A 57,671-nucleotide genomic window follows, 5' to 3' on the forward strand; every position below is an offset into this window, starting at 1 on the left:
CTTGCCGAGGCCGGACTCGCCCGCGCCGTGCGCGTGCGTCGCCCTTCTGATGCCGCGTGCTGCCCCCGTGAACGGCAGATGCAGGGCACGCCCGACCGTGCGGGCGCCCCTGCTGACCGGACCTGCCTCCCTGGTCGAGGCGGACGATTTTGCGGCTGCCACTCCGTCATAGTGCCCCGTGTGCGGGGTGGGTAGTGCGGTTACCGCGCGTATGGGCGCGGTTCCGATGGGCGGCGCGGTCCGGTGACTGTTGTGGGCAATCGTTCCGCTGGGCTGGGGGAGGGTGGGCACAACCCACGACGTACAGTGCGTCGAAACCGTGGTGCAGCCCCGGGTACGGGAAAGACGGGTGGGCCCGGACGTCGGTGTGGGCCCAGGGGCCGGGAGAGGGTAGCGTGCGTAGCGCGCAATTAACGGCAGTCCGCGGCCGCGCACCCCTCCGTCATCCCGCAGAATGGGTGACGTAGGTGCGCCCGGGACGAACCGGGCGCGGACGTCGACGCGGCCCCCAGGTCCGCTCCGTCCCGCTCCCGGTGCATCCACTGCCGTACGGCGCACTCGTGAGACGGCGTAGGAGAGAAGCGATACCTGTGAGCGCAGCGACAACGCGAAGCCGTACCCCTGACCGCCTGTGCGCCGAGGCGGTCGAGCTCGCCCGTGCCGCGGCGGAGGAGACAGCCGCGCCCGGTGTCGTCGGCGAGCATGTCGGGATGGTCGTCGAGGGCGACCGGGTCGTCACGCACCTGTTCGAGTGCAAGGAGCCCGGGTACCGGGGCTGGCGCTGGGCCGTCACGGTGGCGCGGGCTTCCCGCGCCAAGCTCGTGACGCTGGACGAGACCGTGCTGCTGCCGGGTTCCGACGCGCTGCTGGCCCCGGAGTGGGTGCCGTGGAGCGAGCGGCTGAGGCCCGGGGACCTGGGTCCTGGCGATCTGCTGCCGACCGAGGCGGAGGATCTGCGGCTCGAGCCCGGTTTCAGCGGCGAGGAAGTGCCGCCGCCGAACTCCGCCGTGTCGGATGAGATGGCCGAACTCGTCGAGGCCGAGGACGCCGAGGTCGCGGGCGGGGCGCCTGCGAACCTGCCGGTCGCGCCCTCGCGCGGCTCGATCGCGGCGGTCGCCGAGGAGCTCGGCATGCGGCGGGCGCGGGTGCTCTCGCGGTACGGGCTGCACACGGCGGCCGACCGCTGGGAGGAGTCGTACGGGCCGAAGACGCAGATGGCGCAGGCCGCGCCCGCGTCCTGCCTGTCCTGTGGGTTTCTGGTGCCGCTCGCCGGGTCGCTGCGGCAGGCCTTCGGGGTGTGCTCGAACGAGTTCTCGCCGGCCGATGGCCGGGTGGTCTCCCTGGCGTACGGGTGTGGGGCGCACTCCGAGGCGGCGGTCATGCCGAAGCCGCCGCGGCCGGCTCCGCCGGTGCTTGATGAGACTCGGGTGGATGAGATGCCGTTGCGGCCTGCGGCGGACTCGGGGTCCGTCGAGACGGAGGGGCCTGCCGAGGAGTTCGGCCACTCCTAGCCTCCGGCGGCCGCGGTTTTTGGGCGCGCTCGTCTTTTCGGGTGCCCCCGTCGTGGTGGGCCGCCCCAAGCCGGGGCTGCCCCACGGTTTCACGGCACCGTACGTCGTGGGTTGTGCCCACCCTCCCCCAGCTACCGCTGGGAGGTGCCCCCAGCCCTGCGGAACGCCTGCCCACAACGGCAGGGGCCGGCCCGCGGCGCCCTCCGGACGGAGGGGACGTGGCGGGATGTGCGCCCGCAGCGGCTGGCGCGAATTCCGGGCTCGCCGGACGACGTACGGTTCGGCGCCAGACCGAGGACGTACATCCCGGCGCGGCCCCGACTCACCCACCGGCAGGTGGCGAACGGGGGCGGACCCGCGGACGCGTACGCCCCGACCCACCGCCGGGAGTCGCGCATCCGCGGGCGCGCGGTACCTTCGGGCGGCGGCGGCGCGTAACCGCGCCGGTGCCGGAAAGAGCAACCGTGCCGGAGGCAAGGAGTGACCACCGTGAGCAAGTTCGTGCGGCCGGCCCCGGAGGGGGCGGATCCGTTCGGGACGGCGCGTCTGCGGCGCGGGGTGCTCGACGCCTGGGGCGCGAGCCCGGCCCGGTTCCGCGAGGACGCCAACGCCGAGGAGGACCTGGCGCTCGGCGGCTACCGCGACCGCCTGGTCGTGGAGCTGGCGCAGAACGCCGCCGACGCGGCGGCACGCGTCGGCGTACCCGGTCGGCTCCGCCTCACCCTGCGCGACGGCGTCCTCGCCGCCGCCAACACCGGCGCCCCCCTCGACGCGACAGGCGTCGAGTCCCTGTCGACGCTGCGTGCCTCCGCGAAGCGAGAGGACCACGGCGAAGGCAAGACCGCAGCCGTCGGCCGCTTCGGCGTCGGCTTCGCCGCCGTGCTCGCCGTGACCGACGAGCCCGCGCTGGTCGGCCGCCACGGCGGCGTACGGTGGTCGCTCGCCGAGGCCCGCGCGCTGGCCGACGAGACCGCGCGCCACAGCCCGGGCCTCGGCGACGAGCTGCGCCGCCGCGAGGGCCACGTACCGCTTCTCCGCCTGCCGCTCCCCGCCGAGGGCACAGCCCCCGAGGGGTACGACACCGTGGTCATCCTGCCGCTGCGCGACGCGGCGGCAGGAGACCTGGTCGAGCGGCTGCTCGAGGGCATCGACGACGCCCTCCTGCTGAGCCTCCCGGGTCTCGAGGAGGTCGTCGTCGAGACCCAGGGGGCGGACGGCGTCCGCACGCTGCGGCGGCGCCCGCACCCCGAGGCCGCCTCCGACATCGTCATCGACGACACCCGCGACGGCACGAGCCGCTGGCGCACCGTCAGCCACCACGGGTCCCTCGACCACGAGCTGCTCGCCGACCGCCCGGTCGAGGAGCGGCTGCGCCCCTACTGGTCGGTGACCTGGGCCGTCCCGGTGGACGAGGAAGGCGCCCCGCGCCGCCCCCGTACCGCACCCGTCGTGCACGCACCGACGCCGAGCGACGAGGCCCTCGGCGTACCGGCGCTGCTCATCGCGTCCCTGCCGCTGGACACGATGCGCCGGCACGCCGCGCCGGGCCCGCTGACCGACTTCCTCGTGCAGCGGGCCGCGGACGCGTACGCCGAACTGCTGGCGGCCTGGCGCCCCTTGACCACCGGACTGATCGACCTGGTGCCGGGCCCGCTCGGCAAGGGCGTCCTGGACGGGGCGCTGCGCCAGGCCATCCTCGACCGGCTGCCGCGTACGGCGTTCCTGCCGCCCGCGGTGGAGCGCGAGGGCGCAGAGGCCGCCCCGGCCTGGCCGCTCGAGGAAGCCGAGGCCGCGCCGGCCTGGGCACCGCGCGCAGAGGCCGCGCCGGTCTGGGCCCCGGAGGGCGGGGCCCAGCTGGCGGGCACGGCGGCCGCCGGCCCCATGGCGCTGCGGCCGCGCGAGGCGGAGGTCGTCGAGGGCGCGGGCGCCGACACGGTGCGCGTCCTCGCGGAGGTGCTGCCGAGCCTGCTGCCCGCAGGACTCGAACGCCGCGTGGAGCTGCGCACGCTGGGCGTCGCCCGGGTCCCGCTGACCGAGGCGATCGACCGGCTCGCCGGTCTGGAACGGGAGCCCGCCTGGTGGCGGCGGCTGTACGACAGCCTCGTCGGCGTCGACCCGGACCGCCTCTCCGGGCTGCCGGTGCCGCTCGCCGACGGCCGTACGACGATCGGTCCCCGGCAGGTGCTGCTGCCGGTGCCGCCGTCCCGCGAGGTCGCTGAAGCGGGCGGCGAGCCCTCGGCGGAGACCGCTGCTCCGGCCGCTGCCGCCCTGGCCCGTCTCGGCCTCAAGGTCGCGCATCCCGACGGCGCGCACCCTCTCCTCGAGAAGCTCGGCGCGCTGCCCGCCACGCCCCGTGCCGTCCTGACGACGCCTCAGGTGCGGGCCGCCGTCGCGGGCTCGCTGGAGGACGACACCTGGGACGAGGACACGCTGGACGCGGAGGAGCTCGCGGAGCTCGTCCTCGCGCTCGTCCGGGATGCCGGGCTCGAGCCGGGCGACGAGCCGTGGCTCGGTGCGCTCGCGCTGCCCGACGAGGAAGGGGAACTCGCCCCGGCGGGCGAACTCGTACTGCCCGGCAGCCCCTTCGCGCAGGTCATGCGCGAGGGCGAACTGGCCGAGGTGGACGCCGAACTGGCCGGGCGCTGGGGCGAGCAGCCGCTCGCCGCCTGCGGTGTCCTCGCGAACTTTGCGCTGGTCCGCGCCACAGACGTGGTCCTCGACCCCGACGAACTGGAGCCGCGCAGCGGCGACTTCCCCGAGCCCGACGACGCGGGTCTGCTCGACGCCGTCGACGTCTGGTGCGAGGACGTCCTCGACCGGCTCCCCGACACCCCCGTACCGCCGGTCGCCACCGAGATCATCGCCGTACGCGATCTCGACCTCGTCGACGACGACCGCTGGCCGCGGGCCCTCGCCCTGCTGTCGCAGCCGCCGCTGCGGGACGCACTCACCCAGCCGGTGCGCATTCTGCTGCCGGACGGCACGACGGAGACGGTCCGCCCGTACACGGCCTGGTGGCTGCGCGGTCACCCGGTGCTCGACGGCCGCCGCCCGGCCGGTCTGCGGGCCGCGGGTGGGGACCCGCTGCTGGCCGGGCTGTACGACTCGGCGGACGCGACGGGCTTCGACGACGAGCAGGTACTGCGGGCGCTCGGCGTCCGAACCTCTGTAGACGCGCTCCTCTCCGAACCCGGCGGCGCGGCCGAGCTGCTCGACCGCCTCGCCGACCCGGAGCGCGACGTCACGTCGGCCCAACTCCAAGCGATCTACGGCCTGTTGGCGGACCTCGACCCGGAGCAGGTGACGCTCCCGGACGACCTGCGGGCCGTCGTGGACGGCCGCGTCACGGTCGTCGACGCGGCGGACGCGGTGGTCGCGGACGCCCCCGACCTGCTGCCGCTCACCGCCGGGCTGCCCCTGCTCCCCGTACGTCCGTCGCGCGCCGCTGACCTCGCCGAACTGTTCCAGGTACGGCGCCTCAGCGAGACCGTGACCGCGGAGGTGACGGGCGAGGGAGTCGTGCATCCGGTCCCCGAGTCGGTGCGGGTGCTGTTGGGGCCGGCGACCCCGGCGACGTACACCGAGTACGAGGAACTCGTCGTGGCCGGCACGGAGCTGGACTGGCGGCAGACGCCCGACGGCACGGTCCACGCGGCGACCCTGGAGGGCGTTGCGGCGGGGCTGGCCTGGGCGGCTGGCCAGTGGCCGCGCCGCTTCGAGGTCGCGGCCCTCCTGGAGGACCCGTCCCGTACGGAGGAACTGGCCCGGGACCGCTGGTTCGACTGACGCCGGGCTGGTCGATGGCCGGGCGGTCCGACGGGTGGCCGCCCGGCCATCGAACAGGCCCTACGCCCCGAACCGGCCGCCCCTACGCCGGGAACCTGCGCCCCACCCACCGCCACAGGAACTCCAGTGCAACCCCCGCCACCGCCGCGATGGCCACCGCGGCCCACGGCATCGTCGTGCCCACCAGGTTCAGCGCGAAGAAGTGCTGCAGCCAGGGCACGACGAGGACGAGCAGGAATCCGGCGCCCATCGTCGCGACGAGGCCGATGCGCCACCACGTGTAGGGGCGCGCGATGATCGCCAGGACCCACATGGCGATCAGGAAGAGCGTGAGGGTCGCCGCGCTCGTCTCGGCGTCCAGTTCGTCGGGCCCGGTGTAGTGGTGGCGCGCCAGCAGGTACGTCGCGAAGGTGGCGGTTGCGGCGAGGATCCCGCCGGGGATCGCGTACCGCATGACGCGCCGCACGAAGTGGGGCTGGGCGCGTTCCTTGTTGGGGGCGAGGGCGAGGAAGAAGGCCGGGACGCCGATGGTCAGAGTGGACAGCAGGGTCAGATGGCGCGGCAGGAACGGGTATTCGACCTGTGCGCAGACCACCAGGATGGCGAGGAGCACCGAGTAGACGGTCTTCACCAGGAAGAGCGTCGCGACGCGCGTGATGTTGCCGATGACCCGGCGGCCCTCCGCGACGACCGAGGGCAGCGTCGCGAAGCTGTTGTTCAGAAGCACGATCTGGGCGACGGCCCGGCTGGCCTCGGATCCCGAGCCCATGGAGACACCGATGTCGGCGTCCTTGAGCGCCAGGACGTCGTTGACGCCGTCGCCCGTCATCGCGACCGTGTGCCCGCGCGACTGCAGTGCGCCGACCATGTCCCGTTTCTGCTGGGGGCTGACCCGGCCGAAGACGGTGTGGTCGTCGAGGGCCTCGGCCATCTCCGGGCGCGCCTCGGGGAGCGAGCGTGCGTCGAGGGTGTTCTCGGCGCCGGGCAGGCCGAGTTTCGACGCGACCGCACCGACCGACACGGCGTTGTCACCGGAGATCACCTTGGCGCGTACGTTCTGGTCGGCGAAGTAGCGCAGGGTGTCGGCGGCGTCCGGCCGCAGCCGCTGTTCCAGTACGACGAGCGCGGTGGGGCGCGCGCCGGCCGTGACCTGCGGGTCGTCCAGTTCCCTGACCGCGCGGGTCAGGAGCAGCACCCGCAGGCCCTGTTCGTTGAGGTGCTCGGTCTCGTCCAGCGTGGGGTGTCCTGTGGGCAGCAGTACGTCGGGGGCTCCGAGGAGCCAGGAGCTGGACTCGCCGTTGCCCTCGCTGAAGCTGGCCCCGCTGTACTTGCGGGCCGAGGAGAAGGGCAGCGACTCCGTGCAGCGCCACTCGTCGCTGTCCGGATACGCGTCGATGATCGCCTGCAGGCTGGTGTTCGGCCGCGGGTCGGACTCGCCCAGGGCGCCCAGGACCTTGCGTATGTACGTCCCGTCCGCGCCGTCCAGCGTGCGTACCTCGGTGACGTCCATGCCGCCTTCGGTCAGCGTGCCCGTCTTGTCCAGGCAGACGGTGTCGACGCGGGCGAGCCCCTCGATCGCCGGAAGCTCCTGCACGAGGCACTGTTTTCGGCCAAGCCGGATGACACCGATCGCGAAGGCGACGGAGGTCAGCAGCACCAGCCCCTCGGGCACCATCGGCACGATGCCGCCGACGGTACGGGCGATGGCGTCCTTGAAGCCGGAGTCGTCGGTCTCGTCGGCGAGCTGGCTGATGATCAGGCCGAGCGCGGTGGGGATCATCATCCACGTCACGTACTTGAGGATCGTGGAGATACCGGTCCGCAGCTCGGAGTGGACGAGCGTGAAGCGGGACGCCTCCTCGGCGAGCTGCGCGGCGTACGCCTCGCGGCCCACCTTCGTCGCGGTGAACGCGCCGCCGCCCGCCACCACGAAGCTGCCGGACATCACCGGGTCGCCCGGGCTCTTGACGACGGGGTCGGCCTCGCCGGTGAGGAGCGACTCGTCGATCTCCAGGCCGTCGGCCTCCGCGACGGCACCGTCCACGACGATCTTGTCACCGGGCCCGATCTCGATTAGGTCCCCGAGGACGATCTCGGAGGTGCTGATCTCGGCGGCGACCCCGTCCCGCCGCACCGTCGGTCTCGCCTCGCCGATGAGCGCGAGGGAGTCCAGCGTCTTCTTGGCGCGCAGCTCCTGGATGATGCCGATGCCGGTGTTGGCGAGGATCACGTAGCCGAACAGGCTGTCCTGGAACGGCGCGACGCACAGCATGATCACCCACAGCACACCGATGATCGCGTTGAAGCGGGTGAAGACGTTGGCCCGGACGATGTCCGCCATCGAGCGGCTGCTGCGCACGGGCACGTCGTTGACCTCGCCGCGCGCCACCCGCCGGGCGACCTCGGCGGCGGTCAGCCCCGGCGCGGGTGCACGGCGGGGTATCGGCACGGGGTGCACCGGATCGAGCTCGGCGCCCGCATCGATAGGCGTCATGCAAACGACGGTACGGGCGGAACGACGCCTTCACCCGCCGAGCGCACTCGGCGGGCCCTGCGTCGTGGCCCTAGCCGGCGGCTTCGCCGCCGGCCTCACCCGTCGCGTCCCGCTTGATCGCCGCATCCCGCTTCCGCACGTACCAGACGCCGATCAGTCCCAGCCCCCCGCCGGCCAGGCACGTCCACAGCCACCACGTATGCCCGTGCTCGTCGAACCACCCGTAGAACGGCAGCTGCGCCAGGAAGAGGACGAACCACAGGACCGTGCCGCCGGTGATGGTGGCGACCACGGGCCCCTCAAGGGGCTCCGGGGCCTCGTGCCTGGGGGTCCATTTCGCCATGCGCACAGCTTACGAGGGCCCGAAGGGCCGGCCCGCGGCACCCGTACGGAGCACGCGCGCGACGCCGGATTCCTTGTGCCGCAAGGGGTCTACGCGCGGAGATGGCGATATGTGGCTCATATGTTCATACTGAAACGGTCCAAGTCTGGCTACTTCTGTTCGTACAAAGCTCCAACAGTGACAACTGAGCGATCGCAGAGAACGCGAAGACAAACCTGTTGTTGACCGTCGACGGCCGGACGCGAGGACGCGATCAAGTTCCGTGAATCACCCGCACCCCTGAGGTTCCCGCATGCCCACCTCGGCCACCGCCAAGGCCGCCACTCCGGAGCAGCCCCAGCAGCAGCCTCCGAGCAGTGCGCTCGACCGTTACTTCAAGATCTCCGAGCGAGGTTCGAGCATCCCGCGGGAAATCCGCGGCGGATTCGCCACCTTCTTCGCGATGGCCTACATCATCGTGCTGAACCCGATCATCCTCGGCAGCGCGAAGGACATGTACGGCCACCAGCTGGACAACGCCCAGCTGGTCACGGCGACCGCGCTGACCGCCGCGTTCACGACCCTCCTGATGGGCGTCATCGGCAACGTGCCGATCGCGCTGGCCGCCGGACTCGGCGTCAACACCGTCGTGGCCCTCCAGCTCGCCCCGCGCATGAGCTGGCCGGACGCGATGGGCATGGTGGTCCTCGCGGGCTTCGTCGTGATGCTGCTCGTGGCCACCGGCCTGCGGGAGCGCGTGATGAACGCCGTGCCGTTCGGCCTGCGCAAGGCCATCGCGATCGGTATCGGCCTGTTCATCCTGCTGATCGGCCTCGTGGACTCCGGTTTCGTCACGCGCATCCCGGACGCTGCCCACACCACCGTGCCGGTGCAACTCGGCGGCGACGGGCACCTCAACGGCTGGCCGGTTCTCATCTTCATCGTCGGCGTGCTGCTGACGTTCGCGCTGATCGTGCGCAAGGTGCCCGGTGCGATCCTGATCTCGATCGTCGTGATGACGGTCGCCGCGGTGATCATCGACGCGGTCGCCAAGGTGCCGGCCCTGTCATGGGGCCTGACCGCTCCGAAGTGGCCGGGCAACCCGGTCTCGACGCCGGACTTCGGACTCATCGGCAAGGTGAGCCTCTTCGGCGGCTTCGAGAAGGTCGGCATCCTGACGGGCCTGCTGTTCGTCTTCACCGTGCTGCTGTCGTGCTTCTTCGACGCGATGGGCACGATCATGGGCATCGGCGACGAGGCCAAGCTGACCGACGCGAACGGCAACATGCCGGGCATGAACAAGGTCCTGTTCGTGGACGGCCTCGCCGTCGCCGCGGGCGGCGCCAGCTCCTCCTCGGCCACCACCTGCTTCGTGGAGTCCACGGCGGGCGTCGGCGAGGGCGCGCGGACCGGCTTCGCGAACGTCGTCACCGGCGCGCTCTTCGCGGTCTCGCTCTTCCTGACCCCGCTCGCCACGATGGTGCCGTCCCAGGCGGCCACTCCCGCGCTGGTCGCGGTGGGCTTCATGATCCTCGCCGGCTCCATCCGGGAGATCGACTGGAGCGATCACACGATCGCGATCCCGGCCTTCCTGACGATGCTGATGATGCCGTTCACGTACTCGATCACGAACGGCATCGGCATGGGTTTCATCGCCTTCACGGTCCTCCGCGTTGCGGCAGGCCGCGGCCGCGAGGTGCCGGCCGCGATGTACGTGGTGTCGGCCGTGTTCGCCTTCTACTACCTGATGCCGGCGCTGGGCCTCACGTGACGGCGGCGTAGGCGGTCATCCAGCGGGGCTGGTCATTCGGCGGGGCTGCGGGGCCATGGCGCCCCAGCCCCGTACAGCCTCTCGGTGGCCCCGTAGAACCTCTCCGTCTCCTCGACGGCGGACTGGAACCGCTCGTCGAAGTCACTGCGAATGAGCGTCCGGACGACATAGTCCTGGACGCTCATTCCTCTTTTCGCGGCATGCCGGCGGAGCCGCTCGAGCAGCTCACGGTCCAGGCGCAGGCTGAGCACGTCGGTCCCCATGGGGACGAGGGTTGCCGGACCGGACCGGCCCATGCGTCACTTTCGGCAATTGGATCACTCATATGGGTGACATGGGGGCCCAGGGGCCCCTCGGTGCGCCGTCACGGTGAGCATGGTCACGCCTTCCCGGTGGTACTTAGCCAGAGTAATGAGTTACTCTAAAGAACATGCCGGATCTCACGCATGGCGACGACGCTGCCGCCGTGAACGCACTGCGCTCCTCCGTGATGCGGTTGTCGCGCAGAATCAAGCACCAGCGGGTCGACGAGTCGCTGAGCCCCACGGAGATGTCGGTGCTCGGCACCCTGGCCCGCTGCGGCAGCGCCACGCCGGGCGAGCTCGCCCGCAAGGAGCACGTACAGCCTCCGTCGATGACCCGCATCGTCGCCCTGCTCGAGGCCAAGGGACTGGTCCGTCTGGAGCCGCATCCGGATGACCGCCGCCAGAAGGTCGTGACGCAGACCGAGCAGGCCGAAGCCATGCTCGAGGAGAGCCGCCGCCGGCGGAACGCGTGGCTGGCGGAGCTGGTGGACGGCCTCGACGAGGACGAGTGGGCGAAGCTGCGCGCCGCCGCCCCGGTCCTGGAGAAGCTGGCCCAGCTCTGACCGGCCGCGCCGGGGGCCGGCCGGGCCGCCCCCTCGAGGGAGTCCGGTCGTCCGAGTCCGGGCAGAGCGCCGCGACGCCGCGCCGGGCACACGAGCCGCCGGGCACACGAGCCGAGCGTACGAAGTGACCGCGACCGCCAAAGGAGGCGAGAACCTTTGAGTACGGGAAACGGAGCAGATTCCGCACCCGCACCAGCCGCCCACGACTCCACATCCGCCCCCACCAAGACCAATATGTTCAGCTCGCTGAAGGTCCGGAACTACCGGCTCTTCTTCACCGGGCAGGTCATCTCCAACACCGGCACCTGGATGCAGCGCATCGCCCAGGACTGGCTGGTGCTCAGCCTCACCGGCTCATCCGCCGCGGTCGGTATCACCACGGCACTGCAGTTCCTGCCGATGCTGCTCTTCGGCCTCTACGGCGGCGTCCTCGTCGACCGCCTCCCCAAGCGCCCGGTCCTGCTGTTCACCCAGTGCGCGATGGGCCTTACGGGCCTCGCCCTCGCCGGACTCACCCTCAGCGGACACGTCCAGGTCTGGCACGTGTACCTCACGGCTTTCGCCCTCGGCCTCGTCACGGTCGTCGACAATCCGGCCCGCCAGTCGTTCGTGTCCGAGATGGTCGGGCCCGGCCAGCTGCAGAACGCCGTCAGTCTGAACTCGGCGAACTTCCAGTCCGCCCGCCTCATCGGCCCGGCGGTCGCCGGCCTCCTCATCACCGGGGTCGGCACCGGCTGGGCGTTCCTGCTCAACGGTCTGTCCTTCGCCGCCCCCATCGCCGGCCTCCTGCTGATGCGGGCCCGTGAGCTGCACCAGATCGAGCGCGCACCGCGCGGCAAGGGACAGCTGCGCGAGGGCCTGCGCTATGTCGCCGGCCGGCCGGAGCTGGTCTGGCCGATCGTCCTCATCGGGTTCATCGGCACGTTCGGCTTCAACTTCCCGGTGTGGCTGTCGGCCTTCGCCGACGACGTGTTCCAGGCCGGCGCGGGCACGTACAGCATGTTCAACACCGTGCTGGCCGTCGGTTCGCTGGCCGGCGCGCTGCTCGCCGCCCGGCGCGGTACGTCGCGGCTGCGGCTGCTGGTCATGGCCGCGCTGTCCTTCGGTGTCCTCGAGGTGGTGGCCGCCATGGCGCCGTCCCTGTGGATCTTCTCCGGGCTGCTCGTCCTCATCGGCATGGTCAGCCTGACGGTCAACGTCACGGCCAACTCGTCCGTGCAGATGGCCACCGATCCCGCTATGCGCGGGCGGGTGATGAGCCTGTTCATGATGGTCTTCACGGGTGGTACGCCGCTGGGTGCGCCGCTCGTCGGCTGGGTCACGGACACGTACGGGGCCAGGGTCGGCTTCGCCGCCGGCGGCATCGTCTCGGCCGCGGCCGCCGTCGCCGTCGGCCTGATCCTGGCGCGCCTGGGCGGCCTGCGCCTCTCGGTGGGCTGGCACCGGGGCCATCCGCATGTGCGGTTCGTACCGCGGGAGCGGGAGCAGCTGGCTGCGGCGGCGTGAGCGTGCCGGGGCCGGAGTCGTGAGTCTGCTGTGGGCGAGCGCCGAGGGTGCGGCCTCGGCGGCCCGGCCGGTGTGCCGCGCGCGAGGGGCTGGGCGCCGCGCGGGCGTGCCGCCGTCCCGGGCCGGGGCCTGCGCCCGCCGGGTGCGGGACCGGCGTGCTGTGGGCGCTCTAGCGGACGTGCGGTGGCACAGCTCTGGGCCAGACTCTGACCATGAGACTCTTCGCCGCCGTGGTGCCCCCGGACCACGCGTCCCGTGAACTCGCATCGGCTGTGGACAGGGTGAGGCACCTGCCCGGCGCCGACACTCTGCGCTGGACCCCCCACCCGGGCTGGCACTTCACGCTGGCGTTCTACGGCGAGGTGGCGGACGAGACGGTCCCTGAGCTGTCGGAGCGGCTGGCCAGGGTCGCCCGTCGCACCGACTCGTTCCCGCTGGCCCTGCACGGCGGCGGCCACTTCGGCGACCGGGCGCTGTGGGTCGGGGCCGAGGGCGACGTCGGCACCATGCGGCTGCTGGCCGAGCGGTCGGAGGCGGCCGCCCGCAAGGCCGGCATCGACACGGGCGAGCACCGCCACTACCGCCCGCACCTGTCCATCGCCCGCACCCGGCGACCGCAGGACCTTCGGCCGTACGTGGCCGAGCTGCGCCACTTCGCGGGCAGCGAGTGGACCGTGGACGAGCTGCGCCTGGTGCGCAGCCGGCTGCCCGTGTCAGGGGTGCGCGGTGAACAGCCGCGCTACGAGACGGTCGCCCGCTGGCCGCTCGGAGGGGCCGGTTAACCTCGAGTACGTGGACCCGAAGACCAGAAACCGGATCATGGCCGGTGTGCTCGTGCTGATGTTCGTTGTGGTGGCCTTGTCGGCGGCCGTGGGCAAGTAGACCCCCGCCCCCGCAAGGCGCACCGCCCCTGGCCTGCCGGCCAGGGGCGGCTATGGGTGCCGACGGGCGAAGCCCCGGGACGGCTGGGCTGCCGCTACCAGGCGAATGCCTCCGGCGACGGCTCCGGCCCCGGGCTGTCGTCCCGGGGGCGACCCCGGTCCTCCGGCCGAGTCGGCCGGTCCGGGTGCGGCAGCGTTACCAGGCGAACGCCTCCGGCGACGGCCCGGGCCCCGGGCTGTGCTGTCCCGGGGCAATCCCCCGGTCCCCCGGCCGAGCCGGTCGGTCCGGGTGCGGCACCGTTACCAGGCGAACGCCTCCGGTGACGGCCCCGGGCCCGGGAAGATCTCGTCCAGGGACGTGAGCACCTCTTCCGACAGCTCCAGTTCGACGGCGCGGAGCGCCGAGGCGAGCTGGGCCGCGGTGCGCGGGCCGACGATCGGGCCGGTCACGCCGGGCCGGGTGAGCAGCCATGCGAGCGCCGCCTCGCCCGGTTCGAGACCGTGCTTGTCGAGCAGGTCCTCGTACGCCTGGACCTTCTCGCGTACGGCGCTGTTGGCGAGGGCGTCGGCGGAGCGACCGGAGGCCCGTCGGCCGCCTTCCGTCTCCTTCTTGATCACGCCGCCGAGCAGCCCGCCGTGCAGCGGGGACCAGGGGATGACCCCGAGGCCGTAGTCCTGCGCGGCCGGGATGACCTCCATCTCGGCGCGGCGCTCGGCGAGGTTGTACAGGCACTGCTCGCTGACCAGCCCGAAGCTGCCGCGCCTGGCGGCGGTCTCGTTGGCCTGGGCGATCTTGTACCCGGGGAAGTTCGAGGACCCCGCGTAGAGGATCTTGCCCTGCTGGACCAGAACGTCGACGGCCTGCCAGATCTCCTCGAAGGGTGTCTGGCGGTCGATGTGGTGGAACTGGTAGAGGTCGATGTAGTCCGTCTGCAGCCGCTTCAGGCTGGCGTCGACGGCCCGCCGGATGTTCACGGCGGACAGCTTGTCGTGGTTGGGCCAGGCGTCGCCGTCGGGCGCCATGTTCCCGTACACCTTGGTGGCGAGCACGACCTTGTCGCGCCGCTCACCGCCCTTGGCGAACCAGTTGCCGATGATCGACTCGGTGCGGCCCTTGTTCTCGCCCCAGCCGTACACGTTGGCGGTGTCGAAGAAGTTGATTCCGGCGTCCAGCGCCGCGTCCATGATCGCGTGGCTCTCGGCCTCATCGGTCTGGGGCCCGAAATTCATCGTCCCGAGCACGATCCGGCTGACCTTGAGACCCGTACGTCCGAGCTGCGTGTACTTCATGAGGCTTTAGCCAACGCCGTGGAGTGCGCTCTAGGCAAGGGGAGTTTCTGTGGGGCGGGGCGCGGGTCAGTCGTGGGGGAACTCGTCGGTCTTGAGGGTGAGGCCGAGGGGGGTGCTGGTCATGTCGACGTCCACGCCGTAGCTGATGGACGTGTCGCTCATGTACTCGCCGTCCTTGGGCTGGGTGAACAGGCGGCATTTTCCGACGTACGGGTCGACGATCAGATAGACGGCAACCTCCGCCAGCGCGTACGCGGTCTTTTTGGGGCCGTAGTCGTTGGGAGCCGTGCCCTCGGAGATGACCTCCGCGATGAACTCGACGTCCTGGTAACGCCAGCGACCTTCGTCGTCCTTCTTTGCGGAGTCGCTGAGCTTGGCGACGTCCGGACAGAAGCCGTTCTCGTGACCCGGGAAGTCGATCCGGACGTCCGAGAACACTCTGACGTCCATCCCGAACCTGTCTTCGAGGGCCCGCACGATCCGGCGGATGATTTCCCAATGGGTGTCGCGCTGCGGCGTCATGTGGACGTTGCCCCCGACGATCTCGACCCTGAATCCTTCGGGGACGGGCATACGCTCAAGGCGCTCGAACCACTCGTCCAGACGCTTGGTGTTGGCGTCGGCCATCTCGATCCTGTCTTCCAGGACGGTCATCGTGGCGCTCCTCCCCGGCTGCCTCTCGGACAAGTGCAGCCGCGCAGTACAACGATACGCACAGTGACACAGTCACTTACCGAACGAACACAGCGCCGACTAAGCCCGAGCGTCGTACGGCGCCCCCAACCCCCACGCCTGATACATCGCATCCGCGAAAGCCCCCGCCAGCTTGTGCTCCCCGCTCGCGTTCGGGTGCGTCCCGTCGTACGTGTCGAGGTGGATGTCGTACGACTCGGGGATCGAGGCCAGGAGGAGAGGGGATGTGGGCTCGTCGAGGTCGGCGATGGCCTTGGCCAGGAGTTCGTTGAAGCGGCCGACCTCGGTCGCGAACTCCGCGTCCGCTTCTGCGCGTACGTTCGGGATGACCGGCAGGAGGACCATGCGCACCCCGGGGTCGGCCAGCCTCGCCTCGGTGACGAAGCGGCGCATGTTCTCCGCGGTCTGCTCGGCGGTCGTGTAGAAGCCGAGGTCTATCAGGCCGAGGGAGACCAGCAGCACGTCCGCCCGCTCGCGGGTCACCGTCTCGCGGATCAGCGGGGCCATGTGCAGCCAGCCCTCGCCCCAGCCTGCGAGGTGGCGGCGGGCGTGGCGCGGGAAGTCGGGGTCCCGGTACTCGTACGAGACGGGAGCGTCCGATGCCTTGTCGTACAGCGTCTCGCGCGGGCCGACGATCTTGAACGGGCCACCGTATGTCCCGCGCAGGTGCTGCCACATCCGGTAGCGCCAGGTGTGTTCGCCCGCGCTGCCGATCGTCATGGAGTCCCCGACGGGCATGAACCTGAGCATCCGCTCATCTTCCTCGATCACGCCCTTGGCCAGGGGCGGCCGGGAATGTGAGGCTGGACACTCCCGGTGAACACATGGGCGAGGTGGCACGCTTGACGGCATGCGCTCCCTGCCGCCGCTCGCCGGTGCCCTCCTCCTTGTCGCACTGTCGACGCCCGCCGCCCTCGCCGACGGCGGCACCGAGGGGTTCACGATCAAGGATCCGCGGATCACCGAGTCCAGCGGCCTCGCCGCCTCGCACCTCCACCCCGGCATCTACTGGACGCACAACGACAGCGACGACGGGGCGTATCTCTACGCGATCGACTCGAAGACCGGGCAGACGGTCGCGACCGTCACCATGACGGGCGTCGGCCGGGTGCGTGACATGGAGGCCATCTCGATCGGGCCCGACGACAACCTCTACGTCGGCGACATCGGCGACAACCTCGGCGGCAAGTGGCCGTACGTCTGGATCTACAAGCTCCCCGAGCCGAAGAAACTGCGCGACCAGACGGTCCGCGCCACGCAGTTCGTCGTGAAGTACGAGGACGGGCCGCGGGACGCCGAGGCGCTGATGGTGCATCCGAAGACGGGGCGGGTGTACATCGCCGACAAGAAGGAGGACGGCGGGTCGCTCTACGAAGGCCCGGCCCGGCTCTCCTCCTCCGGCACGAACGTCTTCAAGCGCGTGGCCGGCACGGATCTCTGGGTGACCGACGGCGCCTTCTCGCCCGACGGCAAGCACCTCGCCCTGCGCGGCTACTTCGGCGGGGCGCTTTACGCGTGGCGCGACGGGAAGCCGGAGCGGGAGGGGCGGCTGAGCGTGCCGCTGCAGAGCCAGGGCGAGTCCGTGACCTACACGGCGGACGGCTCCGCCCTGATGTACGGCAGCGAGGGGGAGCAGAGTCCGGTCGAGCCCGTCGAGGTGAAGGAGGGGGACGGTGGGGCCTCCAAGTCTCCTTCGGCGAGCGGTCATTCGCGTGACGATGCGGCCACGGGCGGCGGGCCCGCTTTTGACGCCGATTTCGGTACCGGCGCGGTCGCTCTCGCCGTCACCCTGGCCGTCGTATTCGGTCTGAAGCGGCTGCTGCGGCGCCGCTGACGGGCGGTCGGCTGCCACGCTTGAGCCACGCGCGCGTGAGCCGATCCCATGTCCGAAGTATTGACGTGCTCATGATCTATCGCTTCCATGGGGGTGCGCGGTACGTGGGAGCGCTCCCACCGGTTCCGGGGCCGCGCCTACCGAGAGGAACCAGCCACGATGTTCCGCGGCCTTCGAAGAGTGCTGTGTGTGGCCGCAGCGCTCCTTTTACCTCTGGCGGGCGCGCAGACCGCGCACGCCGAATCCGCCGCCGAGGCCCCGGGGGCCGGTTACTGGCACACCAGCGGCCGGCAGATCCTGGACACGGCGGACCAGCCCGTCCGTATCGCCGGAATCAACTGGTTCGGCTTCGAGACCGGCAACTACGTGGTCCACGGCCTCTGGTCACGCGACTACAAGAGCATGATCGACCAGATGAAGTCGCTGGGCTACAACACCATCCGGCTGCCGTACAGCGACGACGTCTTCAAGAGCGGTACGACGCCCAACAGCATCGACTTCTCCGGCGGCAAGAACGCCGACCTGCAGGGGCTCAACTCGCTGCAGATCCTGGACAAGATCGTGTCGTACGCGGGTCAGGACGGCCTGAAGGTCATCCTCGACCGGCACCGGCCGGACTCGGGCGGGCAGTCGGCGCTCTGGTACACGAGTGCGGTCCCGGAGTCGACGTGGATCGACAACCTCAAGGCGCTCGCCAACCGCTACAAGGGCGACCCCACTGTCGTGGGCATCGACCTGCACAACGAGCCGCATGATCCCGCCTGCTGGGGCTGCGGGGACCCGGCTAAGGACTGGCGGCTGGCCGCCCAGAAGGCGGGGAACGCGGTCCTGTCCGTCAACCCCGAACTGCTGATCCTCGTCGAGGGCGTGCAGACGTACGACGGCGTGTCGGGCTGGTGGGGCGGCAACTTGATGGGTGTCGCGAAGTATCCGGTCGAGCTGGACGTGGCGAACCGGGTCGTCTACTCCGCCCATGACTACGCGACCAGCGTGGCCCAGCAGAGCTGGTTCAGCGATCCGAGCTTCCCCGACAACATGCCCGGGATCTGGGACAAGTACTGGGGCTACATCTTCAAGCAGAACATCGCGCCGGTGTGGGTGGGCGAGTTCGGGACCACGCTCCAGTCCACGGTCGACCAGAAGTGGCTGGCCGCGCTGGTCGCGTATCTGCGGCCCACGGACACGTACGGTGCCGACAGCATCTCCTGGACCTTCTGGTCCTGGAACCCCAACTCCGGTGACACGGGCGGAATCCTGAAGGACGACTGGTCGACCGTGGACACCGTCAAGGACGGGTATCTGGCGAGCATCAAGGCGCCGGGATTTCCCAGTAGCGGGGACGGGGGAGGGGACGACGGCGGCGGCGACACCGCGGCGGCCTGCAGTGCGGCCTACAAGGTCAGCAGTGACTGGGGCAGTGGCTTCAACGCCGACGTGACCGTGACCAACACAGGGACGGCCGCGCTCACGTCCTGGAAGGTGACGTGGACGTGGAGCGGCTCGCAGCAGGTCACGAACATGTGGAACGCCGCATACACGCAGAGTGGGGCGACCGTCGTCGCCTCGAACACCGCTTACGGCGGGAGCGTGCCGGTGGGTGGTTCTGCGAGCTTCGGGTTCGGGGGTGCGCCCGGGGGCGGAGCCGTGCCGGAGCTGACCTGTACGGCGTCATGAGAAAGGGGCGCCCGGCGTGGGTGACACGCCGGGCGCCCCTGTCGACGTACGGAGTACGTGGGAGAAGCGGCTACAGCTTCTCGATCACGTAGTCGATGCACTTCGTCAGCGCCTCGATGTCCGACGGCTCGACCGCCGGGAACATCGCGACGCGCAGCTGGTTGCGGCCCAGCTTGCGGTACGGCTCGGTGTCCACGATGCCGTTGGCGCGCAGCACCTTGGCGACCGCGGCGGCGTCGACGTCGTCCGAGAAGTCGATCGTGCCGATGACCTGCGAGCGCTTCGCCGGGTCGGCGACGAACGGGTTGGCGTACTTGACGTCCTCGGCCCAGCCGTAGAGCGTCCGCGAGGAGGTCGCGGTGCGGCGCACCGCCCAGTCGAGGCCGCCCTGGCCGTTGATCCACTCCAGCTGCTCGTTGAGCAGGAACAGCGTGGCGAGGGCCGGGGTGTTGTACGTCTGGTTCTTGCGGGAGTTGTCGATCGCCGTGGGGAGGCTGAAGAACTCCGGGATGTGGCGGCCGGACGCGTGGATGCGCTCGGCGCGCTCGATCGCGGCCGGGGAGAAGATGCCGATCCACAGGCCGCCGTCGGAGGCGAAGGACTTCTGCGGCGCGAAGTAGTAGACGTCGGTCTCGGCGATGTCGACCGGGAGACCGCCCGCGCCGGAGGTGGCGTCCACGAGGACGAGCGAGCCCGCGTCGGCGCCCTCGACCCGCTTGAGGGGCATGGCCACACCGGTCGAGGTCTCGTTGTGCGTGAACGCGTAGACGTCGACGCCCGCCTCGGCGGCGGCCTCGGGGTGCGTACCGGGGTCGGTGGAGATGACCGTCGGCTCGGCGAGCCACGGGGCGAGCTTCGCGGCCTTGGCGAACTTCGAGGAGAATTCGCCGAAGCTGAGGTGCTGCGACTTGTTCTCGATCAGGCCGTGGGTCGCGATGTCCCAGAAGGCGGTCGAGCCGCCGTTGCCCAGGATCACCTCGTAGCCCTCGGGGAGCTGGAAGAGGTCGCGTACGCCCTCGCGGACCTTGCCGACCAGGTTCTTGACCGGGGCCTGGCGGTGGGAGGTGCCCAGGAGGGACGTGCCGGTGGCGGCCAGGGCGTCCAGCGCCTCCGTGCGCACCTTGGAGGGGCCCGCGCCGAAACGTCCGTCGGCGGGCTTGATGTCAGCGGGAATCTGGATCTCAGCCACGGTCCGGAGCCTAGTCGCTCGACGAAACCGGCCGGAAACGTGTCCGTCCGATGAGACGGGGCGGCCGGATCATGAGAAGTGGGGTGGGGGCATCCTGGGGGCATGGCTGATCTCTACGGTGTACCGGGCGGCGTGCGCGCTGATGCGGATGTTGACCCGGCCGCTGACCTGCGTGTCGAGCTTCGGAGTCGGCTGCGGGCCGCCGTCCGTGGGGACGTCGACTTCGGGGTGACCGCACGGGCGCTGAACACCATGGACGCGTCCAACTACCGGCGTGTGCCGCTCGGCGTGGTGGCCCCGCGGGATGCCGACGACGTGGCCGCGGTGCTCGCCGTCTGCCGCGAGCGCGGCGTGCCGGTCGTGGCGCGCGGCGGCGGCACGTCGATCGCCGGCCAGGCGACCGGCACCGGCGTCGTCCTGGACTTCACGCGGCACATGAACAAGATCGTTTCCCTCGACCCGGAGGAGCGCACGGCGGTGGTCCAGCCGGGCGTCGTCCTCGACCGGCTGCAGGAGGCCGCGGCCCCGCACGGCCTGCGGTTCGGGCCCGACCCGTCCACGCACGGCCGCTGCACCCTCGGCGGGATGATCGGCAACAACTCGTGCGGGTCGCACTCGGTGGCCTGGGGGACGACCGCGGACAACATCGGCGAGCTGTCGGTGGTCAGCGGCCGGGGCGAGCGGCTGCGGCTGGGCCAGGGCTGGGTCGGCGCGCCCGAGGGCCTGCGCGCGCTCGTGGAGGGCGAGTTGGCGCTGCTGCGAACCGGCTTTCCCGAGCTGCCGCGGCGTATCTCCGGCTACGCCCTGGACGCGCTGCTGCCCGAGAAGGGCGCGGACGTCGCCCGGTCCTTCTGCGGCAGCGAAGGCACCCTCGGCGTGCTCACGGAGGCCGTCGTCCGGCTCGTCGAGGCGCCACGCGCGCGTGCGCTCGCCGTTCTCGCGTACGCCGACGAGGGCGCGGCGGCGGACGCGGCCGCCGGACTGCTGCCGTTCGGGCCGCTGACCGTGGAGGGGATGGCCGCCGACCTCGTGCCGCCTGGCACCTCCGGGCTGCCCAGGGGCGGCGCGTGGCTGTTCGTCGAGACGGGCGGCGCCTCGGAGGCGGAGGCACGCGCGCGTGCCGAGGCGATCGTGCGCGCCGCCGACGTCGTGGACGCGGTGGTCGTCACCGACCCGGCCGGGCAGCGCACCCTGTGGCGGATCCGCGAGGACGCGAGCGGTACGGCGACCCGGATGCCGGACGGCACGGAGGCCTGGCCGGGCTGGGAGGACTGCGCGGTGCCGCCCGCCCGCCTCGGCGGGTACCTGCGGGATTTCCGGGCCCTGCTCACGCAGCACGGCCTGCGCGGCACGCCGTACGGGCACTTCGGCGACGGCTGCATCCATGTCCGTATCGACTTCGACCTGCTGACTCCCGAGGGCATCGGCCGCTTCCGCCGCTTCTCGGAGGAGCTCGCGGACGTGGTCGTCGCCCACGGCGGCTCGCTCTCCGGCGAGCACGGCGACGGCCAGGCACGCGCCGAGCTGCTGCCGAAGATGTACGGCACTGAGCTGGTGCGGCTCTTCGAGCGGGTGAAGGGCGCCTGGGACCCGGACGACCTGCTCAACCCGGGAATGCTGGTACGCCCGGCCCGGCTCGACGAGAACCTGCGGTTCACCGTCCTGCCGCGGAAACCGGTCGACGTGGCCTTCGGCTACCCGCACGACGGCGGGGACTTCTCGGCGGCGGTCCGCCGGTGCGTGGGCGTCGCCAAATGCCGTACGGAGACGGTCGCCGGACCGGCGGTGATGTGCCCGTCCTTCCGGGCCACCGGCGAGGAGGAGCACTCCACGCGCGGGCGCGCGCGCCTGCTGCACGAAATGCTCGCGGGCGAGGTCGTGACGGACGGATGGCGGTCCACGGAGGTCCGTGACGCGCTCGACCTGTGCCTGTCCTGCAAGGGCTGCCGGACGGACTGCCCGGTCGGCGTCGACATGGCCACGTACAAGGCGGAGTTCCTGCACCACCACTACGCGGGGCGGCGGCGCCCGGCCGCGCACTATGCGATGGGGTGGCTGCCGCGCTGGCTGCGGCTCGCCGCGCCCTTCGCGGGGGCCGTGAACCTCTCGGGCGTCGTGAACGCGGCACTGCGCGTGCGCCCGCTGGCCGCGCTCGCCAAGCGGCTCGGCGGCATCGCATCGGAGCGGGAGATTCCGCGGCTGCCGCGTGAGACGTTCCGGCGGTGGTTCGACCGCCGCGCACGGCAGCTCGGCGGGGGTCGTACGGAGATCGTCTCCTCGAGCAAGGTCGCCGTGCTCTGGCCGGACACCTTCACCGACCACCTGTCTCCCGAGGTGGGAAAGGCGGCCGTGCAGGTCCTGGAGGACGCCGGACGCCGGGTCCTCCTGCCGCCGGCGGGAGTGTGCTGCGGCCTGACGTACGTCTCGACCGGCCAGCTCGACCGCGCCCGCGCCGTCATGCGCCGCACCCTCGACCGGATGGAGCCGGTCATGGGCGGCCCCCTGGTCGTACTGGAGCCCAGCTGCGCGGCCGCGCTGAGGACCGACCTGCCGGAACTCCTCCACGACGACCCACGCGCGCGTGAACTCGCCGACTCGGTCCGCACGTTCGCCCAGTACCTGGAGGAGCAGGCCCCCGAATGGCAGCCGCCGCGCATCGACCGCCCCGTCGCCGGCCAGACGCACTGCCACCAGCACGCGGTACTCGGCGACGCGGCCGAACGCCGACTGCGCGGGAAGGCGGGCCTGACCGGCGACCTCAGCGGCGGCTGCTGCGGCCTGGCGGGCAACTTCGGCTTCGAGAAGGGTCACTACGAGGTGTCGACGGCCTGCGCCGAGGAGCAACTGCTTCCGTCGGTACGGGCGGCGTCGGACGACACGGTGCTCCTGGCCGACGGCTTCTCGTGCCGCACCCAGCTGGACCAGCTGGCGGGGCGGCGGGGGCGGCATCTGGCGGAGGTGCTGGCCGAAGCGCTGGAACGGAAGCGGCCCGAGTCCTCCTAGGTCTCTTCCTCTCCTAGGTGCCTCTCCGCGGCGAGTGACTCAGTGAGTCGCGCTCCGACGCGAGGCGCGCGTCCGCCGCGCGGCCCGCGGCCCCGTCATCCGCGGCGCGGCCCTCGGACCGTCCCGTGTCATCCGCCGCTCGCGACCTCGTGTGCCAGCGCCACCAGGTCCCGCAGCGCCGGGTGTCCGGCCGCGTCGCGCCAGGCCAGGACGACCGGGACGCGGGGTGCGTCGACGAGCGGGACGTAGGCCACGCCCGGGTGGGGGTGCATGCCGGTCGTGGCGGTGGTGGTGACGCCCACGGCCCGGCCGGCGGCGATGGCGGCCAGCCAGTCGTCCGTGTTGGCCACCGTGATCGTCGCGGTGGGGCGGCGGTCCCCGGGCCACAGGTCTAGGGTTGTGGTGCCGGACACCGTGTTGATGGCGATGGTCTGGTGGGCCAGGTCCGCGAGGGTCAGCCGCGGGCGGGCGACCAGCGGGCTGTCCGCGGGCAGGGCGGCGACCCGCCTCTCGGTGGTCAGCAGCTCCGTGACCAGGCCCGGCGCGTCGACCGTGCCGCGCAGCAGCGCGACGTCCACGGCGCCGCGCGTCAGGCCGGCACTGCGGTCGTCGATGCGGAGGAGGTCGAGCGGGACGTCGGGGTGCGTCTCGCGCCAGCGGCGCAGCAGCGGGGTGGTGTAGCGGCCGGCAGCCGCCCATGCGTGGCCGAGCCGCAGGGGCCGCCGCGTGCTGCGCCCCGCGTCGAGCGCGTCTTCGAACGCGGCGACGGCCACCGCCGCCTTGTCCCGGAACGCGCGGCCCTCGGCGGTCAGCGCGAGATGGTGCGTGGAGCGGTCGACGAGCCGGACGCCGAGCGCGTCCTCGAGAGCGGCGAGGGTGCGCGAGACGGCGGGCTGGGTGAGCCTGAGCCGGAGCGCGGCGCGCGTGACACTGCCCTCCTCGGCGATCGCGAGGAAGCAGCGCAGATGCCGGAGCTCGATGGCGCTGAGACCGCTCATGTCCGCGCAGCCTAGGCCGCTCATGCCGGAGGCGCATAACGGGAGCGCGATCGGCATTTCCCGCGCAGGGTAGGCGTCCGTAGCTTGGAACCTGGGACAGGGTCGTACAGCTGCGTATGGACTGCACAGTACTGTCTCGGTTCATTGAGTTAGACGGTAGAGTGCACCCCAATGCACATCGGTGCATTGCGTTGAATTTGGCGGGAAAGGCTTGGCCGTGTCGGAAGCGAGCGTGGCGCAGGGCGCGGGGAGTGTCCAAGGCGCGCAGGGGCAGGGCGTGCGCAGCGCGCCGGATGCGGGGACCCCGGGCAGCGCGGCAAGTACGTCTGCGCGCGGCCCCCGTCTCGGCCCCGTGGGCTCCCTCGGCCCCGTCGGCCTGGTCCTCGCCGGCGGCCTCTCCGTGCAGTTCGGCGGCGCGCTCGCGGTGAGCCTGATGCCGCGGGCGGGTGCCCTCGGTGTCGTCACGCTGCGGCTGGTCGTCGCCGCGGTCGTGCTGCTCGCCGTCTGCCGTCCGCGGCTGCGCGGCCACTCGCGCGCCGACTGGGGCACCGTCATCGCCTTCGGCATCGTCATGGGCGCCATGAACGGGCTCTTCTACCAGGCCGTCGCCCGTATCCCGCTGGGGCCGGCCGTCACCCTCGAGGTCCTGGGCCCGCTCGCGCTCTCCGTGCTCGCGTCCCGCCGGGCGGTGAACGTGATCTGGGCGGGCCTCGCCCTCGCCGGCGTCTTCCTGCTCGGCGGCGGAGGCTTCGAAAGCCTCGATCCCGTGGGCGCGGCCTTCGCGCTCGGCGCCGGCGCCATGTGGGCGGCGTACATCGTCTTCAGTGCGCGTACGGGACGCCGCTTCCCGCAGGCCGACGGCCTGGCGCTGGCCATGGCCGTGGCGGCGCTGCTCTTCCTGCCGCTGGGCATCGCGGAGTCGGGGACGAAGCTCGTCGACCCGGTCACGCTGGGCCTCGGCGCGGGCGTGGCGATGCTGTCGTCCGTCCTGCCGTACACCCTCGAACTGATCGCCCTGCGACGCCTGCCCGCGTCCACCTTCGCCGTCCTCATGAGCCTGGAACCGGCCATCGCGGCGCTCGCCGGCTTCCTTGTCCTGCACCAGGCCCTGTCCGCCACCCAGGCGCTGGCGATCGCGCTGGTCATCGGGGCGAGCATGGGGGCGGTGCGGACGCAGGTGGGGCGGGGGAATGCGAAGGGGCTGGACGACGCGGCCCAGGGCACCGCCCTCTGACGCGACGCGTTTCCTTACGTCCGGCCGTCCTCGTCGGACTCCTCCGACTGGTCCGCCCCGGGCGGGCGCTCGACGACGAACGAGCCCTTACCGCGCACGGTGATGACGAGCCCGCGTTCCCGGAGCTCCTGTGCGGCGCGCCGTGCGGTGAGGCGCGCTACACCGTACTCGTCGGCGAGGTGGTGCTCCGAGGGGATCGGCCTGCGGGCTCCCCGGTACCGACCCGACGGCCGCACCGGGCGGCCCGTCCGCGGAATCAACGGCCGGAAATCAATGCAAGCGCGCTTGCTTGTTTTTCGGGCGGCTGCCATGCTCCGGGGGCACACCGCCGTGCCGGTCCCGAGGGGAGCGCACCGTGTCCGAACCCGCTGTCGTACTGGACGACTTGCGTGCCGAAGGCGATGAACTCGACGAGATCGTCGGTGGACTGAGCCGTCAGAAGTGGGCCTGGATGACCTCCGCGCCCCGCTGGACCATCGCCCACCAGATCGCTCATCTCGAGTGGACCGACCGCATGGCGTTGCTGGCCGTCACCGACCCGGACGGCTTCGCCGCCGAGGCCACAAAGGCCCTGGCCGCGCCGGACGCCTTCGTCGACCAGGCGGCCGAGGCGGGCGCCGCGCTGCCGCACACCGAGTTGCTCGCCCGCTGGCGCACCGGGCGCGAGCTGCTGCAGAAGGCGCTGCGGGCGGCTCCGACCGGGACCCGGTTTCCCTGGTACGGGCCGCCGATGAGCACGGCCTCCATGGCGACCGGCCGCCTGATGGAGACCTGGGCGCATGGCCAGGACATCGTGGACGCCTTCGGCAAGACCCGTCGGCCCACCGCGCGGCTGCGTCACGTGGCGCGTATCGGCGTACGCGCGCGTGACTTCGCCTTCGCGGTGCGGGGACTGGCCGCCCCGGGCGAGGAGTTCCGCGTCGAGCTCACCGCGCCCGACGGGTCCGGGGACGTGTGGGCGTACGGGCCTGAAGAAGCCGCCCAGCGGGTCACCGGGCCCGCGCTCGACTTCTGCCTCCTGGTCACCCAGCGCGCCCACCGCGCCGACCTCGCTGTACGGGCCGAGGGGCCCGACGCCGACCGGTGGCTGGACATCGCGCAGGCCTTCGCGGGCCCGCCGGGGGCCGGGCGTGCGCCGAAGGGGGCCAGCCGATGACGTGCCCGCTGCGGATCGGGAACGCCTCCGGCTTCTACGGCGACCGGTTCGACGCGATGCGCGAGATGCTGACAGGCGGCCCGCTCGACGTCCTGACCGGCGACTATCTCGCCGAGCTGACCATGCTCATCCTGGGGCGGGACCGCCTCAAGAACCCAGACGGCGGCTACGCGCGCACCTTTCTGCGGCAGTTGGAGGAGTGCCTCGGGCTCGCGTATGAGCGAAGTGTGCGGATTGTGGCCAACGCGGGCGGGCTGAACCCGGCCGGACTCGCCGACGCCGTACGCGCGTTGGCCGACCGGCTCGGCATCCCCGTCCGCGTCGCCCACGTCGAGGGTGACGACCTCACCGGCCGCTTCCCGGGGACGCTCGCCGCGCACGCCTACCTCGGCGGCGCCGGTATCGCGGCGTGCCTGCGCGAGGGCGCGGACATCGTCGTCACCGGTCGGGTTACGGACGCGGCACTCGTCAGTGGGCCCGCCGCGGCCCACTACGGCTGGGGGCCGGACGCCTACGACCGGCTCGCGGGCGCAGGCGTCGCGGGCCACGTCCTGGAGTGCGGCACCCAGGCCACCGGCGGCAACTACTCCTTCTTCGCCGAGCACGACATTCGCCGCCTTCGCCACCCCGGATTCCCGGTCGCCGAGATCCACGAGGACGGCTCGTCCGTCATCACCAAGCACGACGGCACCGGCGGCATCGTGGACACCGGCACGGTCACGGCCCAGCTGCTGTACGAGACGTCCGGCGCCCGGTACGCGGGGCCGGACGTCACCGCCCGCCTCGACTCCGTACGCCTCACGCAGGACGGCCCCGACCGGGTGCGCATCGACGGGGTCCGCGGCGAGGCCCCGCCCCCGGCCCTCAAAGTCGGCCTGAACCGGCTCGGCGGATACCGGAACGAGGTCGTCTTCGTCCTCACCGGTCTCGACATCGAGGCCAAGGCCGCGCTCGTACGCGACCAGATGGAGGCCGCGTTCGACGCGGCCAAGTCCCGGCCGGCGCAGGTGCGATGGGAGCTGGCCCGCACCGACCGGCCGGACGCGGACACCGAGGAGACCACGAGTGCGCTGCTCCGGCTCGTGGTGCGGGACACCGACGCGGAGACGGTGGGGCGTGCCGTCAGCGGCGCCGCCGTCGAGCTGGGGCTCGGCAGCTACCCGGGGTTCCATCTGACGGCACCGCCGGGCAAGGGCGCGCCGTACGGGGTGTTCGAGGCGGCCTACGTCGAGCAGGGAGCCGTGGAGCATGTGGCGGTTCTCCACGACGGACGGCGGCTTCCGGTGTCTCCGCCCGCCGCCACCCGCGTACTCGAAGCCGCCGAGATGCCTCCGCTGCCCGAGCCGCTGCCATCCGGGCCCACGCGCCGCGCGCCGCTCGGCCTGGTCGCCGGGGCCCGCAGCGGCGACAAGGGCGGCGACGCGAACATCGGTGTGTGGGCGCGCACCGACGACGCCTGGCGGTGGCTCGCCCACACCCTGACCGCCGACCGCCTGCGGGCTCTTCTGCCGGAGTGCGCCGGCCTGCCCGTCACGCGCCATGTGCTGCCGAACCTGCGGGCACTGAACTTCGTCGTCGAGGGCCTGCTGGGCGAGGGCGTGGCCGCGCAGGCGCGCTTCGATCCGCAGGCCAAGGCGCTCGGGGAGTGGCTGCGGTCGCGGCACCTGGAGATACCGGAGGCCCTGCTGTGACGGAGCCCCGCTGTACGTCCTTTCCCCACTGGAGGTGGTCCTGTGACGGTCCTCGCGTCGTCGCTTGACACGCGGAGCCCCGAGTACGCCGCCAACCGCGAAGCCATGCTCGGAAAGCTCGCCGAACTCGATGGCGAGCACGCCAAGGCGCTCGCGGGCGGCGGTGAGAAGTACGTCGCCCGGCACCGTGCGCGCGGCAAGCTGCTCGCGCGCGAGCGCATCGAGCTGCTGCTCGACCCGGACACCCCGTTCCTGGAGCTGTCGCCGCTGGCGGCCTGGGGCAGCGAGTACGCGGTGGGGGCCTCGCTCGTCACCGGGATCGGCGTCGTAGAGGGCGTCGAGTGCCTGATCACGGCCAATGACCCGACCGTACGGGGTGGCGCAAGCAATCCCTGGTCCCTGAAGAAGGCCCTGCGGGCCAACGAGATCGCCTACGCCAACCGGCTGCCCTGCATCAGCCTCGTCGAGTCCGGTGGAGCCGATCTGCCGTCGCAGAAGGAGATCTTCATCCCCGGCGGGGCGATCTTCCGCGACCTGACCCGGCTGTCGGCGGCCGGCATCCCCACCGTCGCCGTCGTCTTCGGGAACTCCACGGCCGGAGGCGCGTACATCCCCGGCATGTCCGACCACGTGATCATGGTCAAGGAGCGCGCCAAGGTGTTCCTCGGCGGGCCGCCGCTGGTGAAGATGGCCACCGGGGAGGAGAGCGACGACGAGTCGCTCGGCGGCGCCGAGATGCACGCGCGCGTGTCGGGTCTCGCCGACTACTACGCGCTCGACGAGCAGGACGCCCTGCGCCAGGCCCGCCGCGTGGTCGCCCGCCTCAACCACCGCAAGGCGCAACCCGATCCGGGCCCGGCCGCCCCGCCCAAGTACGACGAGGACGAACTCCTGGGCATCGTGCCCGGCGATCTGAAGATCCCCTTCGATCCACGCGAGGTCATCGCCCGGATCGTCGACGCCTCCGACTTCGACGAGTTCAAGCCGCTGTACGGGGCGAGCCTGTGCACGGGATGGGCGACCCTGCACGGCTATCCGGTCGGCATCCTCGCCAACGCCCAGGGCGTGCTGTTCAGCGAGGAGTCGCAGAAGGCCGCCCAGTTCATCCAGCTCGCCAACCAGCGCGACATCCCCCTCCTCTTCCTGCACAACACCACCGGCTACATGGTCGGCAAGGAGTACGAACAGGGCGGCATCATCAAGCACGGCGCGATGATGATCAACGCCGTGTCGAACTCGCGCGTGCCGCATCTCAGCGTGCTGATGGGCGCCTCGTACGGCGCCGGGCACTACGGCATGTGCGGGCGGGCCTACGACCCGCGGTTCCTCTTCGCCTGGCCCAGCGCCAAGTCCGCCGTCATGGGCCCGCAGCAGCTCGCGGGCGTGCTCTCCATCGTCGCTCGCCAGTCGGCCGCCGCGAAGGGACAGCCCTACGACGAGGACGCGGACGCCGCCCTGCGCGCCATGGTGGAGCAGCAGATCGAGTCCGAGTCCCTGCCGATGTTCCTGTCCGGGCGGCTCTACGACGACGGGGTCATCGACCCGCGCGATACCCGCACGGTGCTCGGCCTGTGCCTGTCCGCGATCCACACCGCGCCCGTCGAAGGAGCGCGCGGCGGCTTCGGCGTCTTCCGGATGTGACGGATATGAGGTCCTCTCAAGTGATCACTTCTGTGCTCGTGGCCAACCGCGGCGAGATCGCCTGCCGCGTCTTCCGTACGTGCCGTGAGCTGGGAATCCGCACGGTCGCCGTGCACTCGGACGCCGACGGGAACGCTCTCCACGCGCGCGTGGCCGACACGGCAGTCCGGCTGCCTGGAGCGGCGCCCGCCGAGACGTATCTGCGCGGCGACCTGATCGTGAAGGCGGCGCTGACCGCGGGCGCCGACGCCGTGCACCCCGGCTACGGCTTCCTCTCCGAGAACGCCGGCTTCGCGCGTGCCGTGCTCGACGCGGGCCTCGTCTGGATCGGACCGCCGCCCGAGGCGATCGAGGCGATGGCGTCGAAGACGCGCGCCAAGAAGCTCATCGGTATCGCGCCTCTGGAGGAGGTGACGGAGGACGACCTGCCGGTGCTGGTCAAGGCGGCTGCGGGCGGTGGCGGGCGCGGCATGCGGGTCGTACGGGAACTCGCCGAGCTGGACGCGGCCCTGGAGGCGGCGCGGGCCGAGGCACTGAGCGCGTTCGGGGACGGCGAGGTGTTCGTCGAGCCGTACATCGAGGGCGGGCGGCACGTGGAGGTCCAGATCATGGCCGACGCACACGGCACGGTGTGGGCGCTCGGCACCCGGGACTGCTCCCTCCAGCGCCGCCACCAGAAGGTGATCGAGGAGGCGCCCGCCCCGGGGCTTTCGCAGGAACTCACCGACACCCTGCACCGGTTGGCAGTCCGTGCCGCTCACGCGACCGGCTACCGCGGCGCCGGCACCGTCGAGTTCCTGGTCGCGGACGGCCGCGCCCACTTCCTGGAGATGAACACCCGCCTCCAGGTCGAACACCCCGTGACGGAAGCCGTGTTCGGGCTCGACCTCGTCGCGCTGCAGATCCGGATCGCCGAGGGCGGGGCACTGGACGACGAACCGCCACGCGCGCGTGGGCACGCGATCGAGGCCCGCCTGTACGCCGAGGACCCGGCCCGCGACTGGGCCCCGCAGACCGGCACACTGCTCCGTCTGACCGTGCCCGGCGTCCGCCTGGACAAGGGCTACGACGACGGCGACCCGATCGGCGTCCACTACGACCCGATGCTCGCCAAGGCCGTCGCCCACGCCCCCACGCGCGCGGAGGCGATCCGCAAGCTCGCGGGCGCCCTGCAACGGGCGGACGTGCACGGCCCGGTCACCAACCGGGACCTGCTCGTCCGCTCCCTGCGGCACGAGGAGTTCACCACCGGCCGCATGGACACCGGGTTCTACGACCGCCACCTGCCGGAGCTGACCGCCCCGGACCCCGAGCCGTACGCCCCGCTGGCCGCCGCCCTCGCCGATGCCCATGGCCGCTCCCGCTCCCGGTTCGGCGGCTGGCGCAACCTGCCGTCGCAGCCGCAGGTCAAGCGGTACGCCATGGCGGGCGAGGAGCACGAGGCCCGCTACCGGCACACCCGCGCGGGCCTGACCGCCGACGGGGTGCGGGTCGTGCACGCCGACGCCCGGCTCGTCGTCCTCGAAGTGGACGGCGTACGGCGGAAGTTCGAGGTGGCACGGTACGGCGACCAGGTGTACGTGAACGCCACCGCGCTCACCGTCCTGCCCCGCTTTCCCGACCCGGCCGCGCAGCACGCCCCCGGGTCCCTGCTCGCGCCCATGCCCGGCACCGTCGTCCGCGTCGCCGACGGGCTGGCCGTCGGAGCCGCCGTACGGGCGGGAGAGCCCCTGCTGTGGCTGGAGGCGATGAAGATGGAGCACAAGATCGCTGCTCCCGCCTCCGGGACGCTCACCGCTCTGCACGCCGCCCCCGGCCGCCAGGTCGAGGTCGGCGCCCTGCTCGCCGTCGTCGAGACCGTCGCAGAAGCCGTCGCAGAAGCCGTCGCCGAGACGGTCGCCGAAGCCGTCGCCGAATCCGCCGTACAGGAGGACCAGGACCAGTGAGCGCCACCTTGGAAACCGACGAACACAAAGCCCTGCGCGCCGCCGTCGCCCAGCTCGGCAGGCGCTACGGGCGCGAGTACCTCACCAAGGCCGTCGCCGACGGCCGCCACCCCGATGAGCTGTGGGCCGAGGCCGCCAAATTCGGCTACCTCGGCGTGAACCTCCCCGAGGAGTACGGCGGCGGGGGCGGCGGCATCGCGGAACTCTCCATCGTCCTCGAGGAGCTGGGCGCCGCCGGATGCCCGCTGCTGATGATGATCGTCTCGCCCGCGATCTGTGGCACCGTCATCGCCCGCTTCGGCACCGACGAGCAGAAGCGCACCTGGCTGCCGGGGATCGCCGACGGCAGCCGCACCATGGCCTTCGGCATCACCGAACCGGACGCGGGCTCCAACTCGCACCGCATCACCACCACGGCCCGCAGGGACGGCGCGGACTGGGTGCTCACCGGCCGCAAGGTGTTCATCTCCGGCGTCGACGCCGCCGAGGCCACGCTCATAGTCGGCCGCACCGAGGACGCGCGCACCGGCCGCCTCAAGCCCTGCCTGTTCGTCGTACCCCGGGACGCCGAGGGCTTCCAGCGGCACCGTATCGACATGGAACTCCAGGCCCCGGAGAAGCAGTTCGAGCTCGTCCTCGACGACGTCCGGCTGCCCGCGGACGCGCTCGTGGGCGACGAGGACGCGGGCCTGCTGCAACTGTTCGCGGGCCTCAACCCCGAGCGCATCATGACCGCCGCCTTCGCCATCGGCATGGGCCGTTACGCGCTCGCCCGCGCCGTCGGATACGCCAAGGAGCGCACGGTCTGGCAGGCCCCGATCGGCGCCCACCAGGCCATCGCCCATCCCCTTGCGCAGTCCCACATCGAGCTCGAACTCGCCCGCCTGATGATGCAGAAGGCCGCCCACCTCTACGATACCGGCGACGACATCGGGGCCGGTGAGGCCGCCAACATGGCCAAGTACGCGGCCGCCGAGGCCTGTGTGAAGGCCGTCGACCAGGCCGTGCACACCCTGGGCGGCAACGGCCTCACCCGCGAGTACGGCCTCGCCTCGCTCATCACCGCATCGCGCGTGGCCCGGATCGCCCCCGTCAGCCGCGAGATGATCCTCAACTACGTGTCCCACCAGACCCTCGGGCTGCCCAAGTCGTACTAGACGCGCCCGCCCCGGCACGACGCGGGCCCTCACGTTCAAGGAGCCGACATGGTGTCCCAAGGATCCGACACGGTGTCCCAAGGAGCCGGTCCGGTCAGCCGGCACCACGACCGCGGCATCACCACACTCACGCTGGACGCACCCGCGCGCCGCAACGCGCTCTCGGCCGGGCTCGTCGCCGCCCTCGCCGCCGCGCTGGGGGAGTGCGGCAAGGACGACGACGTACGCGCGGTCGTCCTCACCCACACCGGGAACACCTTCAGCGCCGGCGCCGATCTGCGCGAACCGCCCGATCCCGGCGCCCTGGTGGCGCTGCTCAGGCAGATCGTCGACCTGCCCAAGCCCGTGGTGGCACGGGTGACCGGGCACGCGCGCGCGGGCGGACTCGGCCTCATCGGGGCGTGCGACATCGCGGCCGGGGGCCCCGAAGCCACGTTCGCCTTCACGGAGGTACGCATCGGGGTCGCGCCCGCCGTCATCTCACTTCCGCTGCTGCCGCGCCTCGACCCGCGCGCCGCCGCCCGCTACTACCTCACCGGTGAGCGCTTCGACGCGACCGAGGCGGCCCGCATCGGGCTGCTGACCATGGCGGCCCGGCACGAAGTCGACGCGGCGCTCGCGCCCGTACTCGACGGGCTGCGGGGGGCTGCCCCGGGGGCCCTGGCGGAGACAAAACGGCTGGTCACGGCTAAGGTGCTGGAAACCTTCGACCGGGAGGCGGCGGCCCTGACCGCCCTCTCCGCGCGGCTCTTCGCCTCCGCGGATGCCCGCGAGGGGATGACGGCCTTCCTCGAACGACGGGATCCCGTATGGGTGTTGTGACTCCGCCCGGACGCGCGGTACCGGCCGACCGTACGGCCCCCGCGGAAGACGCGGCGAGTGCCCAACGCGTCCCCAAACAGGACCGGTTTCCTAAGCAGGACCGCAGCCGTGCCACCCGGCGGCGCCTCCTGGAAGCCGCCGTCGCCTGCCTCGCCGAGCACGGCTGGACGGGCTCCACGGTGTCGGTCGTCGCCGAGCGCGCAGGTGTCTCGCGGGGCGCGGCCCAGCACCACTTCCCGACCCGCGAGGACCTCTTCACCGCGGCCGTCGCCTACGTCGCCGAGGAGCGCTCGACCGCGCTGCGGGCGCTGTTCCCGCAGGGCCCGGCGGAAGGCCCGGCGGACCGCCGCGCCGTGGTGGCTGCCCTGGTCGACCTCTACACCGGACCGCTGTTCCGCGCGGCCCTCCACCTGTGGGTCGCAGCCTCGAATGAGGAGCAACTGCGAGCCCAGGTGACGGAGTTGGAGGCCCGGGTCGGCCGCGAGACCCACCGCATCGCGGTCGAACTCCTGGCCGCGGACGAGTCCCGCCCCGGCGTCCGCGAAACAGTCCAGGGCCTCTTGGACATGGCCCGCGGCCTGGGCCTCGCCAACCTCCTTACGGACGACGCGACACGGCGGGAGCGGGTGGTGGCCCAGTGGGCGGCGCTGCTAGAGGCAGCTCTGGACTGAGAGGGTGCGCACGCACGTTCCGCGCCGTGGACGCCGATCAGCGCGAGATGCCCTCGTACCCCCCGATCTCCTGCAGTCCCCGCGGCCCCGGCCCCACATACCGGGCCGACGGCCGCACCAGGCGCCCCGTCCGCTTCTGCTCCAGGATGTGCGCCGACCAGCCGGCGGTGCGGGCGCAGCTGAACATCGACGTGAACATGTGCGCCGGGACCTCCGCGAAGTCCAGGACGATGGCCGCCCAGAACTCCACGTTCGTGGCGAGCACCCGGTCGGGGCGGCGGGCGTGCAGCTCCTCCAGGGCCGCCTTCTCCAGGGCCTCGGCGACCTCGAAGCGCGGGGCGCCCAGCTCACGCGCCGTGCGCCGCAGCACCCGCGCGCGCGGGTCCTCGGCCCGGTAGACGCGGTGCCCGAAGCCCATCAGCCGTTCGCCCCTGTCGAGGGCGTTCTTCACGTACGCCTCCGCGTCGCCCGTGCGCTCGATCTCCTCGATCATGTGGAGCACGCGGGAGGGTGCGCCGCCGTGCAGCGGCCCGGACATGGCGCCCACGGCGCCGGACAGCGCGGCCGCGACGTCGGCGCCGGTCGAGGCGATGACGCGGGCGGTGAACGTGGAGGCGTTCATGCCGTGCTCGGCGGCGGACGTCCAGTACGCGTCCACGGCCGCCACGTGCTTGGGGTCCGGCTCGCCCCGCCAGCGGATCATGAACCGCTCGACGACGGAGTGCGCCTTGTCGATCTCGCGCTGGGGCACCATCGCCAGCCCCTGCCCGCGCGCCGACTGCGCGACGTAGGACAGGGCCATGACCGCGGCGCGCGCGAGGTCCTCGCGGGCCTGCTCCGCGTCGATGTCGAGCAGCGGTTTCAGGCCCCAGACGGGGGCGAGCATCGCGAGCGCGGACTGGACGTCCACGCGGATGTCGCCGGAGTGCACGGGGATGGGGAACGGTTCGGCGGGCGGCAGACCGGGGTCGAACGCTCCGTCGACGAGCAGACCCCAGACGTTCCCGAACGAGACGTGGCCGACCAGATCCTCGATGTCGACGCCCCGGTAGCGAAGGGCGCCGCCCTCCTTATCCGGTTCGGCGATCTCCGTCTCGAACGCGATGACTCCCTCGAGTCCGGGTACGAAGTCGGACATCAGGCGGCTCCTCACGATGTGTGCGACTGACGGTAGGGACAGACCGGAGTCGTTCAGAAGCGGGCTTCAGTGGGCTTTGGCGGGCTTCGTGTCCCGTTCCAAACGGTCGGTTCCGAAAATTCGCGGTCCGGATCGGTCACACCGGTGATGCCCCGTGTGGCTGGCGGTCACCCAACCGATTCGGCAGCAGGACCCTATCCCTTAGTGCCACCTTTGGGGAGTCCTCGCGGCACTCAGTGCCACATAACTCACAGTGCCACTTCGCGCGGTCCGCCGCCTGTTCGGCGGATGAAGGCCCGGGTTTCAGGGGGATGCAGCGGAATTTCAGTGGCCGCGGGGCCCGGGCTCGGGCCCACGGTGGTGCGTCCGGGTCTTGATCCACGGACTCCCGGCCGGACACGTCCCTTCGTACGGCAAGATGACCGCGTGAACGACCGTGCCCCTGCCGACCGCACCGCCCACGACGCCGACGCCTTCGAGGCCCCCGACCCCGCCGCGATGCGCGCGCACTACCGCGCCCAGGGGTTCGACGAGGCCGACCTTGCCGCGCACCCCATGGAACAGTTCGGGCGCTGGTTCAAGGAGGCCGTGCACGCCGCCGAGCTCGGGGGCATCTACGAACCCAACGCCATGGTCGTCTCCACGGCCGACGCCGAAGGCCGGCCGAGCTCCCGAACGGTGCTCCTCAAGCAGTACGACGAGCGCGGCTTCGTCTTCTACACCAACTACGAGTCGCGCAAGGGCCACGACCTGGCGGCCAATCCGCACATCGCGCTGCTCTTCCCCTGGCACCCCATGGCCCGCCAGGTCTCGGTCACCGGAACGGTCACCCGTACCGGCCGCGGCGAGACCGCCGCGTACTTCCGCACCCGGCCGCACGGCTCCCAGCTCGGCGCCTGGGCCAGCGCCCAGTCCTCGGTGATCGCGTCCCGCGCGGAGCTCGACAACGCGTACGAGGAGCTCTACACCCGCTACCCGGAGGGCGAGCGGGTCCCGGTCCCGCCGCACTGGGGCGGCTTCCGCGTCTTCCCGGAGACCATCGAGTTCTGGCAGGGACACGAGAACCGGCTGCACGACAGGCTGCGCTATGTCTACCGCGAGGACGGCACCTGGCGGATCGAGCGGCTCAGCCCCTGAGTCACTCGGCGAGCACGCGGTTCAGGAACGGCTCGACGGCCGCGCGCCACGCCTCCGGCTGGTCGTAGTGGACGAGGTGGCCGGCGTCGGCCACCTCGGCGTACTCGCCCTTCGGCAGGACCCGCACCATCTCCTGGGCCTCGGCCCTGCCGAGCTCACCGTCCAGGCCCCGCACGACGAGCGCGGGGCACTCGACCTGCGCGAGCTCCTCCCAGTGCGCGTCGTACACCCAGGTCTCACGTGTCCTGAGCATCTGCTCGGGCTCGAAGACGGGCCGCCAGCCGTCGGCGGACTCGGCCATCACCTCGGCGTAGAACTCGCCGCGTGACGGATTGGGCCGCTCCACCCAGGGGTCGTCCTCGCCGAACCACTTGCGTACGTCGGCGAGGGTCGCGAAGGGGACGGGCCAGGCCTTGAACCAGCTCTCCCACTCGCGCTGCGACGCCGTGCCGAGTGCGGAGGCGCGCATGTCGCAGATGACCAGGCCGCGGACCAGGTCGGGGCGGCGGGCGGCGAGCTGCCAGGCGGTCAGGGCGCCCATGGCGTGGCCGATGAGGACGACGGGGGCGAGACCGAGCTGGACGATGGCGGCCTCGGCGTCCTCGACGTAGACCTCACGGGTGTAGGGGCCCTCGGCGGGCTTGTCGCTCCGGCCGTGGCCGCGCTGGTCGAGTGCGACCGCGCGATGCCGCTCGGCGAGCCAGCGGGCGCTGGACGCCCAGTGCGAGGCGCGGCCCATGAGGCCGTGGAGTAACAGCATTCCGGGAACACGCTCGACCTCTCCCGTCTTGGGAGGGTCGGCGAACTCCCAGGCGGCGAGGCGTACGCCGCCCGCTCCCGTCACGTCGATGCGCACCATGGTCTGGCACCCCCCTTGTGTGTTTGCCGTTCCTGTCGCGTCAGGCCCGAGCGGCTTCAGCGGCATTCACGTACGGGCACGCTATCGAACCCCCATTCGAAAGCGTGCCTTTTGTCGCCAACACCCCTCTTTCGGGTGACCGCTCCCAAGGATTGACCGGCGCGGCCGAGGGGAGATCTTCTGCGGGAGGCGGACCGCTCGGGGATACCGGTCCGAAGGGGGACGACCCTGAGAGCTCGGGGCTCCGGGTCGAAACAGGGGGAGACAGGCCCCGGCGCCGATCGGCGCCGGGGCCTTCCGTCTGTCTGCGCGGTCTGCGGCACATCCATGCGCCCCCTCCCGACCGGGCTGCCCGACCCGGTCCGACTGCGACCCGACCCGGTCCGGAACGGTCAGGACCTCAAGTCGTGTGCCTCACGACAGCCTGGCACGCAAAAGGTCCGGCCGCTGCCATTCCGCACACTGAATCTCGGATTCGGGTGGATGTCCGAAAACCGCCCACGTCACGCGGACGTCCCGCCCACGTCACGCCGACTTCCCCGCCGAGTTCGCGGCGGGTTCCCAGGCGCTGCCCGCCTCAGCGACGCCTCCAGGACGCCTCAGGAACGCCTCAGCGCTTCGCGACGAACACGTGCGAAGCGATGCCCGAGTCCAGCTCCGCCGCCTCGCCGCTGCTGCCCACCAGCACCCCGCCGGCCGACTCCGTCACGCTCACCACGGAACCGGGCTGCACACCCGCCCGCCGCAGCGTGTACATCAGCTGCGCGTCCGTCTGGATCGGCTCCCCGATGCGGCGCACCACGACCGTCTTGCCGTCGCTGCCCGGGTCCAGGTCGGCCAGGGACACCATGCCCTCGTCCAGGAACGGATCCGCGTGGTCCTTTTCGCCGAGCTCCTCCAGGCCAGGGATCGGGTTGCCGTACGGCGACTCGGTCGGGTGGCGCAGCAGCTCCAGGACGCGGCGCTCGACCGCCTCGCTCATCACGTGCTCCCAGCGGCAGGCCTCCGCGTGCACCTGCTCCCACTCCAGGCCGATCACGTCGACGAGCAGGCACTCCGCGAGCCGGTGCTTGCGCATCACGCGCGTGGCCAGCCGGCGGCCCTCCTCCGTGAGCTCCAGATGGCGGTCACTGGCGACCGCCACCAGTCCGTCGCGTTCCATACGCGCCACCGTCTGGCTGACCGTCGGCCCGCTCTGATCGAGCCGCTCGGCGATCCGGGCGCGCATGGGGACCACACCTTCCTCTTCCAGCTCGAGGATGGTGCGGAGATACATCTCCGTGGTGTCGATCAGTCCGGACATACGTGCCCCTCGTTAGCTCTGCCAGTGGCGCGACGGCTCACCGGCTTGTGCGCTGGCCCTGACTCAATTCTGACGCATCCCACCGACAACCGTGCCGCGCCGGGAAAACCACGCCGACGGACCGGGACGGCAGCCCGCGTCGGCAGCCCGCGCCGACGTGCTGGACCGGGCCCCGTGTCGAACGGATACCGACGGCCCGGCCGGGTGCCCGTACCGACCAGGTACGTCTTGACACGCCACCGACCAGGACAGCACCGTGAGGCCGGACGCGGCGGAGGACACCGCCGGCGAAGGGTGATCGCGTGACGGACGGGGGAGCAACGCGGATGAGCGAGAGCAAGCCGGCCGGGCAGTTCGGCGAAAGCAAGCCGACCGGGCAGTACGGCGACAGCGAGCCGACCGGGCAGCGCGGCGACAGCGCGCCGGCCGGGCGGTACTTCGACGCCGCCATCGGCCTGCTGCAGCAGGTCCGCGACGAGGAGGCGGCGAACATCGCGGCCGCCGGCACCCTCATCGCCGACACCGTCGCCGCCGGCGGCCGCCTCTTCGCCTTCGGCGCCGGACACTCCTCGCTCGCCGCCCAGGACGTCGTCTACCGAGCCGGCGGCCTCGCCCTGATGAACCTGCTCGCCGTCCCCGGCACCGTCGGCGTCGACGTCATGCCCGCCACCCTCGGCTCCGCCCTGGAACGCGTCGACGGACTCGCGAGCGCCGTACTCGACACCAGCCCGGCCCGCGCCGGCGACACCCTCGTGATCATCTCCCTCTCCGGACGCAACGCACTGCCCGTAGAGATGGCCATGCATGCCCGCACCCTCGGCCTCAGGACCATCGGCGTGACCTCGGTGGCGTACGCGAGCGAGACGAAGTCCCGGCACGCGTCCGGCACCTACCTCAAGGACAACTGCGACATCGTGATCGACAGCAAGATCGCGATCGGCGACGCCGAACTCGCCACCGAAGGCATCGAGGCGCCCTTCGCCCCCGCCTCCACCGTCGTCACCAGCGCACTCCTCCAGGCCGTCATGGCCACAGCCGCAGGCGAACTCGCCGCCCGCGGCATCGAACCCCCGCTCCTGCGCTCCGGCAACGTCGACGGCGGCCACGAATGGAACGCGCGCGTACTCACCGAGTACGCGGACCGGATCTTCTACCGGCACTGAGCGCCGCCTTCTACCGCCGCTGTGCGCGGCCTTCTGCCGGGGCTGTGCGCGGCCTTCTTCCGACGCGAGCGCCGCCTTCTACCGGCGCTGAGCGCCGCCTTCCACCGGTCACTACCGACCCTTACTGCTCCAACGCCCGCGCCAGATCCAGCGCCGCCGCGATCCGCACGGCAACGCTCTCCGCGTACATCGCATCCGCCCGCTCGAACGCCGACCGGCTGCCGCCCCGCAGAAACGTCACCACCCCGAGCGTTCGCCCCCGACTGCGCAGCACCGCACACAGCGCATGCACCGCATCGTGCGGCCACTGCCGCTCCGCGGCCCACTCCCGCGCCCGCTCGGGCGTCGACGCACCTGCACTCGCCCGCACCGACCCGGCACGCTCCACACACTGCAGCGCCGGATGCCCCTCCCTGTAACGCACCGGCAACCCCGCCCCCGGCGCCGGCATACTCGGCCCCGGCGCACCGGCAGGCGTGGCCGTCACCCGCACCAGACGCACCGGTTCCCCACCCGCGTCCGGCTCGCCGGCCACCGGCTCGCCCACCACAAGATCGATCAACGCATGATCGGCGAACCCCGCCAGCGCGAAGTCCAACTGGATCGTTGCCGCCTCCGCCGGATCCTCACACTCCCCGGCCGCCCGCGCCGCACGGTGCAGCTGGTTCGCCCGGAAGCGCAGCTGCGCCGCCTCCTGCTCCGCCTGCTTCGACTCCGTCACGTCCTGGAACAGCCAGCCCACACCCAGCGGCACCGGCTCCTCCGCCAACGGCGACGCCAGCCGCAGGAACCCACTCCGCCAGCACCGCCGCCGCTCGCCGTCCCGCGTACGCACCGTCACCCACATCTCCGCGGGCGCAGGCGGCGTACCCTCCGCCAGCACATGCGTCAGAGCACTCTCCAGCTCCTCCGCACCCTGCCCCAGCAGCTCACCGAGCGGCCGCCCCAACGGCGCCGTACGCCCCGAACCGAGCGCCCGCGCCGCATGCGCGTTGACCAGCGCAGGCCGCAGATCGGCATCCACCAGCACGACACCCCACGACGCGTCCTCGAACAACGCCTCGCTCAGAGCGATCGACCGCTCCAGATCGATCTGCGCATGCACCTCGCTGAACGCGCAGTACACACCGGCCGGCTTACCGTCCTGCCCCCGCACCGCCGCCGACTGCGTCCGTACGAGCACCCGCCCGCCGTCCTTCGTCAGCAACGCGAACTCGTGCACCTGCCGTCCCGGCGCCTGCATCGCCGACAGCAGACGCCCCTCGACCTCCTCGGCATCCGCCGCCCGCACCGCCCACCCCGCGAGCCCCCGCCGCCCGACCGCCTCCGCGGCCGACCAGCCGAGAATCCGCTCGGCCTCACGGTTCCAGTGCGTCACCACTCCGTCCGCGTCGAACGCGCACAACGCCGCGTCCATGCCGTCGAGCAGCGCCGCAAGAAGATCCGAACCATCCCGCTCGGGCTCCGGGGGCCCCAGCTCGTCCGTGGTCCCACTACGCCGGGAAGCACTCACCTGGCACCCCCTGCAGGCCGTGTCCGCGTGTACTGCGCCGTGTACTGCTGCGATTACTCCGATGCGTGCCGCACTACGTGTACCGCACCACGGATCATTCAACTCGAACGTGACCCAGCACACATAGAGTTCCCGGGAAATCGTTGCGCGCTGGAGATTCGAGTGCCGGAACCCGCCCGGTCCTCTTCGTCGCCGACATCTCGGAAAATCCCTTGAGGGGTGCCGGATGCCGTGCCTAGGGTGTGACTACTTCGGAAGGGAGGTGGTTCGGCAGATGAATGGATACCGGACGGAAGAGGTGGCTGCGGGCTAGCGGCCCGTCACCACATCGAGTGCGGTGCCGGACCAGCGCGCGAGCTGAGCGCGCAGCCGGCCAATTCCACGCAGTCACCCGACCCGCGGGCCGCCGGTACGTCCGGCCGGCTCCCTCCTCGGAGGGACCATGGCCCGCGGGTCGTCTGCGTTCCGGCCCGGGCACGTTCCCCAGTCCGGGCCCCGTCCCCAGTACCGGCGATCAGAGCTGGTAGGGCTTGCGCTGCGTCAGGTCGTACTGCAATGCGATGGCGTTCCAGAGTGTGGCGGCCTTGGTCTTCTGTGTGGTGGCGGTGCCGCTCGCGCGGTTGCCCGCGCGCTGGTTCGCGGTGACGCGGGCCTCGCCCTTCCTGCAGCCCTTCTTGCCGGCGACCTCGTCGGCCCATGCGGCGTAGTGGTTGTCCGCCGAAGCGGAGGCCTTCCAGGCGTTGTTGAGCGCGGTGGTCAGCTGGGCGTTGTTGGGAAGCTTGTCGACGGAGAGCTGCGCGAGGCGTGTGACGAGGTCGTTGCGCTGCTTCGCCGCGTTCCGCAGGTCGGTGGCGGCCTGGCCGAGGTTGTTGCAGGCACGGACGTCGGCGACGGCCTTGATCACCGCGTCGCGGCTGTTGTTGCTGTCCGCGAGCAGCTTGTCGAGTGCGACTGCCTGCTCCCTGGTGGGGTCGGCGGTCGGTGACGCGGACTCGCTGGCGGGCGCGGTCGCGGACACGGCTTTGCTGTCGTCCTTCGTGTCGTCGCCGCCGGCGCCGAGGAGAGCGCCCGCGCCGATGCCGAGGACCGCGATGCCGATGCCTGCGGCCGCGACGAGCGGCAGCTTCGAGCGCGTACGGCCGCTGCCGCGGCCCTCGGACGCCTGGCGTGCGGCGGCGCGTCCGCCGGTTTCGGGAGCGGCGGCACCGTAGTGGCCCCCCGCAGCCGTCGGCGGCTGGAAGCGCGGCAACTGCTGCGTGGCCGCGGGCCCTTCGCTCTCCGGCTCGGCACGGAAGAGGCTGTCGAACTCGGCCGGGGGCGCCTGCCGGTCGCCGGGCGCGCCGGGCCGGATGCCGTACGGGGCGCCGGGCGGCGGTGCGGGCACGGGGGCGATGTACTGCGTGGGCTCGCTGTCGGGCCCGGTCCCCGCGGTGGCGCCATTGCGCGGCGCGCGCCCCAGGTACTGGGTGGCGTCGGCGGCGGCCTCGGGCGGCAGCGCACCGGGGGCCACGGGCGGGATGTACTGCGTGGCGCCTTCGTCGAAGCCCCCGGCCGCCCCGGCCTGCGCTCCGGTGCCCGCCACGGGCGGCATGTACTGCGTCGCCTCGGCGGATGGATCAACGGCGGGCGGGAGGGCCGCGCCGTGCGCGTCGGGTGAGAGTGCAGCGGTGGCCTGTCCGGCGGGGAGCGGCGGGTTGCCCTGCCCGTGGGGCGGCTGGGGGCCGCTGCCATGCCCGTGCCCGGGGCTGGGGACGACGGCGGGCAGCGGGCCGGCGTCGCCGGCCACGGGAAGGGGTCCGCCGTGACCGGCTGGGGGCAGGGCCCCGCCCTGACCGGCTTGAGGAAGCGGGCCGCCATGGCCGGCCTGTGCAAACAGGCCTGCCGCCGGACCTGCTTGGGGACCGGCGGAGGGCAGCTCCATACCGAAGCCGGTCGACGGGGCGGGCGGAAGCGCTCCGCCGTACCCGCCGGCCGACGGCAGCGGTTCACCCGGGACGCCGCCCGGGCCCGCAGCGCCCTGGTCGGAGGTGGGGAAGGCGTTCGTCGGCGGCAGCGGTGCGGGGCCGCCTCCTGGCTGGTGAGCGCCCGGTACCTGGGGCCCGGCGTGCTGTGCGCCGGGGTACGGGCCCGCAGTCAGAGGCTGCTGCGGAGGCTGTGCCGCGTCCCACGGCGCCGAGGACGGGGCCGTGGACGCGGCGGTGGCGTCGGGAGCCGTCTCCCAGCCCGGGACGCCCCCGTAGGGAGTGCCCGGTGCCCCGGCGCCCTGACCGGTGGCTGCTCCCCACTCGTACCCGGACGAACCGGACGTGGGAGGGGCGGGCGGTGCCTGCTCCGGGCCCCACGGCTGCCCCCAGGGGCGGCCGCCGGCCGGGGCCGTCTGGTCGCCCGTGGTGCCCGGCAGCAGCGGCTCGCTGCCGTCGGCGGGCAGCACGATGCCTTCTCGCACGGGACGTGCCGCCGGAAGGCGCGGCTCCTCGCCCTGTCCGCTCTGCGTCACCGGGACTCCTACGACTGGGGTACTTACGGAATCGTCGGTTCACGCTACCGGGTGGCCCCAGGGCGATGCCATGCAGCTCAGGACGTTACTGCGGACACACCAGCCGCAGTAACAAAACCCGCGGGCCCGGCGCTGTATTCGCGCCCTTCACGACCCCGCTACGCGCCCGCCCGGTCCAGGCAGGCGGCACGCGCCCCGATGGCTCCGTCCGCCGTTGCAGCCGTACCCCTCACGCCGCCTGCAGCTCCAGCCGTGCCCCGAACTCCCGTACCACCGGTTCGTCGCGGTACGGCGCCAGGCGCTCCTGGAAGTCGTCCAGGTACTCCGCGCCCCGGTTCGACCGCAGCCCGCCGAGCAGTTCGATGGCCCGCAGCCCGGTGTGGCAGGCCTGTTCGACCTCGCGTTTCTGGACCTGTGCCGTCGCGAGGAGCACCAGTCCGATCGCGCGCCGCCGCACGCGTGACTGCGGGTGCCTGGCGAGGGACTCCTGGGCCTGGCGCGCGGCGGCGTCCGGTTGCCCCAGGTCCCGGTGGCAGTGCGCCAGTTCGTCGGCCAGATACGCCTCGTCGAAGTGGGCGATCCATGCCGGGTCGTCGCCGGAGCCGGGATCGGCCTGTTCCATCGCCGAGACGGCCTTCCCGATCACGGCCTGGGCGGCCCGCGCGTCCCCCATCAGCGCGTGTCCGCGGGCTTCGGCGGCGTAGAACATGGCCTGCGCGCGCGGTGTGACCCGGCCGCGCGCCCCCTCCTGCGCGGCGCGTGCGAGCTGTGCGATCTCGCGGGGGTTGCCGAGCTGGGCCGCGAGGTGGCTCATGGACGCGGCCAGGACGTATCCGCCGTAGCCGCGGTCGCCGGCCGCCTGTGCGAGCCGCAGCGCCTGGATGTAGTAGCGCTGGGCGAGCCCCGGCTGGCCGGTGTCGACCGCCATGTAGCCCGCCAGCTCCGTCAACCGCGCGACGGCGGCGAAGAGGTCCCGCCCGACGGCCTCGCGGTACGAACCGGCCAGCAGCCCGGAGACGACGCTGTTGAGGTAGTGGACGACGACCGGCCGTACGTGCCCGCTGCCGTACTGGTGGTCCAGGTCAACCAGCGCCTGGGTCATCGACCGCACGGCTGCCACGTCGGCGGGCCCCACGCGCGGCCCGGCGGCCCGCGAGACCTGCGGATCCGGCCCGGAGATCAGCCAGTCCCGGCTGGGCTCGACGAGCGCGGACGAGGCGACGGACGAGCCGGACAGGAAGTCCCGGCGCCCCACGTCGCTGCGGTACAGCTCGCAGACCTGCTCGATGGCGCCCAGCACTGTGGGCGAGAACTGCAGACCGACCCCGGCCGCCAGGTTCTTGCCGTTGGCCATGCCGATCTCGTCCACCGTGACGGTGCGGCCCAGCTTGCGGCCCAGCGCCTCCGCGATGATCGCGGGCGCCCGTCCGCGCGGCTGCTGTCCGCGCAGCCAGCGGGCCACCGACGTCTTGTCGTACCGCAGGTCGAGCCCGTGCTCCGCGCCGCACATGTTGACGCGGCGGGCCAGGCCCGCGTTGGAGCAGCCGGCTTCCTGGATGAGCGCCTGCAGCCGTTCGTTCGGCTGCCGCGCGACGAGAGGCCTTGCGGCCATGGCGTGTACCCCCTGTGGCTACGGTGCCTGCCCGTGCACCGGAAGAGTCGTGTCCGCGAAGATCAATGCCCCACGGACAAACGGAAGATGCGCGATATGGGAGATATGCCGGGGTAAGTGATGTTGCAACCCCACAGCTGCCTACCCGTCCCCTGGCGCCGATCCTCATGCGCGCCCCGGCCGTGCACCCGTGCGCCCCGGATGAAGGAACGATGCGCCGATGTACGGGGTGCGGCGGCCGTAACCCTTGCGGATGACCGGAGTTGAGGCCGTCGTGGATGAGATGACCATCGGAGTGACGTCAACCGCGCAGATCCCCAAGCAGCGCGGAGCAGCCCACGACACGGCACGCGGCACCTCACTGCTGGAGACGGCCGTGAGTTACGCGGAAGAGCGCCACTGGGACGTGTTTCCCGGCACCTGGCTGGAGGCCGCCGAGGGCGTCCAGCGGTGCTCCTGCGGTGACCCGGCGTGCGAGGCGCCCGGCGCCCACGCCGCCCGCGAGGACTGGCCCACGCAGGCGACCGGGAGCGCGACCGGCGCGCGCCGCCTGTGGTCGAAGCAGCCCACGGCATCGATCCTGCTGCCCACAGGGCGCTCGTTCGACGTGCTCGACGTGCCCGAGACCGCCGGCTTCCTCGCTCTGGCCCGCATGGAGCGCATGGGGCTCACGCTGGGCCCGGTGACCCGCACCCCGGACCGCCGGATGCACTTCCTCGTGCAGCCGGGCGGCGCGGCCAAGGTCACCGATCTCGTGCGGAAGCTGGGGTGGTCGCCGCTCGCGCTGGACCTCGTCGCCCTGGGCGAGGGCTCCTATGTCGCGGCGCCGCCGACGCGGGTCGGCGGGCGCGGGGCCGTCCAGTGGGCCTGCCGTCCCACCGTCTCCAATCGGTGGCTGCCCGATGCGGAGGAGATCATCTCGCCGGTGGCGTATGCGTGCGGGCGGGACGGCAGGCGCTGAGGCCTCCGCCCGGGTCTCGGTTCGGCTGAGGTCAGGCGGCCGACGTCCGGCCGAGATCCGTCGCCCCCACGGAACCGCCGCCTTCACCCGTATCGTTCTCGCAGAAACGACGGGAGGCCGGCGAGTGGTTGACGAAGCGGCGGGCGTGCCGGCGGTGCGCGTGCAGGGGCTGTGGAAGCGGTTCGGGGAGCAGATCGCGGTCGCGGGAATCGACCTGGAGCTGCCCGCGGGCCGCTTCATCGGTCTCGTCGGGCCCAACGGCGCGGGGAAAACGACCACCCTGTCCATGGCGACCGGGCTACTCCGCCCCGACCACGGCACCGTCGAGGTCGCCGGCCACGACGTGTGGCGCGACCCCGCACAGGTGAAGGCCCGCATCGGAGTGCTCCCCGAAGGGTTGCGGCTCTTCGAGCGGCTCTCCGGCCGTGAACTGCTCTCCTACACCGGCAGGTTGCGCGGCCTGCCCGGCGCCGAGGTCGACAAGCGCGCCGCCCAGCTCCTCGACGTACTCGACCTCGCAGGGGCCCAGCACAAGCTCGTCGTCGACTACTCGACCGGCATGCGCAAGAAGATCGGGCTGGCCGCCGCCCTGCTCCACAACCCCGAAGTGCTTTTCCTCGACGAACCGTTCGAGGGCGTCGACCCAGTGTCCGCCCAGACGATCCGCGGAGTCCTCGAGCGGTACACGGCCTCCGGCGCGACCGTCGTCTTCTCATCCCACGTCATGGAGCTCGTCGAGTCGCTCTGCGACTGGGTCGCCGTCATGGCCGCCGGCCGCATCCGCGCCCACGGCACCCTCGAGGAAGTACGCGGGAAGGCGGCATCGCTGCAGGAAGCGTTCCTCGAACTCGTGGGCGCCGGCGCCCGCACTGCCCGGTCCGATCTCGACTGGCTCGGCGGCGGCGCCCGATGAGCACCACCGCGACCGCATCCGACGGCGCCACCGCGGAGTCCCTCACCTCCGTCTTCGTACGGCTGAAGCTGTCCCTGTTGCGCAACGGACTGAGGCAGTCCACCGGGCGCAGCGCCGCCTACATCGCTTCCATGGCCGTCGCCCTGCTCTTCGCCGTGCTCCAGCTGATCGGCCTCATCGTCCTGCGGAGCAACGCGCACGCCGCGGCCCTCGGCGTCCTGCTCGTCGCCGTGCTCGCGCTGGGCTGGGCCGTGATGCCGCTGTTCTTCCCCAGCGGTGACGAAACCCTCGACCCCACACGCCTCGTGATGCTCCCGCTGCGCCCCGCGCCTCTCGTACGGGCTCTGCTGGTCGCATCCCTCGTGGGCATCGGGCCGCTGTTCACGCTCTGCCTTGCGACGGGCGCGGTGATCGCGATCGCGCACGGAGCCGCCGCCTTCGCGGTCGGCGTCCTGGCGATCGCCCTCACGCTCCTCGTGTGCGTCGCCCTGGCCCGCGCCGTCGCCGCTGCCAACGTCCGGCTGCTGACCAGCCGCAAAGGCCGCGACCTGGCCGTGCTCAGCGGCCTCGTCGTCGCCATCGGCGCCCAGTTCGTCAACTTCGGCGCCCAGCGGCTGGGTTCGGCCGGCGGCCTCGCCCCGCTCGAGCCCTTCGCCGACGTGCTCCGCTGGATCCCGCCCGCGGCGGCCGTCGACGCGGTCGATTCGGTCAGCGACGGTGCGTACGCCACCGCGCTCGCCCAACTTGCCCTGACCGTGGCCGCGCTGGCCGCCCTGCTCCGCTCCTGGCAGCGCAATCTGACCCGCCTGATGACCTCGCCCGACGGTTCGACGCTCGGAGCCGCAGGGCCCAAGCCCGACGGGGTGCGCGGCTCGACGGGCCCAGCCCGCCTGCTGCCCTTCCTCCGGGCCGACGCCCGGGGCGGCACCCCCAGCCGCACCACCACAGCCATGGAACGCAGCCTGCGCTACATATGGCGCGACCCGAAGACCAAGGCGGCCTGGATCACGTCACTGGCCATCGGACTGATCGTCCCGCTCTTCAACGCCCTCCAGGGCACCGGCTCGATCTACTTCGCCTGCTTCGCCGCCGGAATGCTCGGCATCCAGATGTACAACCAGTTCGGCCAGGACACCTCGTCCTTCTGGATGGTCGCCATGACGATCTCCTCCACCCGCGACGCGTACCTCGAACTCCGCGGCCGCGCCCTGGCCCTGCTGGTGATCACCCTGCCGTACGCGACGTTGGTGGTCGTCCTGACCACAGCCATGCTCGGCGACTGGCCGGCACTGCCCGAAGTCCTGGGCCTGTCCTTCGCCCTCCTCGGCGCCATGCTCGCCACGGGCGCCTGGTCCTCGGCACGCTTCCCCTACTCCATTCCGCAGGAGGGCTACAAGAACGTGGCCCCCGGGCAGACCGGCCTCGCCTGGATCTCGATCTTCGGCGGCATGGTCTCTGCGGCCCTGCTGTGCGCCCCCGTCCTCGCCCTCACCATCTGGCTGCACGTCGCGGGCGCGGACAACTGGACCTGGCTGCTGCTGCCCCTCGGCACGGCGTACGGCGCGGGCGTCACGGCTCTGGGCCTGCGCCTGGCCGCACCCCGCACGGCGGGGCGGCTGCCGGAGATCCTGGCGGCGGTCAGCAAGGGGTGAGCGGGCGGCGAGGGCCAGGCCGGCTGCCGGGCCCGGGCCGGCGCGTCAGCTGTCCTCCAGCGTCTTCGCCATGTCGACGAAGCCCCGCTGCGCCGACACCATGCGCCCGTCGCTGACCTTCTGGAAGGTGACGTACGCGTTGACCAGGCGCGGGAAGTCGCGGACCGCGATCATGTCCTCGAAGCGCCAGCTCAGCGTCGGCGTGAGGCCGCCGGTGTGGACCTTGAGGCCGTCGTCGAGCGCGTCCCGGACGGTGTTGGCCGTCACCTCGCCGTCGCCGAGCGACTCGATGGCCTGCTTCAGCACGGTGTAGGCGATCCAGGTGGTCTGCACGCCCGCGTCCGTGGGGTCGATCCGGTTGTCACCGAAGGCGTGCTCGTTGATGACCTTGCGCATGGTGTCCCAGCGGGGGTCGCTCGACACGGGATACCAGCCGGTGACGGAAGCCCCTTCGTACACGCCGCTCCGGCCGCCCGTACGGTCGATGAGCGACTGGTCGACGGAGCCGAGCACCGAGGCGATCCTGACTGCCGGATAGTCGTCGCGGGTGCGCCGGAACGAGTCGAAGAAGGTGTCCGTGCGGTCGCCCAGCGCGGCCGTCACACAGCCCTTGGTGTAGGGATCCGCGCTCGCGCGCGAGAGGGCCTGCTGGGCCTGCGGCGTGTAGTCGGTGGCGTCCTCGACGGCACGTACGTCGATGGCCTTGCCGCGGCCGCCCGCGGTGAGGCCTGCGTCGAACAGCGCCGGGAGTTCGTCGCCTGCGATCGTGTCGGGACGTACGAGCGAGACGCGCGAGCACGTCTTGGCGAGCTGGCGGCCGAGGCCGGCCATCAGTGCGGGCTGACCGCCGTTCACGGGGTATGACAGCGGGCTGGTGAACTCCTCGTCGGTGAGGCCGTAGCCGCCGATGTAGGGGATGCCCGCGCCCTCCAGCGGGGCGAGGAAGGACCGGCCGAACTGGCTGTAGGAGCCGACGACCGCGACCACGTCCTCCTTGACCGCGCGCCGCGCGCAGTCGGCGGCGCCCACGGTGTCGTTGTGGTCGTTGCAGGTGATGACCTTCAGCTGACGGCCGCCGATGCCGCCGTTCGCGTTGACCCAGCGTGCATACGCCAGCGCCATGGCGGGCATTCCGGGCTTGTTGGTCGCCTCGGTCTTCTCGGGCGCCATCGTCATCACGGTGACGGGCTCCCTGGAGCCCCCCGTAGCCCCAGGGAGAACGCCGCATGCGGCGAGGACGGACGCACACGCCGCCAAGGCACCTGCAGCGAGCAGGACCGCCTTGGCCGGGCGGGGAGGAGCGGGTTCAGAGGGGCTCATGCGTCGCCTGCCGGTCATGGGCATGCACGATTCCGCCGCATCTCTAACCCGGGCATGATCTTGGGGCAACGCATGGTGACGCCTGGGTGAATTGCGGGGGTCGAATCGGTCGGCCGACAGGGGAACGTACTATCGGTGACCGTGCAAGGTTCGGAGAAGTCTTCCCGTCGCGGCCGCCGCTACTCCACCATGGGCGGCATGCCTGTGAACGACATGCCGTGGTGGCGCTGGCGCAGCAATGTGCGCTCGGCGCTCCACATGCTCTCCGAGCCCGGCTTCCAGCGGGACGTCTGGCTGGCTGGTGTCGAGGGGTACGGAGACGTCACCGACGCCGTGTACCGCCTGGTCGAGGACACCTGGCTGGACAACTGGTCCGCCGAGAAGTACGTGGGGACGATCTTCCGCGACTCGCAGGAGGCGGCCCTGGTGGACACCGCGGTGCTGCGCGTGCTGCGGATCGTGCACCAGGTGGGGCCGGACGCCCCGGTCTCCGCGTATCTCGACCACCACGCGTGGCCCGAGGCGGTGCGGGCCGCGCGGGACGCACACGTGCGGCTCGCGGTGAGCGACGGGGACGACCCGGACGCGCCGCCGCGGACGCTCGAGGTGCTGCGGATACTGACCCGGTCTGCCTGACGGGGCGGGCGCCGGCTGGGGCCGAGGATCAGCTCCCCTGGCCGCCCTTGCGGTCGAAGCGCGCCGCCTCCTGTTGCGTTCCGTGGCCGGGTGATGACTTTGCGTTCAGGGCTGCGGGCCCCCTCCCGGCCCTTGAGACGCTGAGGCGGTGCGATTGCCCGCCGCCGGGGCTGCTGTGGGACCCTGGCCGCATGAGCGAGCAGTCGGCTGGGTCTTCCGTGTCCCCTGAGCAGTACGTCCTTACCCTCTCCTGCCCTGACAAGAAGGGCATCGTGCACGCCGTGTCGAGCTATCTCTTCATGACCGGCTGCAACATCGAGGACAGCCAGCAGTTCGGCGACCACGACACGGGACTGTTCTTCATGCGGGTGCACTTCTCGGCGGAGTCCTCGGTGACCGTCGACAAGCTGCGGGCCAGCTTCGCCGCGGTCGGTGACTCCTTCCAGATGGACTGGCAGATCCACCGGGCCGAGCAGAGGATGCGCATCGTCCTGATGGTGTCGAAGTTCGGGCACTGCCTGAACGACCTCCTCTTCCGCGCCCGCATCGGCGCGCTGCCCGTGGAGATCGCGGCCGTCGTGTCGAATCACACGGAATTCGCCGAGCTCGTGGCGTCGTACGACATTCCGTTCCACCACATTCCGGTCACGCGGGACACCAAGGAGCAGGCGGAGGCCCAGCTGCTCGAGCTCGTCCGCGCGGAGAACGTGGAGCTGGTGGTGCTGGCCCGCTATATGCAGGTGCTCTCCGACGACCTGTGCAAGCAGCTGAGCGGCCGGATCATCAACATCCACCACTCGTTCCTGCCGAGCTTCAAGGGCGCGAAGCCGTACCACCAGGCGCATGCGCGCGGTGTGAAGCTGATCGGTGCGACCGCGCACTATGTGACGGCCGACCTCGACGAGGGGCCGATCATCGAGCAGGAGGTCGAGCGGGTCGGCCATGGGGTGACGCCGGAGCAGCTGGTGGCGATCGGGCGCGACGTGGAGTGCCAGGCGCTGGCGCGGGCCGTCAAGTGGCATGCGGAGCACCGGATTCTGCTGAACGGGCACCGTACGGTGATCTTTGCCTGAGGTTCTCCGTGCCGCTGGGGCGGCGCGGCGGCGGTCTACATCCTGCTCAGTGAAGCCGCTGCGAACAGTACGTCCCTGATGGCCTCGCGGTCGCCGTCCAGGCCTGCCACCGCCTCGTCGGGGGCGATGTGCCCCGCGGCCAGACGGGAGAACTCGACGCCGTCCAGGGCGATATGGGCCACTTCGTACTCGGCGGATGCGACGGCTCCGGGGGAGTCGAGGGCGATGAGCCACTCGCCGCCGCCGGCCCCCTCGACCTCCAGCCGCAGGGTGCGGCCCGGAGTCCCGGCGGCGACCAGCCGGCGGGGCGGGCTCGCGAGACCGGCGCGCCGCCGCGCCGCCAGCGCCGTCGGGAGGAGACGCGCCGCCAGGTCGAACATGTGGTGCAGATGGCGCGGGGCAGGCGGCTCGTACGGGTAGTCCACGGCGTCCGCGATGTCACCCGCGTGCACCCAGCACTCGAAGGCGCGGTCCAGCATGGAGTCGCGCAGGGGCAGTTCGAAGTCGCCGTAGTCGACGGAAAGACGGCCTGGACCTCGTGATCCCGCACCGGAGCCGGCAGCGAAGACGGAGGCCCCGGAGCCGCGCCCGGCCTCGAAGGCCACCGTGCTCACGAGCGTATGGGTCTGGTCGCGCCACGGCAGCCGTACCGCGCGCGTGGGCGGCCGGTGCGACGCGCGCCAGTACGCCTCCGTGCGCTCGGCCGGACCCGGACGGGACCCGCCCGCGTCACCGCCGCGCCCGGACGCCTCGACCATCGGGGGAAGATCGTCCAGACCGAGCGCGAGCGCCACCAGGCCGTCGACCATCATCAGATGCGCGAGGACCCCCGCGACCGTGGTCTTGCGGCTTACGAGCCCGTCGCGGTCGAACCACCGCAGCCGCACCGGGGCGTGCCACTCCGAGTCGCCGAAGTCCTGGAGCAGCGCGTCGAGACGCGCCGCCTCCGCGTCATACGGAGCGACCCAGTCCGGCACCGGAATGAGAGGCGGCCGACGGTCGAGGCAGCCCTCCAGGACCCGGGTGCGCAGCATCGGGTCGAGGTCGAGGGGCTCCGGCGGATGCAGCAGCGCCACCGCGTCGCGCAGCCGCAGCGCCTCCTCGGCGCACGGCCCGCAGGTGCCGAGATGCGCCTCGACGGCCTCGGCCTCCTCCGCGGAGCACGCGGAAAGAGCCCAGGCCCCCAGGAGCGACTTGAGGACCCGGTGCTCGAGTACGAGAGGCGCAGCCGCGGTCGTCGGCGCGCTGGGGGCGGCCGGCGGGAGGTCCGGCAGCGGCTGCTCGCCGTCCTCCACGGAGGAGCGGGGAGGTGGGATGCGCGGCGGCACGTCGCCCGGCCCGTTGCCGTGCTTGCCCCCGCGCCTGCTTCCGCTTCCGTTTCCCTTTGCGCCGTCGTCTCCCCGTGCTCCCCCTGCACCCCCGTCGTCGTACGGCTCGAACCGCTCGGGACCGTTCACCACGACCTCCCGTGTCCGGGCGGTGTCCCCGAGGCGCCGTTGTCGTGGGCCGTGGACAGAAGTTGCAGGCCCAGCCGGAGCCGGCGCCGAGCCTCGTCCTCGGTGACACCGAGGTCGGCGGCGGCCTGCCGGTAGTCGCGGCGCTGGAAGTAAGCCAGTTCGAGGGCGGCCCGCAGCGGCGCCGGCATGTTCGTCACGATGTAGTCGGCGCGGGCGGCCGCCGAGGCGCGGCGGACCTTGCGTTCCAGATCCTCCGTGGTGCCCGAGCCGTCCCGTGCCAGCGCCGCGGCCTCGGTCTGCCGCAGCCGCTGCACGGCCAGCCGGTGGGTGAGCGTGGCCACCCAGGAGCGCAACGGGCCCTGCTTGGGGTCGAACGCCTCCGGGTTCTCCCAGACATGGACGAAGACCTCGCGCGTGATGCGGTCGGCGTCCTCCTCGTCGCCGAGGACGCGGTGCGCCAGTCCGTGCACGAGCGACGCGAAGCGGTCGTACAGCTCGCCGAGCGCCGCCGCCTCGCCGCGCGCCAGTCGTTGCTGCATCCTGCGGTCCCAGCGGGGCGGTGATTCCTTGGCCATGGGACCCCCTCACCTGGTCGTGCCGCGCGTTCCGTGCGTCTGCCACCCTGTGTCGAATGTAGTCGGCGGTCACTGGGGGCACGGCTCTTTGCGTCAATGCCCGGCCAGTTCAGGCCTCGAAGTGGTATTGGCCACCCGAGGCCCTTCCGTCGACTTCTCTTGCGCGTACTGTGAGCATACGAGGCCCACAGGTGACCGAAAGAGACCGAACGAGTCCAATTGTGATACGGCTTGGGGTGCTTGGGTGGCCGAATGCACAAAGGTGCTTCACGAGATGCCGCTTCACCCGGATCCCTCGCGAGGGGCGCCGCACCAAGGGCTTGGATCCGGGGCGTTTCGTGGAACGGCGGCCGGGCAGCCGCGAAGGGGAAGCGAAGGAAAGGCTTCCGGATCGACTGGCGAAGGACGTGACGTGACACTGAGCGTGAGAGAAGGAGAAAAGGGCGAGTGGGTCGTTCTGCACGTGTCGGGTGAAATGGACCTGGTGACCTCGCCCTTGCTGCGACAGCGCGTGCACGACGCCGTGGCCGATGGCCGCCGCAGCCTCGTCCTCGACCTCTCCGAGGTCTTCTTCTGCGACTCCAGCGGGGTCGGCGTCCTGATCGCCACCCGCCGCCTGATCCGCTCCTGCCAGGGCCGGCTGCGGCTGATACTGCCCGCGCCGGTCCCCGACGGTGCCACATCCGCCGCGCCCGGGGGAGGCGCCCACGTCAACAAGGTCCTCGCCGCCCTGGGTGTACGCCGGCTCTTCGACGTCCATCCCGACGTGGCATCGGCCGTCGACGACGAGGCGGGCCCCCTCTCGGCATGAGCGGCGGCCCGGGCTCTCCGGGGGCCCCGCGCTTCCCGGCGCTGACCTGCGTCACGCCGTCGCAGTACGTCGCAGTGCCACGCTGTTGTTCCAGAATTCCTGCGGTCTTGGTACAAGCGTCGTTTTTCGTCTCGCGAACAGGCCCCGGCGTCGTACGCTCCCTGCCAGATGCACCCCCAAGTGACTTAAGGCGGCCCGACACCCCATGGTCAGCACCGAGTACGAACGCAAGATCGCTGCCCGTTTCGCCACGTTCGACCAGGACGGCAACGGATATATCGACCGCGAGGACTTCAACACCGCTGCCAAGTCGGTGCTCGCCGAGTTCGGTACGACAGCCCGGTGCGACAAGGGCCAGGCCCTGTACATCGGGGCTGAGGCGTTCTGGCAGGGCATGGCGGGGATCGCGGACCGGGACGGCGATCAGCGGATCACCCGCGACGAGTTCGTGAACGGTGCCGTGAAGCGGCTGCGTGACAACCCGGAGCGGTTCGCCGAGATCGCCCGCCCCTTCCTGCACGCCGCGCTGGCCGTCGCCGACCGCGACGGTGATGGCGCGGCCACCGTGCAGGAGACCGAACGCGTACTGAAGGCGCTCGGCGTGCGCGAAGACATCGCCGCCGCGGCCGCCGCGACACTCGACGCGGACGGCGACGGCCGCGTCATGGAGGCCGAGATCGTCTCCGCGTTCGCGAGGTACTTCACCGTTCCCGAGTAGCGGTACTTCACCGTTCCCGAGTGGGGAACGTCACCGGCTCACGTCCCCGCGAACCGCTCCCGCAGCCTGTACTTGAGGACCTTGCGCAGGGTCTCGTTGCGCGGAAGGGCGTCCACCAGCTCCAGCTGCTCCGGCAGCTTGTGCACGGACAGCCCTTCCGACCGCAGATGGGCCGTGACCGTCTCCAGCGTCAGCTTCTCCGCGCCCGCCGGCTGCTCCACGACCGCGCAGACCCGCTCGCCCCGTTCCGGGTCGGGCAGCCCGATCACGGCGACATCGCCGACGGCCGGATGCTGGTGCAGCAGGTCCTCTATCTCCTTGGCGGAGATGTTCTCGCCCTTGCGGATGATGACGTCCTTGACACGGCCGGTCAGCACCAGATGGCCGCCGGGCGTGAGATGCCCCAGATCGCCGGTGATGAGAAAGCCGTCGGCGTCGAAGACCTCCACGCTCTGCGCCGGGGCGAGATACCCCTGGCAGACGGCCTCTCCGCGCAGCCGCACCTCGCCGTCCGTCCCCGTGGGCAGCGGACCGCCCTTCCCGTCGGTGATCCGTATCTCCATGCCCTCGGGCGGACGGCCCTCCGTGGTCGCGAGGTTCTCGGCGGTGTCGTCCGGGTCGCCCATGGTGATCATGGGGACCTCGGTCATGCCATAGCCGTGCGCGAGCTGGCAGCCCATCTCGCGTACGACGGCGTGATAGAGCTCGGGCGGCTTGGGTGCGCCGCCGCCGGCGAGCAGGCGCAGGGTCGGGATGAGCTTCCGGCCGGGCTGTTTGCGCTGCTCGGCGAGGAACATCGAGTAGAAGGCGGTCGAGCCGCCCGCGACGGTGACGCCGTGCCGCCGGTAGTCCTCCAGTGCGTCAGGCAGCGCGAACTGCTCGAACATGACGGCCGGTACGCCGTACAGCAGCAGCATGACGGTGTAGTCGGGCCCGCCGATGTGGGCGTAGGGAAAGGCGATCGAGCCGACGTCGTCCGGTGACAGGCGCAGCGCGTGGGCCAGGCAGGAGCCGCCCGCGATCAGCGAACGGTCCGTGTGCAGCACACCCTTGGGATCCGAGGTCGTGCCCGACGTCCAGTAGATCCAGCGGACCCGCGTGCCGTCGGCGGGCGGCGGAGGCAGTAGGGCGGGGTCGCCCTGCGGGAGCGAGTCGTACGCCTCGAAGACGCCCTTCGCGCCGAGCCGCCGCGCCATCCCGGTGTGGTCGAAGCCCCGCCAGACACCCGGCACCGCGAAGTACTCGGCCTTCGACTCCGTCAGGGCGAAGGCGACCTCGCGGTCCCGGTAGAAGGGGATGACGGGTGACTGCACCGCGCCGAGCCGGGCCAGCGCGAGGGAGAGCAGGGCGGTCTCGATACGCGTGGGCAGCTGCCAGGCGACGACGGTGCCGGGCCGTACGCCCATGTCGTACAGGCCGGCCGCGACCCGCTCGGCGCGGTCCCGCAGGGCGCCGAAGGTGAGGTGCCGGTCGTCCTGGAACAGGACGGGGGCGTCGGGGGTGAGTGCGGCGCGGCGGTCGACGAGCTCCCAGAGCGTCCGGGACGCGCCCAGTGCGTGTGCGGTGTCGGTCACGGCGATCGTCCCCTCGTAACTGACGGCTAGTCAGATCGTGCGGAGAGCGTAGGGCTCTGCGCCTTGTCGGTCCAGGGGTGCGGGGCTAGCCTGGCTGGGGACAACTATCTGACGGATCGTCAGAACTGGCGGGGGTCGATCAGCGACGACGGGCGCCGACGGGCCGGGAACGGGCCACCGGAAACGCCGGAGGGAACACGGACACATGACCGAACTGCCTCGGATCATCAGCGTCGACGATCATGTGATCGAGCCGGCGCATCTCTTCGATACCTGGCTGCCGGAGAAGTACCGGGACCGCGGCCCCAAGCCGCTCACCGCCGGGATCGGGGAGCTCGCGTACGTCGGCGGCAAGTACCAGATCACCATGGACCCGGACGGACCGCCGACCGACTGGTGGATCTACGAGGACCTCAAGTTCCCGTACAAGCGCAACATCGCCGCCGTCGGCTTCGACCGCGACGACATGACGCTGGAGGGCATCACGCGCGCCGAGATGCGGCGCGGCTGCTGGGACCCGGCCGAGCGCCTCAGGGACATGGACCTGAATCATGTCGAGGCATCGCTCTGCTTCCCGACCTTTCCCCGCTTCTGCGGGCAGACGTTCGCCGAGGCGCACGA

The 57,671-nt window shown here is 71.8% G+C and carries 47 protein-coding genes (2 of these 47 cut by a window edge); 27 read left to right on the plus strand and 20 right to left on the minus strand.

Annotation, left to right across the window (positions count from 1 at the left end; translation table 11 throughout):
- Positions 1-162: the beginning of an MFS transporter gene (locus ABT009_RS31580; protein WP_502990001.1), read on the minus strand. The gene continues 1,233 nt to the left of window position 1, outside the view; the window shows 162 of its 1,395 coding nt (coding positions 1-162); the start codon lies at positions 160-162; the stop codon falls past the left edge of the window.
- A gap of 428 nt (positions 163-590) precedes the next feature.
- On the opposite strand from ABT009_RS31580, the gene ABT009_RS31585 reads away from it, so the two are divergent.
- Complete coding sequence (locus ABT009_RS31585) at positions 591-1,511, plus strand: DUF3027 domain-containing protein (protein WP_351302600.1); 921 nt, start codon at positions 591-593, stop codon at positions 1,509-1,511.
- A 489-nt stretch (positions 1,512-2,000) separates the two neighbouring features.
- Complete coding sequence (locus ABT009_RS31590; RefSeq protein ID WP_351302602.1) at positions 2,001-5,297, plus strand: sacsin N-terminal ATP-binding-like domain-containing protein; 3,297 nt, start codon at positions 2,001-2,003, stop codon at positions 5,295-5,297.
- A gap of 82 nt (positions 5,298-5,379) precedes the next feature.
- On the opposite strand, the gene ABT009_RS31595 is transcribed toward ABT009_RS31590, so the two are convergent.
- Positions 5,380-7,791, minus strand: a complete 2,412-nt coding sequence (locus tag ABT009_RS31595; protein WP_351302605.1) for an HAD-IC family P-type ATPase — start codon at positions 7,789-7,791, stop codon at positions 5,380-5,382.
- A 70-nt stretch (positions 7,792-7,861) separates the two neighbouring features.
- Positions 7,862-8,134 carry a DUF2530 domain-containing protein gene (locus tag ABT009_RS31600; protein ID WP_351302607.1) on the minus strand — a complete coding sequence of 91 codons (273 nt, stop codon included), beginning with the start codon at positions 8,132-8,134 and terminating at the stop codon, positions 7,862-7,864.
- 292 nt (positions 8,135-8,426) lie between these two features.
- Here ABT009_RS31600 and ABT009_RS31605 point away from each other — a divergent pair, with 292 nt between their 5' ends.
- Positions 8,427-9,884 (plus strand): NCS2 family permease, encoded by a 1,458-nt coding sequence (locus ABT009_RS31605; RefSeq protein ID WP_351302609.1) that lies wholly within the window; start codon positions 8,427-8,429, stop codon positions 9,882-9,884.
- 32 nt (positions 9,885-9,916) lie between these two features.
- Here the strand turns inward: ABT009_RS31605 and ABT009_RS31610 are convergent, their stop codons facing one another.
- Positions 9,917-10,147, minus strand: a complete 231-nt coding sequence (locus ABT009_RS31610) for a ribbon-helix-helix protein, CopG family (RefSeq protein ID WP_351302612.1) — start codon at positions 10,145-10,147, stop codon at positions 9,917-9,919.
- 167 nt (positions 10,148-10,314) lie between these two features.
- Between ABT009_RS31610 and ABT009_RS31615 the strand changes: the two genes are divergently transcribed.
- From ABT009_RS31615 to thpR, 3 genes are all read left to right on the plus strand, one after another.
- Entirely contained in the window at positions 10,315-10,752 is a 438-nt protein-coding gene (locus ABT009_RS31615) for a MarR family winged helix-turn-helix transcriptional regulator (protein WP_351302614.1), read from the plus strand.
- Between the two features lie 156 nt (positions 10,753-10,908).
- Positions 10,909-12,258 carry an MFS transporter gene (locus ABT009_RS31620; RefSeq protein ID WP_351302617.1) on the plus strand — a complete coding sequence of 450 codons (1,350 nt, stop codon included), beginning with the start codon at positions 10,909-10,911 and terminating at the stop codon, positions 12,256-12,258.
- Between the two features lie 212 nt (positions 12,259-12,470).
- Positions 12,471-13,040, plus strand: a complete 570-nt coding sequence (gene thpR / locus ABT009_RS31625) for an RNA 2',3'-cyclic phosphodiesterase (protein WP_351302620.1) — start codon at positions 12,471-12,473, stop codon at positions 13,038-13,040.
- A 399-nt stretch (positions 13,041-13,439) separates the two neighbouring features.
- On the opposite strand, the gene ABT009_RS31630 is transcribed toward thpR, so the two are convergent.
- From ABT009_RS31630 to ABT009_RS31640, 3 genes are all read right to left on the minus strand, one after another.
- Positions 13,440-14,429 carry an aldo/keto reductase gene (locus ABT009_RS31630; RefSeq protein ID WP_351302623.1) on the minus strand — a complete coding sequence of 330 codons (990 nt, stop codon included), beginning with the start codon at positions 14,427-14,429 and terminating at the stop codon, positions 13,440-13,442.
- A gap of 66 nt (positions 14,430-14,495) precedes the next feature.
- A complete protein-coding gene (locus ABT009_RS31635; RefSeq protein WP_351302625.1) occupies positions 14,496-15,083 on the minus strand; it encodes a Uma2 family endonuclease in 588 nt (195 codons plus the stop codon).
- A 99-nt stretch (positions 15,084-15,182) separates the two neighbouring features.
- Positions 15,183-15,872 (minus strand): GDSL-type esterase/lipase family protein, encoded by a 690-nt coding sequence (locus tag ABT009_RS31640; protein WP_351302824.1) that lies wholly within the window; start codon positions 15,870-15,872, stop codon positions 15,183-15,185.
- A 100-nt stretch (positions 15,873-15,972) separates the two neighbouring features.
- On the opposite strand from ABT009_RS31640, the gene ABT009_RS31645 reads away from it, so the two are divergent.
- Complete coding sequence (locus tag ABT009_RS31645; protein ID WP_351302628.1) at positions 15,973-16,956, plus strand: WD40 repeat domain-containing protein; 984 nt, start codon at positions 15,973-15,975, stop codon at positions 16,954-16,956.
- 159 nt (positions 16,957-17,115) lie between these two features.
- Positions 17,116-18,630 carry a cellulase family glycosylhydrolase gene (locus ABT009_RS31650; RefSeq protein ID WP_351302631.1) on the plus strand — a complete coding sequence of 505 codons (1,515 nt, stop codon included), beginning with the start codon at positions 17,116-17,118 and terminating at the stop codon, positions 18,628-18,630.
- 70 nt (positions 18,631-18,700) lie between these two features.
- On the opposite strand, the gene serC is transcribed toward ABT009_RS31650, so the two are convergent.
- Complete coding sequence (gene serC, locus ABT009_RS31655) at positions 18,701-19,819, minus strand: phosphoserine transaminase (protein WP_351302634.1); 1,119 nt, start codon at positions 19,817-19,819, stop codon at positions 18,701-18,703.
- A 102-nt stretch (positions 19,820-19,921) separates the two neighbouring features.
- On the opposite strand from serC, the gene ABT009_RS31660 reads away from it, so the two are divergent.
- Positions 19,922-22,822, plus strand: coding sequence for an FAD-binding and (Fe-S)-binding domain-containing protein (locus ABT009_RS31660; protein ID WP_502990002.1), 2,901 nt, complete (start codon positions 19,922-19,924; stop codon positions 22,820-22,822).
- Between the two features lie 128 nt (positions 22,823-22,950).
- Here the strand turns inward: ABT009_RS31660 and ABT009_RS31665 are convergent, their stop codons facing one another.
- Entirely contained in the window at positions 22,951-23,820 is an 870-nt protein-coding gene (locus tag ABT009_RS31665) for a LysR family transcriptional regulator (protein WP_351302637.1), read from the minus strand.
- A gap of 277 nt (positions 23,821-24,097) precedes the next feature.
- Between ABT009_RS31665 and ABT009_RS31670 the strand changes: the two genes are divergently transcribed.
- The gene (locus ABT009_RS31670; RefSeq protein ID WP_351302829.1) at positions 24,098-25,054 is read left to right on the plus strand and encodes an EamA family transporter; all 957 of its coding nucleotides are present in this window, start codon (positions 24,098-24,100) and stop codon (positions 25,052-25,054) included.
- Positions 25,055-25,068: 14 nt separating this feature from the next.
- Here ABT009_RS31670 and ABT009_RS31675 read toward each other — a convergent pair whose 3' ends face one another.
- On the minus strand, positions 25,069-25,290 hold the full coding sequence (locus ABT009_RS31675) for a GntR family transcriptional regulator (RefSeq protein WP_502990003.1): 222 nt from the start codon (positions 25,288-25,290) through the stop codon (positions 25,069-25,071).
- Between the two features lie 119 nt (positions 25,291-25,409).
- Here ABT009_RS31675 and ABT009_RS31680 point away from each other — a divergent pair, with 119 nt between their 5' ends.
- Genes ABT009_RS31680 through ABT009_RS31710 form a run of 7 tightly spaced genes read left to right on the plus strand, consistent with a single transcriptional unit; the run spans position 25,410 to position 34,138 of the window.
- Positions 25,410-26,210, plus strand: a complete 801-nt coding sequence (locus tag ABT009_RS31680; protein ID WP_351302640.1) for a TIGR03084 family metal-binding protein — start codon at positions 25,410-25,412, stop codon at positions 26,208-26,210.
- Positions 26,207-27,901: an acyclic terpene utilization AtuA family protein gene (locus tag ABT009_RS31685; protein WP_351302643.1), complete on the plus strand. Its 1,695-nt coding sequence runs from the start codon at positions 26,207-26,209 to the stop codon at positions 27,899-27,901. The genes ABT009_RS31680 and ABT009_RS31685 overlap by 4 nt, the downstream gene beginning before the upstream one ends.
- A gap of 42 nt (positions 27,902-27,943) precedes the next feature.
- On the plus strand, positions 27,944-29,542 hold the full coding sequence (locus ABT009_RS31690) for an acyl-CoA carboxylase subunit beta (RefSeq protein ID WP_351302646.1): 1,599 nt from the start codon (positions 27,944-27,946) through the stop codon (positions 29,540-29,542).
- A gap of 20 nt (positions 29,543-29,562) precedes the next feature.
- On the plus strand, positions 29,563-31,488 hold the full coding sequence (locus tag ABT009_RS31695; protein WP_351302648.1) for an acetyl/propionyl/methylcrotonyl-CoA carboxylase subunit alpha: 1,926 nt from the start codon (positions 29,563-29,565) through the stop codon (positions 31,486-31,488).
- Positions 31,485-32,645: an acyl-CoA dehydrogenase family protein gene (locus ABT009_RS31700; protein ID WP_351302651.1), complete on the plus strand. Its 1,161-nt coding sequence runs from the start codon at positions 31,485-31,487 to the stop codon at positions 32,643-32,645. The genes ABT009_RS31695 and ABT009_RS31700 overlap by 4 nt, the downstream gene beginning before the upstream one ends.
- Positions 32,646-32,693: 48 nt before the next feature.
- Entirely contained in the window at positions 32,694-33,467 is a 774-nt protein-coding gene (locus ABT009_RS31705; protein ID WP_351302654.1) for an enoyl-CoA hydratase family protein, read from the plus strand.
- Positions 33,455-34,138, plus strand: coding sequence for a TetR/AcrR family transcriptional regulator (locus ABT009_RS31710; protein ID WP_351302656.1), 684 nt, complete (start codon positions 33,455-33,457; stop codon positions 34,136-34,138). Before ABT009_RS31705 ends, ABT009_RS31710 begins: the two co-directional genes overlap by 13 nt.
- Positions 34,139-34,175: 37 nt before the next feature.
- Here the strand turns inward: ABT009_RS31710 and ABT009_RS31715 are convergent, their stop codons facing one another.
- Positions 34,176-35,276, minus strand: a complete 1,101-nt coding sequence (locus tag ABT009_RS31715; RefSeq protein ID WP_351302659.1) for a citrate synthase 2 — start codon at positions 35,274-35,276, stop codon at positions 34,176-34,178.
- Positions 35,277-35,774: 498 nt separating this feature from the next.
- Here ABT009_RS31715 and pdxH point away from each other — a divergent pair, with 498 nt between their 5' ends.
- Complete coding sequence (gene pdxH / locus ABT009_RS31720) at positions 35,775-36,413, plus strand: pyridoxamine 5'-phosphate oxidase (RefSeq protein ID WP_351302832.1); 639 nt, start codon at positions 35,775-35,777, stop codon at positions 36,411-36,413.
- Between the two features lies 1 nt (position 36,414).
- Here pdxH and ABT009_RS31725 read toward each other — a convergent pair whose 3' ends face one another.
- The gene (locus tag ABT009_RS31725) at positions 36,415-37,272 is read right to left on the minus strand and encodes an alpha/beta fold hydrolase (protein ID WP_351302662.1); all 858 of its coding nucleotides are present in this window, start codon (positions 37,270-37,272) and stop codon (positions 36,415-36,417) included.
- 610 nt (positions 37,273-37,882) lie between these two features.
- Complete coding sequence (locus ABT009_RS31730; RefSeq protein WP_351302665.1) at positions 37,883-38,575, minus strand: iron-dependent transcriptional repressor DtxR; 693 nt, start codon at positions 38,573-38,575, stop codon at positions 37,883-37,885.
- A 326-nt stretch (positions 38,576-38,901) separates the two neighbouring features.
- Between ABT009_RS31730 and ABT009_RS31735 the strand changes: the two genes are divergently transcribed.
- Positions 38,902-39,738, plus strand: a complete 837-nt coding sequence (locus tag ABT009_RS31735) for an SIS domain-containing protein (protein WP_351302668.1) — start codon at positions 38,902-38,904, stop codon at positions 39,736-39,738.
- Positions 39,739-39,859: 121 nt separating this feature from the next.
- Here the strand turns inward: ABT009_RS31735 and ABT009_RS31740 are convergent, their stop codons facing one another.
- From ABT009_RS31740 to ABT009_RS31750, 3 genes are all read right to left on the minus strand, one after another.
- Positions 39,860-41,251: a PAS domain-containing protein gene (locus ABT009_RS31740; RefSeq protein WP_351302671.1), complete on the minus strand. Its 1,392-nt coding sequence runs from the start codon at positions 41,249-41,251 to the stop codon at positions 39,860-39,862.
- Positions 41,252-41,765: 514 nt separating this feature from the next.
- Positions 41,766-43,748, minus strand: a complete 1,983-nt coding sequence (locus tag ABT009_RS31745; RefSeq protein WP_351302674.1) for a hypothetical protein — start codon at positions 43,746-43,748, stop codon at positions 41,766-41,768.
- A gap of 229 nt (positions 43,749-43,977) precedes the next feature.
- Positions 43,978-45,360 (minus strand): NsdA family TPR-like regulatory protein, encoded by a 1,383-nt coding sequence (locus ABT009_RS31750; protein ID WP_351302677.1) that lies wholly within the window; start codon positions 45,358-45,360, stop codon positions 43,978-43,980.
- Positions 45,361-45,613: 253 nt separating this feature from the next.
- Between ABT009_RS31750 and ABT009_RS31755 the strand changes: the two genes are divergently transcribed.
- The 3 genes from ABT009_RS31755 (at position 45,614) to ABT009_RS31765 (ending at position 48,886) form a co-directional block, all read left to right on the plus strand.
- Positions 45,614-46,321, plus strand: coding sequence for a bifunctional DNA primase/polymerase (locus ABT009_RS31755; protein ID WP_351302680.1), 708 nt, complete (start codon positions 45,614-45,616; stop codon positions 46,319-46,321).
- A gap of 124 nt (positions 46,322-46,445) precedes the next feature.
- Positions 46,446-47,234 (plus strand): ABC transporter ATP-binding protein, encoded by a 789-nt coding sequence (locus ABT009_RS31760; protein WP_351302683.1) that lies wholly within the window; start codon positions 46,446-46,448, stop codon positions 47,232-47,234.
- The gene (locus ABT009_RS31765; RefSeq protein ID WP_351302687.1) at positions 47,231-48,886 is read left to right on the plus strand and encodes a transporter; all 1,656 of its coding nucleotides are present in this window, start codon (positions 47,231-47,233) and stop codon (positions 48,884-48,886) included. The genes ABT009_RS31760 and ABT009_RS31765 overlap by 4 nt, the downstream gene beginning before the upstream one ends.
- Positions 48,887-48,931: 45 nt before the next feature.
- On the opposite strand, the gene ABT009_RS31770 is transcribed toward ABT009_RS31765, so the two are convergent.
- Positions 48,932-50,224 carry an ABC transporter substrate-binding protein gene (locus ABT009_RS31770; protein ID WP_351302690.1) on the minus strand — a complete coding sequence of 431 codons (1,293 nt, stop codon included), beginning with the start codon at positions 50,222-50,224 and terminating at the stop codon, positions 48,932-48,934.
- Between the two features lie 117 nt (positions 50,225-50,341).
- Here ABT009_RS31770 and ABT009_RS31775 point away from each other — a divergent pair, with 117 nt between their 5' ends.
- Together ABT009_RS31775 and purU are read left to right on the plus strand one after the other, a co-directional pair.
- Positions 50,342-50,842 carry an SCO4402 family protein gene (locus tag ABT009_RS31775; protein WP_351302693.1) on the plus strand — a complete coding sequence of 167 codons (501 nt, stop codon included), beginning with the start codon at positions 50,342-50,344 and terminating at the stop codon, positions 50,840-50,842.
- 191 nt (positions 50,843-51,033) lie between these two features.
- Complete coding sequence (purU, locus tag ABT009_RS31780; protein ID WP_351302696.1) at positions 51,034-51,915, plus strand: formyltetrahydrofolate deformylase; 882 nt, start codon at positions 51,034-51,036, stop codon at positions 51,913-51,915.
- A gap of 35 nt (positions 51,916-51,950) precedes the next feature.
- Here purU and ABT009_RS31785 read toward each other — a convergent pair whose 3' ends face one another.
- Both ABT009_RS31785 and ABT009_RS31790 read right to left on the minus strand, forming a co-directional pair.
- A complete protein-coding gene (locus ABT009_RS31785) occupies positions 51,951-53,372 on the minus strand; it encodes a zf-HC2 domain-containing protein (protein WP_351302699.1) in 1,422 nt (473 codons plus the stop codon).
- Positions 53,369-53,947 carry an RNA polymerase sigma factor gene (locus ABT009_RS31790; RefSeq protein ID WP_351302702.1) on the minus strand — a complete coding sequence of 193 codons (579 nt, stop codon included), beginning with the start codon at positions 53,945-53,947 and terminating at the stop codon, positions 53,369-53,371. The genes ABT009_RS31785 and ABT009_RS31790 overlap by 4 nt, the downstream gene beginning before the upstream one ends.
- A gap of 412 nt (positions 53,948-54,359) precedes the next feature.
- On the opposite strand from ABT009_RS31790, the gene ABT009_RS31795 reads away from it, so the two are divergent.
- Positions 54,360-54,758, plus strand: coding sequence for an STAS domain-containing protein (locus tag ABT009_RS31795; RefSeq protein WP_351302705.1), 399 nt, complete (start codon positions 54,360-54,362; stop codon positions 54,756-54,758).
- Positions 54,759-54,963: 205 nt separating this feature from the next.
- A complete protein-coding gene (locus tag ABT009_RS31800; RefSeq protein WP_351302708.1) occupies positions 54,964-55,476 on the plus strand; it encodes an EF-hand domain-containing protein in 513 nt (170 codons plus the stop codon).
- Between the two features lie 38 nt (positions 55,477-55,514).
- On the opposite strand, the gene ABT009_RS31805 is transcribed toward ABT009_RS31800, so the two are convergent.
- On the minus strand, positions 55,515-57,050 hold the full coding sequence (locus ABT009_RS31805) for a class I adenylate-forming enzyme family protein (RefSeq protein ID WP_351302710.1): 1,536 nt from the start codon (positions 57,048-57,050) through the stop codon (positions 55,515-55,517).
- 205 nt (positions 57,051-57,255) lie between these two features.
- Here ABT009_RS31805 and ABT009_RS31810 point away from each other — a divergent pair, with 205 nt between their 5' ends.
- Positions 57,256-57,671, plus strand: the start of a protein-coding gene (locus tag ABT009_RS31810; RefSeq protein WP_351302712.1) for an amidohydrolase family protein. The gene runs 778 nt beyond the window's last position; only the first 416 of its 1,194 coding nucleotides appear in the window; it begins with the start codon at positions 57,256-57,258; its stop codon lies beyond the right edge, outside the window.

The organism is Streptomyces sp. NPDC002896, from assembly GCF_040295225.1.
In the GTDB taxonomy this organism is placed as follows: domain Bacteria; phylum Actinomycetota; class Actinomycetes; order Streptomycetales; family Streptomycetaceae; genus Streptomyces.

Coding starts and splice junctions, on each gene's coding strand:
- ABT009_RS31595 (WP_351302605.1), bottom strand. CDS start 7,791: ATGACGCCTATCGATGCGGGCGCCGAGCTCGATCCGGTGCACCCCGTG.
- ABT009_RS31600 (WP_351302607.1), bottom strand. CDS start 8,134: ATGGCGAAATGGACCCCCAGGCACGAGGCCCCGGAGCCCCTTGAGGGG.
- ABT009_RS31605 (WP_351302609.1), top strand. CDS start 8,427: ATGCCCACCTCGGCCACCGCCAAGGCCGCCACTCCGGAGCAGCCCCAG.
- ABT009_RS31610 (WP_351302612.1), bottom strand. CDS start 10,147: ATGGGGACCGACGTGCTCAGCCTGCGCCTGGACCGTGAGCTGCTCGAG.
- ABT009_RS31615 (WP_351302614.1), top strand. CDS start 10,315: ATGCCGGATCTCACGCATGGCGACGACGCTGCCGCCGTGAACGCACTG.
- thpR (WP_351302620.1), top strand. CDS start 12,471: ATGAGACTCTTCGCCGCCGTGGTGCCCCCGGACCACGCGTCCCGTGAA.
- ABT009_RS31630 (WP_351302623.1), bottom strand. CDS start 14,429: ATGAAGTACACGCAGCTCGGACGTACGGGTCTCAAGGTCAGCCGGATC.
- ABT009_RS31635 (WP_351302625.1), bottom strand. CDS start 15,083: ATGACCGTCCTGGAAGACAGGATCGAGATGGCCGACGCCAACACCAAG.
- ABT009_RS31640 (WP_351302824.1), bottom strand. CDS start 15,872: ATGCTCAGGTTCATGCCCGTCGGGGACTCCATGACGATCGGCAGCGCG.
- ABT009_RS31645 (WP_351302628.1), top strand. CDS start 15,973: ATGCGCTCCCTGCCGCCGCTCGCCGGTGCCCTCCTCCTTGTCGCACTG.
- ABT009_RS31650 (WP_351302631.1), top strand. CDS start 17,116: ATGTTCCGCGGCCTTCGAAGAGTGCTGTGTGTGGCCGCAGCGCTCCTT.
- ABT009_RS31660 (WP_502990002.1), top strand. CDS start 19,922: ATGGCTGATCTCTACGGTGTACCGGGCGGCGTGCGCGCTGATGCGGAT.
- ABT009_RS31665 (WP_351302637.1), bottom strand. CDS start 23,820: ATGAGCGGTCTCAGCGCCATCGAGCTCCGGCATCTGCGCTGCTTCCTC.
- ABT009_RS31685 (WP_351302643.1), top strand. CDS start 26,207: ATGACGTGCCCGCTGCGGATCGGGAACGCCTCCGGCTTCTACGGCGAC.
- ABT009_RS31705 (WP_351302654.1), top strand. CDS start 32,694: ATGGTGTCCCAAGGATCCGACACGGTGTCCCAAGGAGCCGGTCCGGTC.
- ABT009_RS31710 (WP_351302656.1), top strand. CDS start 33,455: ATGGGTGTTGTGACTCCGCCCGGACGCGCGGTACCGGCCGACCGTACG.
- ABT009_RS31715 (WP_351302659.1), bottom strand. CDS start 35,276: ATGTCCGACTTCGTACCCGGACTCGAGGGAGTCATCGCGTTCGAGACG.
- pdxH (WP_351302832.1), top strand. CDS start 35,775: ATGCGCGCGCACTACCGCGCCCAGGGGTTCGACGAGGCCGACCTTGCC.
- ABT009_RS31725 (WP_351302662.1), bottom strand. CDS start 37,272: ATGGTGCGCATCGACGTGACGGGAGCGGGCGGCGTACGCCTCGCCGCC.
- ABT009_RS31730 (WP_351302665.1), bottom strand. CDS start 38,575: ATGTCCGGACTGATCGACACCACGGAGATGTATCTCCGCACCATCCTC.
- ABT009_RS31735 (WP_351302668.1), top strand. CDS start 38,902: ATGAGCGAGAGCAAGCCGGCCGGGCAGTTCGGCGAAAGCAAGCCGACC.
- ABT009_RS31750 (WP_351302677.1), bottom strand. CDS start 45,360: ATGGCCGCAAGGCCTCTCGTCGCGCGGCAGCCGAACGAACGGCTGCAG.
- ABT009_RS31755 (WP_351302680.1), top strand. CDS start 45,614: ATGACCGGAGTTGAGGCCGTCGTGGATGAGATGACCATCGGAGTGACG.
- ABT009_RS31765 (WP_351302687.1), top strand. CDS start 47,231: ATGAGCACCACCGCGACCGCATCCGACGGCGCCACCGCGGAGTCCCTC.
- ABT009_RS31770 (WP_351302690.1), bottom strand. CDS start 50,224: ATGACCGGCAGGCGACGCATGAGCCCCTCTGAACCCGCTCCTCCCCGC.
- purU (WP_351302696.1), top strand. CDS start 51,034: ATGAGCGAGCAGTCGGCTGGGTCTTCCGTGTCCCCTGAGCAGTACGTC.
- ABT009_RS31790 (WP_351302702.1), bottom strand. CDS start 53,947: ATGGCCAAGGAATCACCGCCCCGCTGGGACCGCAGGATGCAGCAACGA.
- ABT009_RS31800 (WP_351302708.1), top strand. CDS start 54,964: ATGGTCAGCACCGAGTACGAACGCAAGATCGCTGCCCGTTTCGCCACG.